Below are 48,334 nucleotides of genomic sequence, written 5' to 3' on the forward strand. Positions count from 1 at the left end.
TTTATGACTTGTTTGTGCGTGTCAATGCCTGTCGAGCACAGGATGATGATCTATCAAGCCGCGAAGAATGAGGTGGAGCACCGACGGTTTCCCCCGCGGTATTCATCAACTTCATGCAAAACGAGCTGGACGAGGGCATTGCATCGACTGCGACCATCGATCTTCTAGCCTTCAGCAAGCGGGACTGGTCGTCGCTCCCAGTAGGGTTCAAGGCGCTTCTCGATATCATCGAGCATGGCATGTGCAGGATACCTGGCGCGCTATTTGGAGCAGCCGTGACGTTCGGCGACGAAAATCTTCGGATTGGGTTGGATACGATGGCCGCCCACCTGACGGATCGGCACATCAACATGGCTGCTCGGATGCAGACAGGCTATGTCCATCATGCGGCCATGCAGTACTGGATCTCCATCGCACGGCGAATGGCATCGCGAGATGATCAAGTCGGCCAATCCGTGGTTGGAAGCTGTGCTAGCGCCTTGGTTCGATATCACCAAACCGCCATCCAGCCCGTAGTCACTGACGTAGAGCGACTCTATCCCGCTTGGGACTTCAATCCCGCAGTTTCAGTCAGGCAGCACTGGGGCTTTGCCGAATACGGGAGGCTGATGGCTCCCCAGTTACGTGCAATTCAGGATGCTGAAGTTGGCGAGAAAATTTTTGGTGAAGTGATCGAGGTCTAGTGCGGACGCGACCAAGCCTAGCTGTGTCCGCGCGTGTTAACTGATCTGGGCTGTCGTTTTGCAGACCGGGAACTCGCTGCAGCCTAAGAAGCCGCCGTATTTTCCCTCGATCCTGACCATCTGCCCGCGATCGCAGGATGGGCAAGTACTCCCGTGTTCGACTTTGCCGGTCAAGCGAATCGGCCCCACATCTCTGGCTTCCTGCGTGCTGACGATGTTGCGCTTAAAGTCGCAGCGCGGCCAAGTGCTGCAACTTTCGAACTCGCCGTTGCGGCCACTACGCCGGGTGATGACCCCGACGGAACATTTGGGGCATGGCTCGATAGGCGCAGCGTCGATCGGCTCAATCTCAACTGCGCCTTGCTTGGCCAACTCAACGAGGAAGCGGGACGGCTGCGCTAGGCTCGTATAGATCCGAACCTGTCGTCTTGCGCGTGTGAGGGCGACGTAAAATAGCCTACGCTCCTCTGCCATCGGGAACGGATCCGGAGCAGGCATCGGTATCTGCAAGACAGGATCATCTTCGATCTGGCTTGGGAAGCCCCGGTTTCCTTCAACCACGTTCAGCAGCATGACGTAGTCGGCCTCTAACCCCTTCGACGAATGGACGGTCTTGAAGTCGAGGTCGAGCTGTTCGGAAAACTGCGCCTTCCAGCGTCGTAGGTCTGCGGGCCGGTCGCTTCGATAACGGCCAAGAAGCAAAACTGACAGGCGGCCATTCTTCGCCGGCTCCAGCTTGCCGAGCTTTAGGTAGTGCTGCATTTGCGCGAGCTGTTCAGCCAAGTGTTCGGTGGAGCGCCTTGCATCCTCGAAGGCATAGGCAAAAATGTATTGCTTGCTCTCGTAGTGATTGGCGCTTGCGACCTCTTTGCGAATTTGCGTTGGGTTGGCCTGAACGAACCGGCTGGAAATGTCGCAGATGGGCTGAGGACTTCTGAAGGTGGTGTTCAGCGTGAGCTGCGTGGCCCTAGGGAAAATCCGATCGAATTCACGCATCACCGAAATGTCGGCTCCCGCAAAGCGGTTGATGCCTTGCCAATCGTCGCCAACCACGCACAGGTGCCTTCCCGCCTCAGGCGGTCCCGCCAATGCCTTCAGCAGACGTATCCGTGCGCGTGAACTATCTTGGAACTCGTCAGAAAGGATGGTCGTGAAGGGGGAGCGATATCGGCCGCGCTCCACATGTTCCGCCGCGAGGTTGAGCATGTCTTCGAAGTCGATGTAGCCGCCATCTTTGAGCTTCTGCTCCCAGCTGGCGCCAACTCTTTCGTAGATGCTGACAAAACGCTTCAAGCGATCGATATTGGTATTCTTGGAGTGGGCTTTGAGCGCAGCCTGCAAGTCGGCATGGTTGATGCCGTTGCTTTTTACATGTTGCTGAAAGACCCGGATGGTTCCCGCGAGTTCCTGAGCCGTAACCGGCTGCGTACCGGTCGCTTCGCGCTCGGGATCGAAGCTTGCGGAAATGCCAGCCTTTGCGAGCTGCGCTTCGAGAAAAGGCAGAGCTGTTCCCTGTGAGATCTGGGCAGAGGTGGTTTCGAACAGCTTGGTCCCCATTGCCTGATGGAGCTCGCGCTTCCACCGAACACCATCCAGGTACGACTGGCCAAAATGCTCAGGTGGGCGACCAGCCTGATCCAGCGCAAAATGCTCATGATAAAGCTCTGCATCCGGATAGTAGAAGTCCGGATAGTATTGGCGGTGCGTCTCGGTCGCCGTTTCGTGCTCATATCGACGTTCGTATTCGTAAGGGATCTGGTTATAGAAAAGCCAGTCTGCAATTAGTCGCTCTTCTTTGCTCTTTACGATCTCGCCATTTGCTGTCCGGAAGCCCCGCCGGCCATTGCCATAGGCGTCAGGCTCAGCCGGCACGTTCCATTCACCCACGTCCCTGCCATACACTGTCCGAAACAAGTGCCAGTCATTTCGGAACGTCTGGTCTTGCTTGCACAGGTCATCGATGATGCTGACGATCATCTTGTTGTCTTCGCCTGGATGCTCAAGCCAAGGGGCGAGCGACGGCTTCTTGCCGGTCGCCATGGCGATGACATGCAGGCCAAAGCTGTGAAACGTCTTCGCCGTGATGTCGGCAGAACCGGGCAGTTGGCTCAGACGATCCCTCGCACGTTCCGCCAGTTCCTCTGCCGCGTCGGTGTTGAAAGCGAGGAGGAGCACTTGGCTGCCCAGCGCCAATCCTTGCTGAAGTACGTAGCCGGCCTTGGATACCATCGTCGAAGTTTTGCCCGAGCCCGCCGCGGCTACAATCTGGATGCGGTGGTCCATGCACACGCAGGCTTTGATCTGCTCGTCGGTGAGCGGGTCCTTTTCGACCGTCTCGAAGAATTCTTTCTGCGCAACCTTTTGACCAGCGAGGAAGGCATCATTGTCGATAGCAAATTCCGTGACAAGAAGTTCGACTAAATCCTTTGATCGCCCAACGCTGCTCATCCATGGCCGATAGGACGCCGGGGCAGGGTGCTCTGCCAGGATGCGCTCGGCAGTACCTGATGGTATCCACCTCTTCCTGTCGACCGTCGGCTCCCATCCCGCGCGCCATTCAGCCAATTGTTGGCTTGCTGTCCCGGACGCCGGCAAAAGTGCAGCCGGTTTTGCACCGGATGCACCCAAGCCCTTCGGGCGTGAGGACGAAGATTCCTTCTTGTTCCCGCCGAGTAGAGCACCCGCACCGAGCAAGCCCAGGAGGATCAACTCAAGCAATGCGCAATCCTTGAAGTCGGTTGCTTTGATGCCGCACGGTCCGATGGCGCATGGCTGACCTTAAATCCAAACGTCATCACAGAGATAGGCTAAACCGCCGCTTCCTCCGGTGATTGCATCTCGGATCTCGGCTAGCTCATCCACTTCCCGAGGTGGCTTCGGTGGCTTTGAGCCGACCCCATGGAAGAATGGCCCGATTTTCAAGGGCTGTCGCTCAAGTGCCTGCGCGAAAGCCAGAGTACGATCAAAAAGATCCTCCTCGGAGTGATAATACCAGTTTCTCACAAGTCGGCCATTCGACGGAGCGTAGCTCATTTGCTGGCCCATAATCCCCGGCAGTTCCGGGGAGTCGAAGAGTTGGTAGTCGATGCCGTTGCGACGGAAGATGATCGCGGCACCGCTCGTGTCGAAGGACCTGGCAAAGATTCTCTGAAAGGCGCGGGAAGTGGGAGCGAAGGACCGCCAGCCCGCGTTGATCAAGGCTCCGCCCAGGTCACTTAGAGTCTCGAGAACATCCCCTTTGGGTGAATGCCTGACAACGACGTGCTCTCCCTGATCGTTTCGTTGAAGTTCTGAACGGCGGCAAATGATTGTGTTACTGCAACGCCAGTTTAGGTGTTCCAAGCTTTCGAACTGGGCAACCTTCAGCGTTTGCTCCGCGGCCATTTCAACCACGACGATATCGCCGGAAATTAGATCCCTGCGGTGGCAGTTGACTGGATAGGTCCGTCCAGTCTTTGTGAAGCGCACATGCGCCACGCGGTATGACATCTAGTTCTCTGCAGGATAGTGAAACGGCGTTTGAAGTGGAATGCACTATCAGAGTTTATCTTTGGTTTCTGCAACTTCGAACCTCGCCGGGCAATTAGCGGCTTCACGCGGCCTTTGGTACGACCGGGACTGCCGAACGTGCGAGGACATCGCCAGTCACGTGAAACCCCATCGTGCCCCTCACCTGGTCGCCGCGGGCTTCGATCTCGTCACGCAGCCAGTTCACCAGAACAGCCGGATCTCGTTCTGCCAGCAGCGTTGCGCGGTGCGCAACCACGGCAAAGTCGCCAGGCGTTTGGCCATGGTGGACGGGCATCTCAGCCGGCCAGTCAAGGCCGAACCTGGTTTTGAAAAGCTGGCTGGCCTGAGCAGGAGTCATGGCATTGAATACGGCGCGGATCGTGAAGCGGCGCTGCGTCGCCGGATCGAGGTTATCGGCCAGATTGGTCGTCGCGACGAAGGGAGTGCGGAGGTGCTCGAGCTGGACCAGCATCTCGTTGACCTGGCTGACCTCCCAGCTCCTCTGACCGGCTTCGCGGCGATAAAGGAAGCTGTCGACCTCGTCGATCAACAGCAGTGCACCGCGTTCGGCTGCCCTCGCAAAGGCTTCAGCGATGTTCTGTTCGGTCTCACCTACATATGGGCTCATGAGATCCGAGCACCGCCGCTCTTCGATCTCCAATCCCATGACCTCGGCGAGATGCCTTGCAAAAGCGGATTTGCCAGTACCTGAAGGCCCGGACAGCAACAGGCTCCAACCGCGGTCTGGGGTGGCGGCCAGGCGGTCAGCAAGGCGAGACAAATCCGTGTCCGCACGGGATAGCGCCGGGTTGTAGACTGAACTGCCGGGCGCTTCCGGGGCGCAAGACTGCCCCAAAACGCGCATTACGCTGTGGATAGCGGTCTTCGCCACGTCCGCCCCGGCGTTGGCAAGATGGGCAGCCTTCAGACCTGCAGCTACCACGGCAGGGGGCGCCTTCAGGCAAGCGATATCGCGCAGTTCAGCATTGCTGAGGTCAACCGATGCAGCTTCAGCGGACCTCTTGGCTACTCGCTCTCGCACAGCCAAGCGCGGGCGATCGAAGCCGATCGCGAGGGTCATGCGTCGCAAGACGGCGGGATCCAACCGCGAACGCTGGTTGACGATCCAGATCGTGGAAACCTGCGGCGCCTCGACGAGACGGTTAATCCACTGCTTGGAACTGCCTTTGCGCTCGCTCATCATCAGGACATCGTCGGCTTCATCGACGACGATGACCCTGTCCCGGTGATGACGGCACATAGCCCGCAAGATCATCAGATGATCGAGGCGCTCGGAGCGATCGGGCTCGTTACCGAAATCGTCGCTCAAACCGGCAAAGATCGCGCCGCTTCCTGCCTCAGTGGCAAGGGTGCGCGCAAACTCGGTTTTGCCAGTTCCCGGCTCCCCGAACAGCAAGATGCTTACAGGTTCCTTGCTCGCGAGGACTTTGAGAGCGATGCTCCGCAACGGATCGAGGTGCTCGAAGTCATTCCACAGCAATCGCCCTTGCTCCGGTTCGGGCATGAGCCAGCGCAGCATCTCGTCCCGGGTTTCCGCATGGACCCGAATAAGGCGCCTGAGCAGGTGGCTCAGGCTATATTCTCCATCGCGGTCGTCATGAAGAAGGCGAGAGGAAAACAGCGGTGCACCTGGCACCAGTTTTCGTTCGACGGTGTTGCCGGCGAGGCCAGAGAGTTGAGCGACAGCGCTCGGGGTGAGGTTGCTGCATGAGATGGGTGCCCGGCGCACGAGCTCTCGCCAGCACTCAAATTTTCCCCAGCGGGCAAAGATGGTGAGGATGGTGACTTCAGCGGAATCGAGGCCGAACAGCTCGCCGACCCACGCAAACACGCTGTCCAACTGGGTTGGCGCGGCGCGCTTCGCCGTCAATTGCCGAGCAACAGCCCGCATTTCGGCCACTGAAGGCTTTTCCCGATTGGTGAGCTTATGCAACGCGGCAACGGAAACCTCACGGTCAATCAGGTCGATCAGATCCTCGCCGCACCGCTTCACCTGATTGACGCTCAACGCCTGCAAAACCCGCGCAGCAGCATGAGCGAAATGCGCTGCTTCACCCTGCTCGGTATGGCTGAATTCGGCTTGTGCTGCCCTTTGACGTGCCATCTTGTGCGCAATCCCCCTGAGGTCCGGTTCCATGAAAGGTATCTAACCACATGAGTGCGACAAATATGGTCGCATAAATGGGGGATTTCGCTTGATCCGACTTGCGCTTGCAGGACAGGCAGTTAGCAGTGGCTGTAATGACAAAGCGCCTCAGTAACCTCGATCGTACACTCAAACTCGTGCATGCGTTGACGCAAAGCATTGAAGGCTTGTCGCTCGATGAGATGGCTGCATTGCTTGGGGTGAACCGCCGAACTGTTGAGCGACTTCGCAACGTCATACTCATTCATTTCGACCTCGACGAAACGGTCGATGGTCGCATCAAACGATTCAGGATCAAGGATAGCCCGGGCCGGGCCTATGCGAGGCCAAACGCTGGCGAAGTCGCCGCCCTCCAGGGCGTAGTTGAAGCCGGACGGATCGAGGGTACAGCCAACACCGAAGCGCTTGAGAAGCTGCTCTCCAAAATCAAGATCGCCTTCGACAGCGCCGAACGCCGCCGGCTCGACAATGACCTCGATCTGCTTACCCGGTTGCAGCGGTCCCGGGTTGCCGCAGGGCCAGCCGTCATCGCTTCTCCCGAGGACCTGACAACGATCCAGTCAGCGATCCTTGCCGCTCATTGTGTGGATTTCGATTATCAGCCCGATTGGGCTGCTGCGCCAGCATGGCGACGGGTCGTCCCATACGGCCTGATCCATGGCCCCATCACCTATCTGCTTGGCAAAATGCCTGACCGGGATGATCCCCCGTTCACCTTTCGGCTCGATCGCATGAGCAACGTTCGAGATAGCGGGATCGTCGGCTGCCCACCGGATGATTGGGATCTCGACGCCTGGATGTCCCGCAGCTTCGGCATTTGGCAAGAGGAAGACCACGATATTGTGCTGCGGGTCCGCCCGCATGCGGTCGAGCGCGTGAGGGCTTGGCGGTTCCACCCGCATCAGCAGTTCGAAGATGATGGCGAGGAGCTGCTGGTGCGGTTTCGATCCGGAGGGCTCTTTGAGCTCGCCAATCATCTGTTCGGGTGGGCGGGTGATTTGGTGATCGAAGGACCAGCGGCATTGAAGGACACGATGGAGCAGCGGCTCGCGGCGGCTCAGGAAATGTTGCGACCAAAATTGTCGTAGTTGATGGGCAGAGAACGTGTTGGGCGTGGCGTGACAGTCGTCGGGGGATTAGTTTGAATGTTTGAGAACTGCCATCTGCGGATCGGCGACGCGCCATTTGCGAGCTGCATGCCGCTCAGTCCGCAGCTCCTGGCGAGCCTCTATGCCTTGCCTCATTGTGCCGAGATGCCGCTGCGCGAGGTTCTTGAAACGCAGGGTAACGATGCCCCCTGGGCGGAGAGCTTTACTGTCGCCCCCGAACAGACCGCCACGGCTGTTGCCGCAATGCTGCGCCATCTGATGATGGCCACGCGCGACCTCGAGCCTGGATCCATTGCGACCGAGGCCCTGGCAACTGGCGGGAGGGCACGCACCCACATCGAGGCTCTACGGCATCTTTGGCTTGGTAATCCAGCGATTGTGCCGTCCGAACTGGCGATATTGAAGGCATTTCTGGCCTGTGGGGCAGGCGATGCGTTGCAGTCGCTTCAGGTGATCTGGGATCGGAATAGCACCCAGCTGACCTCTCTCGAGCGCGCTGTGCTCGAGCATCTCGAAAGTCACCACGGCAAGCCGGACGAAGACGACCTTGATTACGTCCGGTTGATCTCGGCCACCAAGACGTGCCGAGCGCCTGACTCGGTCCTCGCCGGTCACGTCCAAAGGCATCTGCTCGATCCGTCTGCGCCAACAGTGTCCATAGACGACAGCCTCGCTGTTCTCTCTGTCCGGGACGCACTCACGGAATGCGAAGCCGCTGCCGCTATCATCCAGCGCTGGCTTGCCGAGGATCGAACTCTGTCCGCGAGCGAGATCGGCATCATCCTGCCGTCGGGCCCGGAGTATACGCATTATCTCTTCGAAGCCTTTGCGAAGGCCGGTCTTACCGCATCATCACTCCCTGCTGCACCGGATCGCAGAAATATCGGGGGTGAAGCGCTCCTACATTTCCTGCAGTGCAGGCGGCGGCCCGCGCCCGCCATGGCGCTCGCCTCGCTATACTGTTCCCCCGTTCTGTGCTGGTCCCCGGACGTGGGATCGGCCTTGGCCAGTGCCGTCATGGCCGGCGATTTTCAGCCGATGTTGGTGCATGAACTGAGCGGAAAGCAGGCTGCGCTGTTCTCGCTTATTCGGTTAGCATCACCTGCGACGAACGGTCAGCTCAAGGAGCAAATCCGTTCCTTCCAGAGACTGCTCAATGATGACGAACTGCTTGCTCCCGATGTAGCTGAGGCGAAACAGCTGGCTTCCCGTCTCGTGGCCGCTCTCGGCAATGCCAATGATGCTGCCGAAGCGGAACTGGAAAAGGCCATCCAATTGGCCGCAGCATACCAGGCACCGCCTTGCACACGCGGACCTTACTACCTGGGCGGTATCTCGGTCATGTTGGCGCATGAAATGCCCAAGCGGCAGTTTCGGAAGCTTCTCGTCCTCGGCTTCAACGATGGTGCATATCCGCCCCCGCCTTCGGGGAATCCATTTTTCCTCGACAGCGAGGTTGAGGCGATTTCGAACGCGATCGGATTGCAGCTCCCGTCCCAGGCCAAGCAGCTCGATGCGGCGCTCGACCTTTTCTCGTGTCAGATTGGCTCTGCAAGTGACCAGGTCATCTTCCTCCTGTCAGAGCGCGATCGCGGCGGCAGCTTTCTCTCCGCTTCGTCAAGCTTGCCACTCATCTCCCGGCTCATCACAGGCATGCATGATCCGGAATCTTTGGTCGTGCCGCTCACGCACAGTGAAGGTACGATCTGGGACAGGCTGGTGGCCTGGATGCCCCGGCCAGTGGTCGAACCCTTGCAGCCCCTCGAAGTGCCAGCGCACTATGAGTTCGATCTCGATCTCCTGAGCCTGCGCAAGAAGGATGATGGCACCCCGAGAGCGCAGAGCCCGAGCCGACTCGAAAAGCTCCTCATCAGCCCGCTGGCCTGGGTCTTGGCCGAGCTCGGCGCCGAGCACGTTTCGTGGCAGCCGGAAGCGCTTGACGTCATGCTGCGTGGCTCTCTCGCCCACGAGGTGTTCGAACGCCTGTTCCCGCCGGGCAAGGATCATCCGTCCGACGAAGTGATCGAAGAAAAGGCGCCTGAGCTGCTGCTGGAACGCATTCGTGCGATTGCACCGTTCCTGCAGACGTCGGCTTGGGCTGTCGAACGCAATACGCTGGAGGCGGAAATCACCAAGTCCGCCAAGCACTGGTCGATGGTGCTGAAATCCCTCGACGCCGAGATCGTGGGCAACGAATTCTGGCTCACCGGGACCCTGTTTGACCATCCCGTGCATGGCAAAGCAGATTGCCTGCTTCGCCTTCCCGATGGTCAGCCGATCGTCGTCGATTACAAGAAGAGCAGCTCCGGAAGCCGGAGACAACGCCTGCAGAAGGGCTGGGACCTGCAGGTGGATCTCTATCGGCGCATGACCGTTCGGATCGATGAGCGCAGCCACGAAGCTGTCGTTCGCATTGGCGGGACTTTGAACGGCTGGTCCAAGCAGCCTGCGGTTGCCTATCACACACTCAACGACGGCAACGTCCTCCTCAATGGGATCGAGGTGTTCGACAGCACTGATGTCGAACTCGTCGCCGGCGATATTGCCGCGAATGCACTTGCGCTGATTTCAGCTCGGTTCGAGGCCCTAAAGGCTGGCCGACTGGAAACAAACACCACAGCCGATGCCAAATTCTTTCAGAAGGCAGCAGCCCTTGGCACCTACGCCTTGGAAGACAGCCCACTGATCACCGCCTTCATGCGCAACGACACCGCTCCCTCTGTAACCCTTCCGGACGATCAAGATGACTGAACTTTCGATTGTACCCGCAGGGGCAGGGGCGGGCAAAACCCACCATATCCAGGAAACGCTGACACAGTGGGTCCGGGACGGCAAGGTGCGGCCCGAGAAGATCCTGGCAGTTACCTTCACCGAAGCCGCCGCCGGAGAATTGCGGCAGCGGATCCGGGGGGCTCTGATTGCGGACAGCAATCTCGCAGCAGCGCTGGCTGTCGAGCGAGCCTATGTCTCAACCATCCATGGGCTGGGACGCCGATTGCTGATCGAGCATGCCTTCGCATCGGGTTCATCGCCGCAGCAGCGCCTGATCGCCGAAGACGAGCAGGACTTGCTGATCCGTCGCTCGATCGAAGAAAATCCTGCGTTGAGCGAGCTTTCCCGAAACCTCGCCGCCCTTGGCTATCAAGGGAGCTTCTCTTCGGACGAAACCGCAGAGGACAGCTTCCGCAAGAATTTGCTCGGCGTCATCGCCTTGCTGCGAACGCTCGGTCCGCGAGGCAGCGATCCGGCGATGGCCGACTTTGTCGAGGCATCCATTCGGACTGGATACGGTGCACCGATCGGGAAACCCGAGACTTTGGCTGCAGCGTTGAAGAAGGCTGTCGATGCCTTGCTTCACGCCTTTCCTCGCTCCCTGGCTGACGAGGCTGGTAGTGCCGCCGCCAAGACCGCCTTCCGAGAGAACTTCCGCGCTCTGAAGCAGGCTCAGCAGCTGCTCGCCTCCAGTAGTAAAGACTGGCGGTTGTGGCAAAAGCTGCGTGGCCTTCGTCTGTCGATGCGCGGCAGTCCGACCCCTGACGGCTATGACGATCTTGCAACTGCGGTCATGCTGGCAGCCGACAACCTGGTTTCTCATCCCGGACCGCTTGAGGATGCGGTTTCGCATGCGCGCGCTCTGGTCGAAGGCGCACAGTCGGCGATGACGGACTACGAGACCCGCAAACGCGAGCTCGGTGTCATCGACTTTAGCGATATGGTGACCAACGCCGCACTGATACTCGACGAAAAGCCTGCCGTACTTGGTGCCATCATGGACGAGGTCGACTGCGTCATCGTTGACGAGTTTCAGGACACCAACCCGATCCAGTTCACCTTCCTGTGGGCACTGGCGCGCAAGGCCAAACGCGCATTGATCGTCGGCGACACCAAGCAGGCGATCATGGGCTTCCAGGGCGCGGATCCACGACTGACTGTCGCCCTTACGCAGCAATTTGAAACCAGCCCGCTCGACCGGAACTGGCGATCTGATCCGCGCATCATGGATTTCGTGAACGCGCTAGGTCCGTGCCTATTCGGAGAGGATTATACGGCGCTTGCCGCGCAGAACGCCTCCGGGCACGACACTGCTCTGGAAATCATCGAGCTGGCCAGCAAACGCGGTGCCCGCTCCGGCGGAAAGCCCCAGCAATTCATCGCTGATCGTCTCCTGTCTCTGCTGACGGATGATCGGGTGACCATCGTCGACAGGCATTCCAAGGCCCTGCGCGACTTGGAACCACGCGACGTTGCCATCCTGTGCCCGACGCACAACCACTGCGCGAGCTATGCGGCCGCGCTGCGTGCCCTTGGTTTGCCGGTCCGCGTTGCGGAAGGAGGCTGGTGGCAAAGCAAGATCGTTCAGGCAGCATGCTTCGCACTTCGCTTCTCCGTTGATCCGGCAGACAATCATGCAGCGATCTGCACGGCAACGCTCGGTCCGGGCGCAACGCCGCTCGGCGATGCCCTTGGCGCTCTGGCCCGCCACGGCCGTATCGAGACACCAGAACTCACGGCGTTGCAGGGACTTTGGCCGGACTCGCTTGCAACGCCCGTGGACAGACTGGTGCATCAGGTGATCCAGGTTGCCGGGCTACGCGACTGGTGCGACCGGCTCGACGATCCCGCCCAAATGAGAGCGGACCTTCTTCGTTTCGAGGCTGAAGCGGCGGCATTCATGGATGCACACCGGGATATGCGTGAAGCCTCCGGTTTCTATGGCCAGAGTGCCAACGTTTTCCTTGGCTGGCTCGAAAACAAGGTCGGCTTGAAGGGTGAGGATCTCCGCCCGAACCCCGCTGGCGCTGAGGCCGATGGGATCGAGATTGTAACCTGGCACGCATCGAAGGGGCGGGAGTGGCCGGTCGTGGTCGTTTGCGGCCTCGATCACAAACTCGACCCCCGCGCCGGAACATTTAGCACAAAGTTTCTAGGCTTCGACGACCTCGATCGTGTGATCGAAGATGCGACACTTGCCTGTGCTCCTGATTTTGCTGCTCCCGAAGCGACAGCTCGTTTTCTAGACGGACTGTATCCCGAGTGCGAAGAAACAGCGCGCCGATTGCTTTACGTCGCTCTGACCCGTGCGCGTGATCGCCTGATCATCGAATGGCCGCAGGACGACGACAAGGTTGAGCCGCCACTACCAATCACGGCGCGCCGTCTTTTGAACGACGTCTGTGGCATCAAGTTGCAGGGCAATCAGATCACTGTCGGTTCGGCGCACTTCCCGTCGCGCATGACGATCTGTGACAAGGAGATCCCGGCATCTTTCGATACGGAAGGCACAGTCTGCTTGGCGAGCAATGACCGCGAACCCAGATTTGCCATTGAAAAGCGAGCGGTCACCGCCCTGGTTTCGGTGGTCAGTCCCTCGCAGGCCTTAGCCACCGCTCGGCCGCTGCCTCGTCAAATCGAGACCCGGGCGATTTCAGCGGGTGTCCGGCTCACCGGATCGGATCTCGCGCAGGCAACGGATAAGGGAACTGCTGTCCATGAAGCCTTGCGGATTTTGCTGTGCAGGCCGGATCTGCGTCACAGGGTGGGTCAGCATTGCCGGATCGCCGAGGCTGAAGTCGAGCTGCTCGCGCAACAGGCGCAAGCTCTCCGGCAGACTCTCACTGAGCTTGGCTATTCGCGCCTGCATATCGAACAGCCAATCGAAATCGAACTGGCCGACGGAGGCCGTCAGAGCATCATAGTCGATCTGATTGCCGAGGGAGCGCATGGCTTCATCATCGTCGACCATAAGAGTGGCCTGGTTGCTGACCACGTAGCCCGGTTCGAGAGCTATTGGCCGCAGCTAGCAGCCTACAGCAACACCGTTGGCGATCGAGGAAGCAAGCCCGTTAACGGAGCGGCTGTATTTTGGACGGAAACCGGCGAACTGACGCTTGGAATTGGAATTTGAGGGGCAGCTGCACTTGGCTCATTGGCATGAATTCAGCGATTGGCTGGATCGATTTTGACGAATCTGAACGTGACCGTGCGCAGCGGTTGATGGACCTGTTTCGAGAACAGGACAGCCGCGATGAACTGGGCCTTGGCGCGATTAGAGATTCCATCGCCGATCATCTGTTTCCTGGGACAAGTACCATCCAGACGCGGCTGCGGTACATGCTCTTCATTCCATGGGTACTGAGGTCATTGCCTTCAAACCTTGGGGTCCGGGAAATGGCCGCCAAAGCGAGACAAAAGGAAATTGAACTCGTTAGGGCCTTGATCGCGGGAGCACCGAAAGACGTCGGAATCATTGGACGGGACGCGGGCGATAAGCTCAAGCGCTTGCCCAGCAGCGTCTACTGGTCCGGCCTGGAAAGCTGGGGCATTCGCTGCTTTCCCGGTTCGATCGAGGCTTACTTTGCGGCGCTTCCGCATTGGCCCAAGGATGCTGCGAAAGATCACGCCGAAGATGATCTTGGAGGTGCTCCGCGCGGTCGTTCGTTGTGGCAAGAGCGATTACCTGATCCACCGGCAGGGTGGCCGGAAAACATCGACTTTGAGCTGAAACCCGACGAAGCGAGTTTCCTGCTTGACCGCCTAGTTGAACGTCATCCTAATAGCCTTCTGACTTATCTCGCGTGCAGACACGATCGAGCCAAGGCGGACGCGATCTGGCTGCACCCCCATCTGGCTGATTTCCCTGAGCAAGCAAGAAGGCTGGTCGACCACGCCAGGGTATTCTCGGGCGTGATGCATGGCGCTGCATTGCTCTATAATCTGCTGCTTAGTGAGCAGCGAGCCAAGGAGGACTGGATCGAAAGATACCAGGTCGCGCTTGCTAAATGGAGTGACGAGTTTGATGCAAAGACGCTAGCGTCGTGGTCGTTGGATGACTTCTGGCATGAGACGCGTCACACAGGGCACCAGGTGCTTGAGCCAGCCAAGCGATTTGTCACCGAGTGGGTGTCTCTGATCCGCAAAGAAGGAGGTATTGGCCGCAATCGCGAAGCCGCCAATGCCCTTATCATCACTCGTGAGCGAAGGCTAAAAAAGGGCCAGTCACGGTTCGCAAACACGAGTGCCAGGGATCGTTGGCAAGGAGCCTCCGGTATTGAACGGTTCCAGTTTCGCTGGCCCATCGCCCGCAGCTACTTGAAGGATCTCAAACCTTGACCCGGAACACGCTCGATCCGGAGATTCGGCTACTGTACGGTGACAGCCTTCAGGCACCACCTGGATATCGCTTCGATGCCGGGGTGGCGACGACCTTCTCGCTCGATTTTGAAACGGCGTTGGCGGTTCCCGTGAGCCTGGCTCTGTTTGCTGCAGACAATCGAGAGGAAATTCTACAGCACCCCATTGCTTTGCTGGAGGGTGCAGAGCGGATTGCTGGGCGCCTGGCTGTCTTTGCCGAAGCCGGCCAGATCCATGCTGCACATGCCCAGCAATCTCGCCTTTGTTCGTTGCTGGAAAAGGTCATCGTCGAGGTCCAAGCTCCAAAGGAAGGAAGCTTCCATCCCAAGATCTGGGCGCTACGGTTCAAGCCCTTGGACAACGAAGGCGATGATCTTCTCCGTGTCCTCGTGTTGTCCCGCAACCTGACACGCGATCGCTCATGGGACGTGGCAGTTCGTCTGGATGGACGCCGCACGCGCCAACCCAAAGCGCAGAACCGTCCACTGCACACACTGATTTCGACGCTCCCCAGCCTGGCTGTTGGAAACATCACCGAGGCGCAGCATGCTCTCACAATGGAGCTCGCGGAGGACATGCGCTTCGGGGAGTGGATTCTGCCTGACGGGTGTGAAACTCTGGAGTTTGCAGTCAACGGCTTGGGAGGGCGACCTTGGCAGCCGCAAGAATGCACCCGCATCGGCGTAGTCTCGCCATTTTGTGACGACAAGGCACTGGCTACCCTGGCGAGCAAAGCACGCCGATCCGCTGAAGTCCTGATCAGCAGGCCTGACCAGCTGGCGTGTATCTCCGCAGAAACGTTGAACGATTTTAAGCATGTCGCCGTGCTCGACGAAATGGCTGAGCGCGAAGATGGTGAAGAAGCTGAGTCGACGGCGTTCGAGGGGCTTCATGCCAAGATCATCGTTGCCGAGCACAGCTGGGACACTCGCCTGACGCTGGGCTCAGGAAACGCCACCACGCCAGCGTTCATTTCAGGGCGCAATGTCGAGTTTTTCGTAACCTTCACCGGCAAAACATCGAAGATTGGGTCAATCGACACAATCCTCGGAGAAGGCGGCTTCGGGCGATTGACGCGTGCCTATGTCCCGGGAGAGCTGGCCGCTGCTGAAGCATCCGAGCGCGCAGCTGAACGTGTTTTGCTGTTTGCTCGGCGGGCACTTGCGCGAGGTGGTCTCACCATCCGCTGCGAAGCAGAACCAGCCGAAGTTCCCGGAAGCTGGCGCTTGTGGCTGGTTCCGCCAGGAGAGGGAATTACACTGGCGGGAATCGACCAAGTGCGGGTTTGGCCAATAACGCGTGGGGAAAGGCACGCCCGTGATGCCAAAGTTTCCCTTGCTTCCGGTCAACCGCTAGATCTTGGCGTGATCCCGCTTGCCGATGTGACCCGCTTTTTGGCGATCGAGTTGAAAGAGCAGGCAACTGGTCGAACGGTCCTCTTTAGCACTGGCTTGCCGATTGAGGGGCTGCCGGCTGAACGCGACGTGGCGATCATGCGCTCTGTGATCAACGATCGAAAGACATTCCTTCGCTACCTGAGGCTCCTGCTTACGGCCCTTGGTGATCCGTTTTCGGCCGCTCTGGCGGCTGCAGGAAATGGTGGCGGAGCAGGTTGGGCGATGTCGGTCGCGGACGACGAACCGATGCTTGAGGAACTGGTCCGGGCCCTCTGCGCCAAGGATGGTCGGTTGGACGCGGTTGATCGACTGATGACCCGGCTCAGCGAACCGAGCTCTGCGGGCATCGATCCTATACCTGAAGAGTTCCGTACACTTTGGCAGGTCTTCCGCTCCGCACTTGAGGAGGCTGGCCATGGAAAATGAGCGGTTCGACGCGGGGCCTGCCCTAGCTCAGCTCAAGCGATTTCAGCGTCGCACGGTGGACTATGTCTTCGACCGTCTGCACGGCGCAGATCCTGTGCGCCAATTCCTCGTCGCGGACGAGGTGGGCTTGGGCAAGACGATGGTTGCCCGTGGGGTCATTGCCAAGACAATTGAAGCGTTATGGGATCGATCAAAGCGGATCGACATTCTCTACATCTGCTCCAATCAGGCTATCGCTGCGCAAAACCTCAATCGCCTGAACGTGTTGGGAAAGCGCGCGATGGCGCTGCCCACCCGGATGACGTTGGTCCCTTTGCAGCTACGCGGCGAGCAAGACCTTTCCGTGAACAAGGTCAACTTCATCAGCCTCACGCCTGGGACCACGTTCAACCTTCGATCGACGACCGGGGTCGTGGAAGAACGAGCACTCGTGCATCGCCTGCTCGAAGCCATGGGCTACCCGTTCACACCGCTTAGGAACGCGCTTCAAGTGGACGCTGGGAATGGTCGGTGGGATGCCTGTGTGAGCGGCATGTCACTTCAAGGCATCGATCCGACGATCATTGCGAACTTTCAGGAGGCAGTTCGCAATGATCTGGCTCTGACATCTGCGATCGAGGAAATGATCTCGCTGTTTCCCCGCCGACAGCCCACTTACCCTGATGAAAAGCGATGGAAGCGCAATGACGTGATCGGGGCGCTGAGGGGCAAGCTGTCGCACGCCTGTGTCAGCGCCCTCAAGCCCGACCTCATCATCCTCGATGAATTCCAGCGATTTCGGGAACTGCTGCGCGGGGAAGGAGAACCAGCTGAGCTGGCACGGGCTCTGTTCGAGTACTCCGACGACACAGCCAGCGCGCGCACCCTTCTCCTCTCCGCCACGCCTTACAAGATGCTCACGCTTACCGGCGATGAGCCGGAAGATGGGGATCATTACGAGGACTTCCTCGAGACGATCGAGTTCCTTTATGGCCGTGACAGGGGCGCAAACATCAAGGTCGAGCTCGACCGTGAAATGCGCCGATTCCGCAACCTTCTCCAGCAACTGCCGACGACTTCGAACGAGGCCAAGCGAGCGCGCAACAAGGTTCAGCGTACACTGAAGCGCGTCATGGCCCGCACCGAGCGCGTAGGCAGCACTGTGCAGCGAGATTCGATGTTGGCGGAGCCAGCAATTGATGTGTCGCTCGCGCCTGTCGATCTCCATCAAGCGGAAGCTTTTGGGCGCGTTGCGCGCGCTGTAGATGCTCGCGAAATCATCGAATATTGGAAGTCCGCGCCTTACCTCCTGAATTTCATGCGTGACTACACGCTCAAGCATCGCCTCAAGGACAAAGCCGCGAATGCTGACCCAGCGTTGCTGTCCGCATTGCGCGACGCACAGGCACTAGGGATCCGTCGTGAACAAGTCGAAGCCTATCAGCCTATTGATCCGGCGAACGGGCGTCTTCGTGCATTGATGTCAGACCTGTTTGGCTCCGGGCTCCATCAACACCTTTGGCTCCCACCGGCACTCACATACTATGGGCCTGTCTCGGATGGCCCACCGGCGACGAAGGCGCTCGTCTTTTCGGCATGGCAAATGGTGCCCGATGCACTTGCTGCGCTGCTGTCCTACGAAGCCGAGCGCCGCATGGGCGCAGGTGCTGTCGTTCGATCGTATTCCGAAGCTACGCGACGTCGTCCATTGCAATTCAAGCTGGTTGATGGCCGTCCGGCAGCGATGCGGGCGCTGCACCTGATATATCCATCGCCAACATTGGCCCGAGTTGGTGATCCGCTCGAGGTGTTCGCCAGTTCGCAGAAGCAGTTAACAGTGGCCGAAATGCGCACAGCAATTGCGGAGCGAATTAGAACCGAACTTGGTCACCTGTTCGCTGCAGAAACCGTCGCCGATACGTCTGGTCGAGATACGGAATGGTCCACCCCAGCGACGATAGACGTACGTCTAAAGACTAAAGCGCCGAGCTGGCTTAAGTACCTGGGTTACCGATGGACAGCACAGGAAGATGGCTTCCGAGAGCATATCTCCGAATTGCACAGAGCGTCGGCTGGTGCGTCAGTAGGGGCGCTTGACGACGAAACGTTGAATCTGCTGGTGGACGTTGCCCTCGGAAGCCCAGCCGTTTGTGCGTTGCGAGCGCTGCGTCGCATTGCACCAGGATTGGCCTGGGACGATTCAGATCTGCTCGAAGCTGCAGCTTCAATTGCCTGGGGCTTCCGCGCACTCTTCAACCAGCATGACGCTGTCGCCTTGTTGCGGCAGGAGCGTGATGAGCACTATTGGCGCAGTGCTTTGGCGCACGGAGTTGAGCACAACCTGCAGGCTGTGCTTGATGAGTATGCGCATTATCTCGTCGAAGGCGAAGGCTTAGTCTCTAGCTCAGAACGTGATCGTATCGCCGCGGTGGCGAAAGCCATGACTCACGCGTTGGCGGTTCGCCCGTCACAAATCGACTTGGATGATGTGGTTGTCGAGGACAACAAGGTCGTCTTCCATCCGCCTATCAGGATGCGTGGCAGGTTCGCTATGCGTCTAGCTGAGTACAAGGATGACGAAGGCGGAACAGTCCGGCTGGGAAGCGTCCGCGACGCGTTCAATTCTCCTTTTCGGCCGTTCGTTCTGGCCACGACTTCGATAGGCCAGGAAGGGTTGGATTTTCACCCATATTGCTATCGGGTCTACCATTGGAACCTTCCTGGGAATCCGGTCGATCTTGAGCAGAGGGAAGGGCGGGTCCACCGGTTTAAGGGACACGCCGTTAGGCACAACGTGGCCAGAGCACATGCAGATACGATCCGCATTGCTGCGAAGACTCCGAAAGACCCCTGGGAGGCAATGTTCACCGCTGCGCGGCGGGCAACAAAGAGCTCGTCAGAACTTGTGCCCTATTGGGTTTATGATGGTCCGGTGAAGGTCGAACGGCGCGTGCCGATGCTGCCTATGAGCCGCGAAAACATGCGTCTGCGTTGGCTAAAACGCAGTTTGACACTCTATAGGCTGGCATTCGGGCAGCCGAGGCAGGATGATTTGTTGGCCTATCTTGATCGCCTCGTCGACGAAGGCGTCGACATAGCGACCTTGGAAGAATTGCAGATCAAGCTCGAGCCGTGACCCACTGGACAGGCGGTTTCCCTCTCATTCAGGCGGGGCCAATCTGAACAGGAGAAATCTCAAGCAGCAAATAAGGGAGCGCCGCACTGCACTCAGACCAGCGGAAAGCGTAGCTGCCGGCCAAGGTGATCGGCGGGCCATACGCTCCGGTCTTGTAGGTGAGTGTTGTTCCAGCCCCGTACTGGCTTTCGTGGCGGAAATCGAAATCGCTCGTATCGCTCGAATAGCTGCCTTGATCGACGTAGTGGCGATGGTCGGTCGCTACCAGCATAAAGCCGATATCGGCTACATCGGCGCATCGTTCCAAGCGGGCAATGTCCTTGAATACGTCGTACCGGTTGTTCGGCTCGCGGTGGTTCTCTCGTTTGAAGAATTTGAGCTCGATCGCACAACGCCATTCGCGGGCTTCATCGTCGGTAAGCCGGAACCAGACATCAATCCGGCCTCGCTTGCCGCCATTGCTGCGAAGCGGTTTTTCCAGTTCTACCGAGAAGGTCTCGCGTTCGCTGATGATCTCGAGATCGGCAGCCGTTGAGATGATGCGACCGAGGTGCAACTGAAGCGTTGCCTCGCTTTCGCACCGGACGCGTCCACCGCTTATCTGTCGAAAAAGCGTCGGCACAGCGAGGTTCACGATATTGCGAAGACGATCTAGCGACATTCAACCCTGACTATCCTGAAATGTTAGCTGCGCGAGGCGCGACGCCCTGGGGCCGTTAAACGAGTCCGTACCGTCCCCGTCTAGATGAGCATCATGCTCGTGAAATAAGAATGCTTGCCGGAAAATCCTTATACTCCGAAGCCATGCTTTCGAAGGCCTCTCCGGATTGTTCAAGGACCGCTTCAACGCTTTTGGTCGGGGACTCTTCGACGGCCCCGTACACCAGGGGTGCTGAGGAGGCAGCTCTAGCTGGCCGTGTAAGCTTTCGATTCCGACCTGCGAGTTCATTTATCAGTTTGGCAAAATGCCACAGGGCTGCTGTTGCATTTTGCCGCCTATCCCGTGGGACATCTTCGCAGACACCAAGCCAGATTTCCTGATCGAGCTGGTCCCGATGCTCCATAAGATGAGCGCCGAGCCAGTCCGGATTATCGAACACCAGAGCCTGATAGTCCGCCCCCGCTTTAGTACCAAGTCGACGCGCAGCCTGTCGCGGGACCGAGATGATTGGACCTTCATCTAGACCCACTTCGAGCGCTTGGAGAATGAGTTCGAAATCATCGCCTGTGTGCATTGAGTCCACCCAGCGGATCCGGAACTTATCCATCTTTCTTGAATCCCTCTTTCTGCGTCGCCGGCGGATGAATGATTGTCGCGACAAATTCGGTCGCAGGAGCTAACTCCTCATTCCATGTCCGCTGGTCGCCAAGTTTGCCTCCGGCTTGGTACCTTTTGGTTGGTCCAATCTCAACATATTGAAGTTGCGGCTGGCAACAATCGTGCGACCGTTTTTGTCGCGGGTGGTCGCTTGTAAGAATTTGGCTTACGGCTGACCGAGGACGAGGGACAAGAATGGGCCTATTTAATCGCATTATTCTCGGGCACCGGATCGATGATTGGGCGTCGGAATACTCGCTTGTTGCGGCCAGAACGCTCAATCAGGTCGCGGCTGACTTGATAGCGAGCGCTGAGCAAGACGTTTCCAATGCAAACCTAAAGGACGGCCTTTGGGCGCAATCGGCCTTCCTACAAGTCAGCATCGCTCCGAAGGTTCGCGAAGTTGCTGAACCAGTCGCGATTGAGATCCTCAATGAAGCAAACGCCGCACTCGCTGCGATCGTAGAGGAACAAGCCGTCTGGGTAAGAAGCCCGGACTATGCCGAGCAACCAGAAGCCGTATTCGATGGCGCCAGGGATATCGTAGCCGCGGCAGTGCCGCTCGCTGCGGGTGTTGCGACCGCCGCATCACTTCCTTTCGCAGCGGTGACAACCACGACCGCGTGGCTTGGCCTGGTCACCACGACAACAATCAGCTGGCCGGTTGTAGTTGGCGGGGGCGCGATCGCTGGATTGGGCATTGCAACGGGGCTTCTCAACACTGCCAAGATTCGCGACCGGGCCCAAGCCAGACTGCGCGACCGCGTCCGTTCCTTTGTCGTCGGCTCGCTAATCGGCAGACATGAAAACTCACCGTCGATTCTGCAGCAGTTGACTGCGGAGTTTGACCGCGCAGCGAAGCGTGCAAAAGCGATATGATCGGTTCACTTGCTCACGTGGTACTGCGAGAAGTACCCGCCGAACTTCTGGCTGGCGTAGCATCGGGCCAATACCGCGTGGCAGGTTCGATAATCCAGTCAGTTTCTTCAGGACGGGTTGTCGGGCATCTACAAGAGACGTCGGCAATATCGTCTCTGCTGAACTTCAGCCCACTCAGCCTGCCGCAAATGGCGATTGATGCAGTTTCCGTCGTCCAGAATGAGCAGATCAAGGCTGCGATATCTATCGTTCAGTCGCTGCAAATCGCGAACCTCGTGGCCAGTGGCATGGGTATTGGTGTTTCCGTAGCTGGTGCCGCGATCTTGGCGAAGCGAATCGCCAGGGTAGAGGAGAAGGTCGACGCGATCCTTCCAAACCTTGCTGCGATTGTGCGGGGACTGGAAGCCATGCGAGTCGAGAGAATCACGGAGGATTTCACACGACTTCGAACATTGGTGGGTCAGGTCGAAGAGGCTTGGCTGCCATCGGCATCACAAAGAGAATGGATTGCAATTGCACGGGATGCACATTTTCTGGCGGATAGCTTCGAACGCCGCGCTCGAGAGCTAGGCGCTGCGAGCGATGTGCTCAACACCGAACCTTTGGTTGAAGCTTTCGCTCTCGCCTCAGGGCTGCGTGTCACCGCCCGGATGGCATCCTGCCAAGACGATATGGCCAGGGAGGCTGCGAGCTCTCGGGCACTCACGCTGGTACAGTTGGGAGAGGCGATCCAGTTAGCCCCTCTCGCTCTTGCTCACGCGCCAATGGAAACCGCTGGCACGTCTACGTGGTTAGATCTCTTGGGGCAGAAGGCAGACGACCTGCGCTCAACAGTTGCTCGAGTGCGCGAACGCGAGATCGCCGCTGCCGGCACAGCTGAGACTCTCCATGAGCTGGCACGCCAAGGGGTATCCGGTCGAGAATGGCTCGATACCGCGAAATCCGAGGGGCACAATCCCCTGCTGTTTCTCCCCGTCCGCGATGTCAACGCGCCAGAGCAAACCCGGTGACAAGGCACGCAGGCGATCGAACCTGGAGGTGGGTTCGCATGTTCTCTGAAAGCGAGGGTGGCCTGGTTTGCGATAATTTCATCCCGGTTCGTTGATTAGGGAAAGGCAGATTGGATGGCCGGGCCGAGCGAAGTGATCACGGCTGTCGAAATGGCCGAGGCCAGCGGGATAGACCCCAAGCGACTACGAGCAGCCCTTCGAGCTGCACACCTCCAATGGCATCCGCACAACGGTCGCTGGGAGGCCGTGCGAGGGAGCGATCAGCATCGAGACATGGAACGGGTCATGGCGCAGCTATGCGGAGGGAGTGTCAGGCTCCGATCGACGTTAAAGGCTGTAATGGGCGCTTCCGAAGCCGCAATTCGCGACGAGCAGTACGTGCTCGATCTCTGCGACGCAGTTATCGGGCTGAAGGCCGTCCGGCAGCATTGCTTTCCGTTTCTGACCGGAGATCCAGATCGGCGTGGTTACCGAAAGCCATTGCCTGTCGATGGCTTTTATCCGGCTCTTGGCCTCGTCGTGGAATATCATGAGCGCCAACACCGCGAACGCGTCAGCTTCTTCGACGACAAGCCAACGGTATCTGGCGTGCCTCGAGGCGACCAGCGCCGACGATATGATGAGCGCCGCGCCGATTTGCTTCCGAGGCATGGCTACAGTTTGGTCGTTCTCAATGTGGATGAATTTGCACACGATAGGGCCAAGCGCCTGCTCAGGACCCCTCAAGATCAGGCTGTTGTCAGCCGCCGCCTTGCACGTTTTATCGGCTGATTAATGGATATTGGGGCAATGGTGCAAAATGGCCAATGAACCTCGCACTCCACGTCTTGCTGTCTTGATTGACGCAGACAATGCATCTTCCCGGATCGCACCGCGCCTTTTTGAAGAGATTGCAAAGATCGGTGAAGCAAGTGTCCGCCGCATTTACGGTGATTTCTCCGGCACTCGGCTTAAATCCTGGGCCGACGTTCTCGCCACACATGCGATCAAGGCGCACCAGAACTTTGCATATACCAGCGGCAAGAATGCCTCGGATATTGCTTTGGTCATCGACGCGATGGATCTTTTGCACACCGGTCGTTTCGACGGGTTTTGCCTTGTCTCTTCGGACAGTGATTTTACCGGTCTCGCCTCGCGCATCCGTGAGCAAGGTATCGATGTCTACGGCTTCGGAGAGCAGAAAACTCCCGAGAGCTTCCGACAAGCGTGTCGCCGCTTCATTTACACTGAGAACCTGCTGCCAGAGGCGCCAACGTCAGATGAGCCAGGCCGACAGGATGCCCGTCCGGCTAGTGTAAAGAAGTCGCCCACTGCTGCGGCACCTTTGATCCGAACTGCCATCTCACAGCTCGATGATGAAGGGGGCTGGGTGCCTCTTGGGCGGGTGGGCCAACGCCTTGCGGCGCTCGCCTCCGACTTTGACCCCCGAACCTATGGTGAAGGCAAGCTGAGCGATTTGGTCGAGAAGGCAGGCAGCTTTGAATCACGCAGAACTGAAACAGGGCATTTGCAAATCCGGGTCTCTCCGTCTGGGAAGGCGGGCCAGCCTAAAGCAAAGAAGGCAAAATCCGGATGAAAGTCCCGGCTTCCCCCTTTGCGCCAACCAATAGCTGTAGGATGCCCTTAACCACGTGCGACCGATAATGTCGTACATGGCTCATATCAAAGCGCCATGAGCAGAAATCTTCGAACAAGCACCACTGATCCGATCCAGATCCCAACCCTTTCGGCCGCGTCAGGCCGCATCGGCATCTCCTTTTGTCCCGGTAAGCAAGGGCCTGCGCTCGCTGGCTTTGAGTGGAAGCGTGACCTTGCGGCGGATCTGGACGCGGTGCGTGAGTGGGGGGCCGCCGCTGTCGTCTCTCTTATTGAAAAGCACGAAATCGAGCTGCTGGGGGTCGCAGATCTGGAGACTGCGGTTGCTGCTCGCGGGATGGAATGGTTTCATCTCCCGATCCCCGACGTCACGGCGCCTGGCGAGGAATTCGAGCAACGATGGCACCGGTCCGGAGCCCGACTTCGCAGTCTCCTCACCAACGGGGAGAGCATCTTTATCCATTGCCGGGGAGGGCTGGGCCGGGCCGGCACAGTGGCAGCGAGACTGCTCATTGAACTCGGCATCACAGGCGCCGATACCGCAATCGCCAAAGTACGAGAGGTGAGGCCGGGCGCTATCGAGACGAGAGCGCAGGAAGATCACCTTCGAGCGATCGAGCGCATTTACGATCGGTCCATTGGATGTCTCATTGGTCTGGCGGTCGGCGATGCTTTGGGCACGACCCTCGAGTTCAAGCCGCGGGACACCTATCCCCACATCACAGATATGGTCGGGGGAGGGCCGTTCGGCTTGGATGCGGGGACTTGGACTGATGATACGTCTATGGCCCTTGCGCTTGGTGAGGCTCTGCTTGCCAGCGCCGCAAAGGGCTCGGTCTTCGAACCGGAAGAAGCACAACGGCGGTTCGTCAACTGGTGGCGGAACGGCGCCTTCAGCCCCACGGGCAGCTGCTTTGATATTGGCATTGCCACCCGCCAAGCCCTTGCCCGCTTCGAGCAAACTGGCGATCCGATTGCCGGCTCTAACGATCCGTATTCAGCAGGAAACGGCTCACTCATGAGGCTTGCGCCTGTTGCGATTTGGGGGATCCGGCAGGATCCCGCGGTCGTAACGCGAGTAGCCCGCCGACAGAGCATGACCACGCACGCTGCAGACGCGTGCCTCGACGCCTGTGAAGCGTATGCACTCCTCTTGCGGGCGGTTATCCTAGGTGCGGACTTTGAGGATGCCCTGGCGGTTCCAGCGGACGGATTTGGGCCTGTGATCGGCCCAATCATGGCCGGTAGCTGGCGTGGGAAAACGCGGGATCAGATTTCAAGCAGCGGCTTCGTGGCGCACAGCCTCGAAGCCGCGATCTGGTCCGTTGCCAACACCACGAGCTTCGATGAAGCCGTGCTGTTGGCAGCTAACCTCGGTGATGATGCCGATACCACTGCTGCCATCGCCGGCCAGTTGGCCGGTGCGATTTATGGCGCATCTTCAATTCGCCAGACGTGGCTCGACAAGCTGGCGTGGCGCGACGAGATTGAGGCTCTTGCACGCAATCTGGCTTTTCCTGCAGTCGCGCTGTCAGAATAGCTTCCGCCGATTCGCGCCACGGAAAACCCGCGTTGTCGCCCGGTCCGCCATGCGCTCCATCGGCCCATAATGTTTCATTTTTGACCCCCTAACGCTGAAATGGCGGATAATGATCTGATTTTGCGCCATTATGAGCAGCTGTCGGGAGTGAGTGTGAAACCTGACGGCAGGCTTGGCCCAATTACCTACAACGGGATCTAGGTCCCAGAAATCTGAACGGGGTCCAAGCCTGCCTCCTCCGATTGGAGGAACCGAGGTCTGTGATAGTCTGCCCTAGCGGCCCCTACATCCCTGCGAAGCCAGAGGCTCGTGGTGGCCATTCAAAGGTAGCATGCTCGTTCGAAGCAGAGTGGAATTAGCCGTCGCAATGGTCGGCAGGTGTGGTCACGACTCGCTTAAGCCCTGAGGTCCCCCTCGCTCGCCCGCAGTCCGGCTCCTGGGTCGCTGGAGCGTAGCGCCTGACCATGCTCGTTGGAGGATTCGCGTGCTGCTACCTAGAGAGCTACCTAGCACGCAGATGCCAGCATCCGTTGGACTTGGCGAGCTATTTAAATATTTGAAAAGTTGGGGGAAAGTGGTGGACGCACTAGGGCTCGAACCTAGGACCCGCTGATTAAGAGTCAGCTGCTCTACCAACTGAGCTATGCGTCCACTGCCGGTTTGCGGCGCTCTTCGTTGCGGCTTGGAAAGCCTTGTGCTGCGAAGAGAGCGGCCCGCTATCATGGTGCTCAGCACATGGCAATGGCCTTCGCCGATATTTTTTCGGCCGAAGCCAAGCTGCGGCGAAACACGGCTGCTTTCGACAAGACTTCGGGTTCTTGTTCGACGAGGCGCGAGACGCCGGCAACATGATCTTGGCTGAAGCGCATCACGCTAACCTTCTTCTCCTGGCAACATCACAATTCGTGATGTTTCCTGCGGCGGTCCGGCTTTGATGAGTAGCCGGACTTGTTCAACGGCTGATGCATGCACCACGGCTTGCTGAGCGGCAATAAGGGAGGCGAAGGACACGGTGATCGAGCTTGAGTGTGCCGCTCAGGCTCTTGAAGACCGAACCGCCCTTGACCAGCAGGCTCGCGATCGAGACGCGGATCGTACCGTCGGTTAGCCCCATCTTTTCGAGATTGATCCTCGTGTCGGGGAGGATGCGCGGACCGATCCGGGCTTCCTTTGCACGAGCGGCAGCGAGACCGGCGTCGTCGGCGAGGTCGTCGAAATCGAGCTGTGGCGCGTCGATGGTCGCATCGATTTTCGTTCGGCCGTCGCGCTTGAGGACGGTCGCCTTGGCGCGGATCGCCGAGCGGCCGACCGAAGAGCCCCGCCTCGGCGATATGATCGAGTTGCTTGAGGCTTGTTCCCCGCGCACGCATGGTCATTGTCATCGCGCTCGTGTCGAGCGGTGCCGCCATCGTGCCTTATGCGCGTCCAGCGCGGCAGCGCCGCGAACTTGTCCGCGATGGGCGCGGCGCCCCGATCCTGGCGCCATGGCTAATCCCAGGTTTGATCGCGACGTGTCGATCACGCGGGGGGCAGCTTGACCTCGGGCAGGCTTGCAAGGTCGGCCTTGGTCATCGACGTCTGAAGATCGGTGTCGTCTCCGCGAACGACGACCTTGAGGCCGGTGATCGGGACATGGACATAGCGATCCGGCCCCGCGCCATCGAGTTCGACGAGCAGGCGATCGACCTTGTTGTCGGCCCCGCGTTCGACCTTCGCGACGTCGGCAAGTTCCTTGCCGTCAGCACCTATGATATCGGCATCGAGCAGCTGTGCTTCGCTGAGGCCGAGGGCTGCGGGTACGGGACCCGCGACGGTGGCGCTTGTCTCGGCGGAGCGCTCAAGCTTGTCTTCGGCTGCTTCATTCTTGTCGGAGCAGGCGGCGAGGAGGATGGCCGGGGCGGCGAGGGTGAGAATCATGCGCATCGTCATTCCTTTGCTTGCGAACAAGTTGAACGTCTCCCCGCGAAGAGGGTTGCAGACTTCGCCGTTTCCCTGTCAGGCCTGTTGCGGGCGGATTTCGAACCCGATGATATCGGCGTCGGCCGACCAGTCTGTCGCAAGCTCCTCCGCGCGGCTTTCGGTGTATCCGCCCGCGATCGCGGTGAAGCTGTGCTGATCGCCGTCGAGCGCCTGGTCGATCGTGATCGACGTGAGGTGCTTCGCCGCGAGCAGGTCGCCAAAGCCGCCCAGCGTCATGGCGCTGCCGCGACGATATATGGCCCTGATATGCGCGATCCGTCGCTGAGGCGCGTAACGTTCGGTGACCGAGACCGCCGCCAGCACGGCGAGCGTGGCGGCGCCGCCGAAAATCGCGAGCTGGTAGAAGCCTATCCCGAACAACATGCCGAGCGTTGCCGTGGTCCAGAGCGAGGCGGCCGTCGTCAGCCCGCGCACGTTGAAGCCTTCGCGGAAGATGACGCCGCCGCACAGGAAGCCGATGCCGGTCAAGATGCCATGCGCCATGCGGACCGGGTCGATGCGGATGACATCGGACGGCGCATCGTTGAGCCACGCCATCTGATGCACGGCGGACAGCATCAGCAGGCAGCACGAGAGCGAAACGAGGATGTGCGTGCGGAGACCCGCAGGGCTGGCTCGATACTCGCGTTCGGCGCCGATTATCGCGCCGGCCAGCGTGGCGCCGGCAATCGGCCAGATCAGGTCGGGGTCAAAAAGGTCCATGTTCGGTTACCGCTCGGGGCGAACTTAGGTTCCTTGGCACGAGTATAACGCATCGTGGTGTCCGGCCCAAAAGGTAAAGCCCCGCTGCACGAAGCGGCGGGGCTCTCCTGAAGTCCGATCCGGAGATCGGGACTTGCGGAAAAGAAACCGGTGAGAATGCGAAAGGTTGCATGACGCGTCAGAAACTTTGCGTTCGGAGGGAAGATGGCGCGGCCTGTTCGGCTGCACGACGGTCGCATGATGGCGATGGTCAAGAAAACGGCCCGCCGAAGCGGGCCGAGGACGCAGCGTCGAGGTCGGCTGCGAGGGGAAAGGTTCAGTTTTCGGTGCCGGGCTTGCCGGTTTTGGGCAGCTTGCCATCCTCGATCCGGCCTTCGTTGCGAAGGTCGCGGCCTTCCTGCGCCTTGCGCTGGCTTTCGGGGGAATCGCCATTTTCATAGGCTTCTTCCTTCACATAGCCGGCGGCTTCCTTGGCTTTACCTTTGATGCTCATGATGATCTCCTCTTGCAGGGGGCATGAGGACAACTGGCGTTGCCGTGGCGAGTTGCGTGTCGACAGGGAGTCGCACGAGAGAATTTGCATTCGTCCTAACCTAGATCAGGTCGGCGCCTGCGAAGGGAACAATGATGGCTTTCATGCGTCGTTGCCGGTTCCGTTCTTCCGACTTGATCCAGGTTGTGTCGCGAGACGCGCGATGCGCTTATCACCGCTGCTCTTCATGCGTTCCTGGCGACCCGGGAGCGTTCGAGGGGGGCTTCCAGCGCATAGCGATATGCCTCTGGAACCCGGAAAGGCTCCGCCGGAAGGCGGGGCCTTTCTCGCGCGGTCAGACGCCGCGCATCCTTCCTGGCCTTCGGCAAACCATTCGCCGAGCGCGCGCGATTGTTCCTCCCCGAGGCGCGAGAGCGGGACATCGACATCGCGGTGGTCGAGCGCGATGCGGAGGTCTCCCGCGGCGTCGGCGGCATCGCGCGCGACATTGCCCGCGCTTTGCCCATACCGGACGACCCAAAGGATCGAGGGCCAGCGCGGCGTCATAGGGGGAGACTGAATGCCGTCACCGAGCTTCAACGCTGCGTATCGGTGAGGCGTTGGTTTTCGGCGCGTGTGCCCGGTTGCCAATCGACGCTGATCGCGTTGAGGACGATTGCGAAGCGGAGGTGGCCGTCTTCGGCAGTGACGTTGATGCGCAAATTCTCGTCGGCGAGGAGCAGGTCGGGGTCGTCGCCGAGCAATCCGCAGCAATAGTGAACCGCCTCTCGCCGGGCGGCCAGGTCATCGGCAAGCTCATGACCCTGCTCGTCGATCTCCTGCGTGCCGTCGCAAACATGAAAATAATATCGGGGCATCGCAGGCTCTCTCCTGATGTCTTGCCGCCCCGGTTGCTAAACGAGCGAATCCAACGTTCGATGCAGGTAAACATCAGAAAAATCGGCTATTCGTCGCAACGTGTCGACATCGCCGATCGTGAGGCGGCGCGACACGCGTTTGACCGCGCCTTCCTTCTCCAGAATCTTGATCGTGCGGTTGATGTGAACGGGCGTCAGGCCGAGCAGGTCGGCGAGTTGCTCCTGGGTCAGCGGAAATTCAAAGGCGCCAACTTCTTCGAGCGCGATCTGCTGCACGCGATAATAAAGCTCGCACAGCAGGTGAGCGAGGCGCCCGAGGGCGTTGCGGCGGCCGATATTGAGCAGCCACTCGCGGCTGATCGAGCCTTCGATCAGAATGTCGACGATGATGGCGCGCGCGATATTGGGCCTTGGCGCGACGAGCGCTTCAAAATCCTTCTGGGCGAAGACCGCAAGCTCGACGGGGGTAAGGGCCTGGAGGTTGTGGTCGGCGATATCGACGTAGAGGGACTGGAAGTCGAGCGCATCGCCCGGAATCTTGAGCGCGACGATCTGGCGTCCGCCATCGGCCGAGGTCTTCTGGCGATACGCAAAGCCGCTGAGAAGCACGGGGCAAACCTTCGCGAGGTCGCCTTCGCGCAAGATATATTCGTTAGGCTCGAGCCGTCGCAAACTGAAGGGCAGGGAAGCTATCGCCTGCTGGTCGTCGGTCGACAGCCGGCTATGGCTGAGCAGTTTGCGAATGAAGATACCGAGCCGGTCCTCCTTGGACTTGAAGGGATCGTCACCCATCCAGCGTACCGATGAGGGCATAAGGCGTTTCGAACCCGTTCCAGAATTTCCGATCGTGCATGCCATAAGAACATCGGCAGGGCCGATGCGGTTCCGGCCCGCAGCATGGCGGACCATGCCGACACGCTATGGCCGCGTATGCGGAAGGGCGAAGCAACATGGGTTAAGTCGAAACGACCTCCCTCGATATTATCCCAACCGCGTAGCATGAATGGGCGAGGGGCTTTGATGCACGAGGACACGAGACGCGGCTGAATGGCCGTCGTCCTTGACGGCCCGCTTCTGGCCGCGGCGCGTGAACCAGACGAGCGCGGCGAGCACGCCGACGCCAAGCAGCTTTCCGAACCCCGATGTCCTTGCCTGTGATATCATGTTCCTGTCCTTATCGCCTGTCGTTGCTGCATGCCTGCGCGCCGCCCGTTCAGAATATCCGACGGAATCCGAAAAGGTCGCTGTCGGGGTCGCGCGCACCGCAAATTTCCGAGCGCAATATCTGAGCGGCCATCATCGAGAAGGTGATGCCATTGCCGCCATATCCCATCGCCGAATAGCAGTTCGGCATCCGCGGCACGCGCCCGACGGTCGGTGTCCCGAGCGGGCTATTGCCGAAGCTGCCTGCCCAGGCGAAGGCGGGCGTGGGATCGATCGCGGGAAGCAAGGCCGCGAGCTTGCGCGTCAGGATTTTCGTCTTGGCCGCAAGCCTGGCGTCGCGTTCGCCGGCGCTCGCGATTTCCTCATCTTCCCCGCCGCAGATCACCGCGCCCTCGGGCGTTGTCCGGATATAGAGATAGGGATCGGACGCCTCCCAGATCATCGCACCGTCCCGCCAGAGGGCTTCGGGCTGTGGCCGCGTCGCGATTACCCAGGTCGACATGATATGGTTGCCGAGCCTCGGTACGCCCTTCATCATCTCATATCCGGTCGCAAAGACGGCATGCCGAGCCTGCACATGTGCGCCCCGATCACTCTCGAGCGTCACGCCCTTTTGCGCCGCGTCGACGCGCACGATCTCGCTATGCGGATGGATCCGTGCACCGCGCTTCGCGGCGACCCCCAGATAGGCTGCTGCCATCGCGCGCGGGTCGGCGCAGTAGTTGCCGAAGCCGACGATCGCATGGCGCCGCCTGATCCCGTAGCGCCGCTCGGTCTCGGCGGGTCCGATGAGTTCGACCTCGAATCCGGCCCTGCGCCTTGCGTCGGCCTCGGCCGCCAGCTGCGCAGGATCGAGGCGGTCGCCGTCGAGATAGAGCGAGGGGCGCGTTGCAGCACCGACCTCGAGTCCGAGCCGCTCGGTGCGCGCGCGAAGGGCCTCGACGGCCAGGTAGGAGCGCCGCCAGATGCGCATCGCCCGCTCCCAGCCGATGCGCTCCGCCATCTGCGAGAGCGGCGTGTCGAGTTCATATTGGAGTAGCGCGGTGGAAGCCGGGGTCGATCCCTCCGCGATGCCGCGCCGGTCGAGGATCATCACGTCGAGCCCCGCCTCGGTCAGGGCCTCGGCAATCAGCGCGCCCGATATACCCGCACCGATCATCGCGACGTCACAGCGCGAGCGGGACGGGAGGGGAAGGGTGGGAACCGGGGGGCGGCGGTGCTCCTGCCAGATGGTGCGCCCCGTCCTGAGGTCGCGCTCCTCGCTTGCCGACCTGCCGTCATCGCTTTTCATGATGGTCTCGTGTCGGTTCTCTATCGGCAATCGTCTCGTCCTCGATTGCCGCCTCGATTGGATCGCCGTCTTGAGCACAGTGAGGGCAGCAGAAGCATGGTCGGGCCGACCCGTCACGGCAAAAGCCGGGTCGCGCGGGAGCGACGACCCGGCCCGGAGAGCGCGACCAGCGCGCCCGCCTGTTGTTGTGCCAGGGATCAGCGGTTCTGACGATTCTCGTCGTCGCGGCCGCCCTGATTGCCGCTCTTGTCGGCGTCGCGATCGTCGCCCTGCTGGCGGCGGGCCGGATCCTGCTGTTCCTGCTGACGGTCCTGGCCGGGGTTCGGATTCGGCTGGTTGCCGCCCTGTTGATTATTCTGCGCCATGATGGCCTCTCCTGATGATGATCTGCCCGGGGGTGGGCATGGGAGAGACGCTTGGATGTTCCAGATTGTTCCTCTAATTTCATGGACTTAACATAGGTTATGACGTTCGTGAATTTCATCGGGGCTGGAACCCTGCGGCCGGAACCTTTCACTCCAGATGCTCCAACCGCCATAAGACTGCGAATGCTCTTTGTGTGGAGTGGCTCGCCGGCTTGATTCCCGACGCTGGTCAATGAGACCTATCTCCGGGCGGTCATCAGCGGCGCAGTCGTGCCGCGATGAATCGTCATGGTCACGGTGCCGAGACCTGCGGCGGGAATTACCCTCATCCTCTCGTTGGCGATCCCGCGATCTTCGAGGAGGCGCGCGAGCGTGGTTGCCTGCGCCTCGTCGCCTGCGAGTTCGATCGTCGCGGCGGGCGCAGCGCGCAGGATCGTCGCGAGATCGGCGGCGCGGCCGAGGCCCTTGCTGGTGAGTGTGGGCTGCGTCTCGTGAAATCCGGTGAACTGAAAGTCCGCGCTGCCGCCCTCGCGGTTTGCCAGCCATTCGGAGACGCGCCGGGACAGCGAACCTGTCGCCGCGGCCATGGTCGACCCGTCGGGCAGGACCACTAGACTGTTGGCCGGACGAACGGAGGACGCAGCCTCGACGCTTTCCGCGCCACACGACTGGAGAGCAAGCGTGGCCGCGGCGATCGAAAGTGCGGAGGTCATGAGAAGGAGAAAACGCGTCATCTGACTATCCCGTTGATACGAGATCGAAACGCACGGAATCGCTCGGTGTTGCGCCGAGCGCGGGGCGTTTTTCGGTCTTCATGTCCCGCTATGGGCCGCTAGGCGAGATCGCGCACTTTCGGCTCGCGGTCCCAGTGGCGCTGCGTCCCGACCTTGATGAAATCGGCAAGCGCGACGATACCTTCGTCAGGCTCGACCCCGGCCTTGTCGAGCAGAACCTGGCTCGCTTCGTCGTGCGCGATGGTCTTGCAATGGCCATAGGCGTCCATGAACCATTGGACGGCGGTGCCTTCACGCGTCAGCTTTTCGGCGGCGGCTGCGGTGAGCACCGAGGCGACGGCGTCGAACAGCACCGATGGCGATCCCGCCAGCTGACCATCGGCCTTGAGCAATCCGGTCGAGACCGGAATGCCGCCGACCTTGGGAGCGACGAGGAAGGCGCTTCCGCCCGCTTTCTCGATCTGTTTCTTGAGCTTGTCGATGGCAGAAGCGTCGGAGCCCTCCGCGAACAGGATCGCGACCTTGCGCCCCCTGACGTCGGGCCGTGCGTCCTTCTGGATCGAGAGCGCGTCGGAAGGCGCCATGTCGATGGGCGTCTTTGCCGGCTTGATCCTGGCAGGCAGATCGATCGCGAGTCCGTTGGCGACACGCTTCGCAAGATCCTCGTCGATATTGCGGAGCTGCCCGACGACGCGCGCGCGAACATGATCGAGCGTGACCTTCGAGAGTTCGAATACCAGCGCCGAGGCGATATGCGCCTGCTCATTCCCGGTCTGCGAGCGGTAGAAGAGCCGCGCCTGGCTGAAGTGATCGGCGAAAAGGGCTGCGCGGACGCGCAGCTTCTCGGTCGGGTCGTTGCGCTCGCCGTTGGCCGGGAAGGTGGTGAAGCCCGTCTCCGGGCAAGCGCGCGGCCCGGCATCCTCGCCGGCTTCGGCGAGGCTGTTCGGCTCGTAATTCGCGCGACCCTTCGGAACGAGCGTCTGCATCATCCCGTCGCGCTGGAAATTGTGGAACGGGCATTTCGGCGCGTTGATCGGGATCTGGTGGAAGTTGGTCGTACCGAGCCGCGACTTCTGGGTATCGAGATAGGAGAAGAGGCGGCCCTGCAGCAGCGGGTCGTTACTGAAATCGATGCCGGGGACGATGTTCGAGGGAAGATAGGCGACCTGCTCGGTTTCGGCGAAGAAATTGTCGGGATTGCGGTTGAGCGTCATCCGCCCGACGATTTCGACCGGGACATCTTCTTCGGGGATGAGCTTGGTCGCATCGAGCACATCATAAGGCTGCTTGGCGGAAAAAGCCTCGTCGAAGACCTGGATGCCAAGGTCCCATTGCGGGAAGTCGCCGGCATCGATGGCCTCATAAAGATCGCGGCGCAGATAGTCGGGATCGGCGCCTGCGATCTTGACCGCCTCGTCCCACGTCGTCGACTGCAACCCGAGCACCGGCTTCCAGTGGAACTTCACGAACTTTGATTGGCCCTTCGCATTGACGAAGCGGAAGGTGTGGACGCCGAAGCCCTCGATCGTGCGGAAGCTCCGCGGGATCGCTCGGTCGGACATCGCCCACATGATCATGTGGAAGCTCTCGGGCATCAGGGAGATGAAATCCCAGAAAGTGTCGTGGGCGCTCGCCGCTTGCGGATAACCCCGGTCGGCTTCCATCTTCACGCTATGGACGAGATCGGGGAATTTCATCGCATCCTGGATGAAGAAGACCGGGATATTATTGCCGACGAGGTCCCAGTTCCCCGCCTCGGTGTAGAGCTTTACTGCAAAGCCGCGTACATCGCGCGGCGTGTCGACCGAGCCGGCGCCGCCCGCCACGGTCGAGAAGCGCACGAAGACCGGGCAGGTCTTGCCGACCTCCTGAAAGATGTCGGCCTTGGTGAGCTCGGGGATTGCGTGCGTGCATTCAAAGACGCCGTGCGCGCCCGAGCCGCGCGCATGCACGATACGCTCGGGAATGCGCTCATGGTCGAAGTGGAAGATTTTCTCGCGGAGGACAAAATCCTCGAGCAAGGTCGGGCCGCGTGTCCCAGCCCTGAGGCTGTTCTGGTTGTCGGCAATGCGGTGACCGAAATTGTCCGTGAGGTGCGCGCGGCCATCGCGCTCGTCGTCGGCGGCGATATGCTGGTGAAGTTCACCCGCATTCCCCTTGTCGACCTTGAGCGCCATCTGGCCGCTTCCGGGCTGGTGCGCGGCAAGGCTATTGTCGGTCGCGGGCGAGGGGCGGGGCTTCTTCGGCATCGGGCAGTTCCTTGATGGTTTCTTTGCCAAGCCAACGCCTGTTTTCCGCGCTGGTTTCATCGCCGCGCGAATTGCGTGAGCGGCACATAACCTATGTTAAGGAGCTTGATGCCCTTGCTTGCGTAAAGGCGGATTTTAAGACATCGATCAGGCCGCAAAGGATCGGGCCGAGGGGCAGCCAGATGGAATCGGCCAGATTATCGGCGCTTGGGCGCGACACGCGCGCGAGCCGCCTCATCATCCTTCTCCTGTCGGTCGGCTTCGCGGCGTTGCTCGTCGCGGCTGCGACCGCCTTTTACGTCCAGCGCCAGAATGAAACCGACGCGCGGATGGTCGCACACACGCTGGCCGTCGAAGCCAGCCTCGGCGCGTTCGCTAGCGCCACCGAGCGAATGGAAACCGCGCGCCGCGGTCTCATCCTCACACAAAATGCCCAGTTCGCGACGATCATCGAGGAAGCGGAGGCTAATTCGCGGGCGCAACTGGCTACGCTTGAGAAACTGATCAGCGACAACCCCGAGCAGCAGATGCGCGTCCGGACGCTGCGCGGGCACCTTGATGCCTACGCCGAACATTATAGCAAGACGCTCGGACTGCGCGGTGCCGACCGGCAGTCGCTGATCGACAGCTTCTCGAACGACCGCGGGGTGCTCGCGGTGCGCGCCTCGCGCGCGGTTGTCGAATCGATGCTTGCCGACGAGTTTGCCCTGCTTCGCGAACGGGAGGAGCGGCAGCACCGCACGCAGCGTCTTTTCACAACGACCCTGATCGCGACAGGCATCCTCCTGCTCGTGGTTGCGGCGGCGACCCTGCTTCTCGTCCGACGCAATCTGGTGGACCTGCGTAGCTCGCGCATGGAGCTTCGACGTCTCAACGAAGGGCTTGAGGAACTGGTCGATGCCCGCACCGGCGAGCTTCAGCGCGCCAATGCCGAAATCCAGCGCTTCGCCTATATCGTGTCGCATGACCTCAGGTCGCCGCTCGTCAACGTCATGGGCTTCACCGCCGAACTCGAGACCGCGCGCAAATCTATCGCGGGCTATCTCGAGAAGGGCGAGTCCGAAGGCTGGCAAGCGCCTGACGCCGCGACGCGTCTCGCGATCGAGGAGGATCTTCCGGAATCGATCGGGTTCATTCGCACCTCGACCCAGAAGATGGACCGGCTGATCAACGCGATCCTCAATCTCTCGCGCCAGGGGCGGCGCACGCTGGCTCCGGAAACGCTCGATCTTGGCGGCGTCGTGCGCGCGATCGTCGGGAGTTTGCAGCACCGGATCGACGAGACCGGCACTGTGGTCACGGTGGAGGAGCTTCCGGTAGTCGTGAACGACCGTGTCGCGGTCGAGCAGATCCTGTCGAACCTCGTCGAGAATGCGCTCAAATATCTTCAGCCGGGGCGCGCCGGGACCATAAGCGTGACGGGGGGCACCGACCTTGGGCGCGCCTGGGTATCGGTGACCGACAACGGTCGCGGCATCGAGCCGCGCGATCACGAGCGCGTGTTCGACCTCTTCCGCCGATCGGGCGTGCAGGATCAGCAGGGCGAGGGGATCGGCCTTGCGCACGCACGCGCGCTTGCCTATCGCCTCGGCGGAAATATCGAAATCCAGTCCGAATTGGGTGTGGGGTCCACCTTCCGGCTGATCCTGCCACTCGTGTGGCAAAGCGGAGAAGAGGATGACTGACCAGCAGCCCGTCAATATCGTGATGATCGAGGACGACGAGGGCCATGCGCGCCTCATCGAGAAGAATATCCGCCGTGCGGGCATCTCGAACACGATCCACCATTTCCTCGACGGTACATCGGCGCTCGAGTTTCTGTACGACGCGGCCGAGGGCCCCGTTCGCAACGGGCCGGCGCTCGTGCTGCTTGACCTCAATCTGCCCGATATGAGCGGAACCGATATTCTTGCGAAGCTCAAGGCAGACGGAAGTCCGCTACGGCGCACACCGGTCGTCGTGCTCACGACGACCGACGACAAGGTCGAGATCCAGCGCTGCTACGACCTCGGCTGCAACGTCTATATCACCAAGCCGGTGAACTACGAGAATTTCGCCGACGCCATCCGCCAGCTCGGCCTTTTCCTGTCGGTGATCCAGGTCCCCGATCCCGATCCGGCTTGAGAATTTTTCTGTCCCACATTCTGTACATCGACGACGACGATGGCATGCGCCGGCTCGCATCTCGCGCGCTCGGCCGCAAGGGCTATGACGTCAGTCTCGCGGCGAACGGCGCCGAGGGCGTCGATATGGCAAAGGCGACGGCCTTCGATCTGATTGCCGTCGATCATTATATGCCCGGACAGGACGGCCTTGCGACGCTCGAAGCGCTTCGTTCGCTCCCGGCTTGTCCGCCGGTCGTCTATGTCACCGGCTCCGAGGAGAGCCGGATCGCGGTCGCGGCGTTGAAATCGGGGGCCGATGATTATGTCGTAAAGTCGGTCGGCGAGGATTTTTTCGACCTGCTCGCGTCAAGTTTCGGACAGGTTCTCGAGCGTGCCCAGCTCCGCCGCGCGCGCGAGGAAGCCGAGGCGGAACTTCGCGCAAGCAACGCGCGGCTCGAAGCACTCCTCAAGGAAGTGAATCACCGCGTCGCGAACAACCTCCAGATGGTCATGTCGTTCGTTGCGCTCCAATCGAAGAATTTGTCCGATCCCGGTGCCCGGGAGGCGCTCCAGAAAACCCAGCAGCGGATCGCTACCGTCGCGCAGGTCAATCGGCGTCTCTACACGACCAACGATGTCGAATTCGTCGCGATGGACGACTATCTGTCGGGCCTCGCCACCGATCTTTCCGATACTTGGTCGAACGGAACGGGCGAACGACGGGTGTCTGCATCGGCCGAGGCTCTGAAGATCGCGACCGACAAGGCGGTAGCGCTTGGAATGATCGCCAATGAATGGGTCAGCAACGCGTGCAAATACGCCTATCCGGCGGGTGAAGCCGGGGAGGTCCGGATTATGCTCAACAGATTGGGGGCGTCGACCGTCGAGCTGGCGGTGGAAGATGACGGCGCCGGGATGCAGTCTGACGGCATTGCCCGGGGCACCGGGCTTGGAACTCGTCTCATCGAAGCGCTCGCACGAACGCACAAGGCGACCGTGCGATACGCGCCCGTGCATACCGCACGGGACAATCCTGGGACACGCGCGTCAATCTCGATCGAACTCCGATCCCACGAGCTTAAGGCGCCTGGTTGAAGCCGGAAGGCAATTTACGCTCAGTGCCTGGATACGGAAAGCCGACGTAATTGCCGTTCATGGGCGACTTCTGGCTCAGGCTGATGCGAGCAATTGCGGCTCAGCAGTTTCCTTTAACGCCATCAGCGCAATCTCCAGCGGATTCAATATCTTTGCCTGCACCTTCGATCGTGTTGCAGGCAGACAGGATCAGGATTGAGCCGCTAAGGGCGAAAATAGTCAGGAACCTTCTCATTTTCTCTCTCCGGGGGGTGCGGGCAAACGACCTTTCATTTGCGTTCCCATATTGCGACAACCGCCGTCCGCAATCATTGTTCCCGTGCACGGCGTCACACTAGCCGAAGCGTTCAAAATGATCGCTAGGCTGGAAAAATAGCTAGGCGCTGCTTGCAAAGCGATCCGCCGGAGATTGTATCCAAGCCATTGATTCCGAATGCGGCGTCATGTCCGCTTCATTGCGTCGATCCCCCAAAAGCGGCCTGACCGCTAAGGCCAAGCTCGGCGTTAGCGAGCCTTGGCAACAGAATGCCGAAATGGAGTGTCTACCGCCGGTAAATTGCAGCAAATTCGCAGCCCGACTGTCGTTGGCTCGATCGACACTGTTCCGCCGTGGGCGCGCATGATTGCGTCGACGAGGCTCAGGCCAAGGCCGTGCCCCGGCTTCGAGCGGCTGGCGTCGAGGCGGGTGAGGCGGCGGAAGATATGTTGATGCTCGGACAGCGGAATCCCTGGACCGTCTTCGCTCATCAGCAGGATTGCATCGCGGCCCGCCTGCTCGACATGCTCCCCGCCGTCGTTACCGCAACCGGCGGCACGCTGCCGATCCTGATGAACGGCGGCGTGCGTCAGGGAAGCGATATCGTCAAGGCACTGGCGCTCGGAGCGAAAGCGGTTCTTGTCGGCCGACCCCAATTCCACGCCCTCGCCGCCGCAGGAATAGCCGGCGCCGCCCATATGCTGCACCTGCTGAGAACCGAGCTCGAACTGGCGATGATCCAGACCGGGGTCCAGAACGTCAGATTCTTATGTAACGATCATGTCGGTCGGCGGCTCACGCGAGACATTGTCAACTTTTAGGAGGGTGATGCGAGCCCGAAAGCAGAGTAGGTTGCCGAATTTGGACTTGGCCCCGGACCGTCAATCGCGGTACCGCTGATGACAGGCAATGGAGAAAGGGGTCCGGTGCGACTATCTCGACGGGAATTCTCATGGGCGCTGGCGGCCGGTCTGGTCGCGGCGCCGGCGGCGCGGGCGGCGGGCAAGGCAGGGGAGAGCGACGCGGCGCTTACGGCCTTTCTCGATGCGGCCTTCGAGGCCGAGATCGCACTCGACCCCGAACAGCTCACCCAGCTCGGCCGCAAGGAGCAGCAGGACCGGTTCACCGATCCCAGCGATGCGGCGGCGGCGGCGCGGCTCGCGTGGCGGCGAGGCAATGTCGCCGCGATGAAGACGCAGTTCGATCGCGCGGCGCTCGGCGAAGACGCGCGGGTGTCCTACGACATGTGGGTCCTCGAACTGGAGCGCGCCGAGGCGTCGACGAAATGGCGCGGACATAATTATATCTTCGACCGCAACGGGCCGCACACCGGGCTGCCGAACTTCATGATCAACCAGCATCGCGTCGATACGCCGGCGGACATGGAAGCCTATGTGGCGCGCGTCACGGCGCTTGGTCCGACGCTCGACGCCTATCTGGAGCGGGCCACGGCGGCGGCGGCGAAGGGCGTGCGCATGCCCGGATTCGCCTATGACCAGTCGATCGAACTCGTGGGGCGCGTCATCACCGGGGCACCGTTCGGCGATGGTCCCGATACGGCGCTGTTCGCCGACGCGAAGGCGAAGGCGGCGGGCCTGGTCGCGTCGGGGCAGATCGATGCCGCCGCGGCCGACCGCTATGTCGCGCAGGTCGCCGCGGCGATGACCGGGTCGATGCAGCCTGCTTACGAGCGGCTGCGCGCCTGGCTCGCCGCCGACCGTGCCAAGGCCGCGGCCGAACCGCTCGGCGCGGGCGCGCTGCCCGATGGCGCCGCCTATTATGATGCGATGCTGCGGCTGCAGACGACGACCGGCATGACCGCCGACGAAATTCACGCGCTCGGCCTGTCCGAGGTCGCGCGCATCCGTGCCGAGATGGAGACGCTGAAGGACCGGATCGGTTTCGAGGGGAAGCTGGAGGATTTCTTCGTCTTCCTGCGCAGCGATGATCGTTTCTATGTCGCCAATGACGATGCCGGCCGCGCCGCTTATCTCAAGATGGCGGAAGCCTATCTCGACGGCATGCGCGTGCGGCTTCCCGAACAGTTCGGGCGGCTGCCCAAGGCCGACCTGATCGTCAAGCGCGTCGAGGCGTTTCGCGAGGAACCGGGCGGCGCGGCGCATTATTCGCCGGCGGCGCTCGACGGGTCGCGGCCCGGCATCTTCTATGTCCACCTCGCCGACACGCGCGCGACGCCGATTTATGAAATCGAGGGTACCGTCTATCACGAAGGCCTGCCCGGCCATCACATGCAGATCGCTCTCGCGCAGGAGATGACCGGCACCCCCGAATTCCGGAAGAATTATTTCTATGGCGCCTATGGCGAGGGCTGGGCGCTCTATGTCGAGCGGCTGGCCAAGGAGATGGGCTTCTACACCGATCCCTACAGCGATTTCGGTCGGCTGGGGCGTGAGATATGGCGCGCGATCCGGCTGGTGGTCGATACCGGCATCCACGCCAAGGGGTGGAGCGAGGCGCAGGCGCTGGCCTATTACACCGCCAATTCGCCGCAGCCCGCGGCCAAGATCCGTTCCGAAATCCGCCGCTATTTCGTGAGCCCGGGGCAGGCGACCTCGTACAAGGTCGGCATGCAGCGCATCCTGGCCTTGCGCGATCGGGCACGGACGGCGCTGGGTGCGCGATACGATCAGCGCATGTTCCACGAAATCGTGCTCGGCCGGGGCTCTGTGCCGCTGCCGGTGCTCGAAGCGCAGGTCGACCGCTGGATCGCCGCACCCGCCTGATCGCATGGGTCTCTAGCGGGGCGGTAGCGGCTGGAGATGCGCGGAATCGATATGCCAGCGAAGCTGGTCGGCGGTTGCTCCGTCCACGTTGTTGACGCGGCGCACGATATAGTGTCCGCGAAACCGCTGTAGCGCACCGGAATCGAGCGTGGCCTCGACCGTGACGGGGACGGTCAGATAAAGCGACCCGGCGGCGCCTTCGGCCTCACCTGCCGAACCGATCGTGACGTGCGTCGACCGGGTATGGGCGAAGCCCTGCCTGAATTTTTCGAGGGACTGGTTCGGCGGGCCGTCCTGACCCCATTGCAGCCAGGCGGTGGCATAGTCCCGGGCGTCGAGGGCCGCATAATAGCGCTTGACGACATCGGCGGCGGCCTCGTTGCTTCGGGGGTCGGGCCGGCAATCGGCGGGCGGCGATCCTGCCTGGCTCAGCAGCGCGCAGCTTCGGGCGATCTCGTCGTCGATCATCGGGCAGCTGTTGGCGACGTTGCAGGGCGGATGGGTCGCCGGGGACAGGGTGCGGCAGAGCTGGGCGCGGCGCTCGGCCGCCTGCCCGCCGATCTCCACGGCGCAGGACCGCGGCTCGCCGGTCGCGGCAGGCGTCGAAGGCGAAGGTGCGGCGCGCGCGACACTATCGATTGCCGGGCGCGGCGTTTCGGCCGGCTCGGGGGCGCCGGCTTGTCGATCGGCCGGTCCGCCGCACGCCGCGAGCGCCAGCGTCAGCGAAGCGAGCGGGCCCGCACATATCCTATATCGTCCGGTCATGGCGTTCGAACGCGTCGCGGATTTCAACGGTTCCTCATGGAACCACCGATGCGCGCGACGGCCCCGGTTGCGCGCCGAAACGCCGGCTTTGTACGACCGGAAGAGCGGGCCCGTCCTCCGCGGGTCGCGACCGAAGCTTCAAAAACCGCTCCTCGTGCCTACATTATGCGCATGACCGATCGTTCCTTTCCGATCGACAGACGCGCGCTCATGCTGTCGGGAACGGCGACGGCCGCCGCCGCCTTGCTCGACCGGTCCGCGGCCGTCACCGCGCCGCTTGCTCCCCATGCCCGGAATGTCGGAACGGTGCCGCCGTCGGCGTCCGCATCCGTGGCCCCCGCGTCGTTCGATCCGACCTTGCTGCGCAAAGCCCTTGCCGCGCTGGATCGTCACGCCGGGGCGGTCGTCCATCGCGATCGCATCGCGATCGTCGACTTCTCCGCGCCGTCATCGGAAGCGCGTCTGCATTTTCTCGACGTCATCAAGGGAGAGCGGTCGAGCCTGCTCGTCGCCCACGGCGCGGGCTCGGATCCCGGGCATACGGGTTTCCTGCAGCGCTTCTCGAATGATTTCGGTTCCAACGCGTCGAGCGAAGGGGCCTTTCTGACCGGCGACTATTATGTCGGAAAGCATGGGCGGTCGCAGCGGCTTGCCGGACTCGATCCGACGAATGACAATGCCCGGGGGCGCGCGATCGTGATCCATTCGGCATGGTATGCGAACTCCGACATCCTTGCCGCGCATGGGAAACTGGGGCGCAGCCAGGGCTGTTTCGCGGTCGGCGAACATGAACTGGACCGCGTCTTCGGCTTCCTGGGCGAAGGGCGGCTTCTCTATGCCGCAAAGGCCTGAAACGACCACCGCTTTTGCATCTCGCGGGAACGCTGCCTAAGCGCCTCGCGTTATCTCCTTCCATTGCAAGGAGATATTCGTGCGGAAATTGATGTTGGCCGGCTCGCTGCTGGCGCTGGCGCTGACCGGATGCGGCAATCCTTCGGCGAACGGCGATGCGCAATCGAACGCGGCGGCGGCCACCATCCGCTGGAACGAGGCGGCGGTCGGGCAGTTGCGCAAAGCCATCGAACGGCGCGCGGCGCACGGTCTCGACCATATGCGCTTTGCGGTCGAGGGGCAGGTGGGAAGCGCCGAGGGCGAAAAGGCGCTGACCCAAAGCGCGCTCCGCTACGCCTCGGCGGTCGCGCGCGGTGCGACCGATCCGGCCAAATTGCAGGATATCTATACGATCCCCCGTCCCGAAGCCGATCTGCGGCCCGGTCTGGCCGGGGCGCTGTCCGATAGGAAGCTGGACGATTGGATCGATAGTCTTGCGCCCCAAAACGACCAGTATCGCCAGCTTTCGAAAGCCTATCTCGCGCTGCGCGGGTCGGGTGACAAGGCGGCCGCCATCCCCGATACCAAGCCGCTGAAACCCGGCGCGACCGATCCCCGCGTCCCGGCCATCGCGGCGCAGCTCGTCGCGTCCGGCTATCTCGACCGCGCAGAGGGGCAGGGGACCCGATACACGCCGGCGATGGTCCGTGCCGTGCAGCATATGCAGATCGATTACGGCATCGAGCCCGACGGGGTGATCGGCGGCGAGGCGCTCGAAATCCTCAACCTGTCCGATGCCGACCGGGCCCGCGCGCTCGCGGTCGCGATGGAACGGATGCGCTGGCTCGAACGGACGCCGCCCGCGACGCGCATCGACGTCAATATCGCCGCGGGGCGGCTGGCCTATTGGCGCGATGGAAAGCTGGCCGATACGCGCAAGGTGGTCGTGGGAAAACCGGGGAAGGAAACGCCCCAGCTCGGATCGCCGATCTACCGGCTCGTCGCCAATCCGACCTGGACGGTGCCGCGCTCGATCCAGAACGGAGAGATCGCGAAGAAGGGATCGGCCTATCTTCGCCGCAACGACATGGCGTGGAAGGACGGCTGGATCGTGCAGCAGCCGGGGCCCCAGAATGCGCTGGGGCTGGTCAAGTTCGACATGAAGAACGAGCATTCGATCTATTTGCACGACACCCCCGCCAAATCGCTGTTCGACGAGGTGCAGCGGCAGCGCAGCCACGGCTGCGTCCGGGTCGAGGACGCGCTCGGCTTCGCGCAGATGCTGGCGCGCGACGAGGGTATCCTCGACGAATGGCAGAAGGCGCGCGCGACGGGGAAGGAAAGCTTCGTCAACCTGCCGCGTGCGATACCGGTGCGGCTCTATTACCAGACCGTGCTGTTCGACGATGCGGGCGAGCCGGTCGTCCGCGCCGATCCCTATGGCTGGAACGGCGCCGTCGCCGCGGCGCTCGGCTTTCCCGAAAGGCAGGGCTTCAGATTGCGCGCCTCCGGCAACGATATCGGACCGTAAAATCGACGGTCCGACGCATCTTCCATCATGTCGGCCACCTGTCCGCTTCGCCGGATTTCGGCAACGGGAGCAGGGTGGGGCCTGCTCCCGGCACGATGGCGACGTGTGTCAGGCCGCCTTCTTCCAGTTCGGTTCGAGCGTCACGTGCGGCGGGCATTCGGCGATCCGGCCGACCGGGAGGCCCGCAAGCTCGCTGGCGAAGCCGTGGTTCACGTCGCGGTGGTGGGCTTCGTCGGCGCGCACGACCAGCACCACGTCGCGAAGCGTCGCGTCGTCGGGCAGGCCCCAATATTGCCTGGCGATCGCGGGCGCCGGGACGTTGGGACTGCGCCCCTCGTCGATCTCGGCCAGGTAGTGCGTATAGCTGATCACCGCCTCTTCCTCGAAATAGCCCACCACGCGGTGCGCCGTCTTCGAACTGACGAGATAGAGTGCGAAGAAGCAGAGGTAGAACACCCACTGGACGCCGATGATCACCGCCCGTTCGAACAGCGTCGGCTTGGAGATTTCGATGAACGTCATCAGGTGCATGCGTTCATTCTCGGCCTCGTCCATCAGCGTCTTGATCCAGCCCTTGTCGTCGCACATGCGGCGGAGGCAGGCGAGGTGGTTGATCGTCGCGCCGACCATGCCGGGCACCGCGGCGACCGTTTCGAGCACGACCGCGCGGTGGCCGTAGCGCTCGGCGAAGAAGGTGTCGGCGCACCAGCGGAGCGCCTTGGTGAAGCCATAGGCGATCCGGTCAGAGAAGCCCTGCGGCTTGTGATGAACGCCAAGATCGATGAAAGGTACGGACATTGGAATATCTCCACGGGACGGCGCGGGGGTTGCGATGCCGTCGATGGAGGCCGATTTAGGGGCTGTGTCGGATCGCGAACATTCGGATGATGCCCCTAGCGTGCATCCCCTAGGGGATTTCCCGGAGGCGCAGCGGGCGCGCTTCACGAGCCGTTTCCTTCCGCGCCTTTCGGCCGCGGCGGGATTCGCGGTCGCGCTGTTCTTCCTCGCCGGCGGCATCGGGGTGCGCCTGATGTTCGCCGATGCGCTGGGGCCGCGCGCGACCTTCATCTTCTTCGTTCCCGGCGTCGTCGTCGCGGGCGCGCTGTCGGGGCTTCGCGCCGGCGCTCTCGCCGCGCTCGCGGGGGCGGCGGCGGGGCTGTGGTGCGATGCGCAGGCGGGGCCGGTAGAAGGCGGCAGCCTGATCGCGGCGGGCGCCTTCGTCGCGATCTCGCTCGCGATCGCGACCGGCGGCGAATGGTTCCAGCGCGCGCGGATCGAAACCGAGGCCGCCGCGGCGGGGCTCGCCAACCGCGAGGCGCATCTGCGGTCGGTCCTCGAAACGGTTCCCGACGCCATCGTCGTGATCGACGAGGCGGGCCAGATCCGCGATTTCAGTCCGGCGGCCGAGCGGATGTTCGGCTGGCCGGCCGGCGAGGCGGTCGGGCGCAACGTCCGCATGCTGATGCCCGAACCCTATCGCAGCGCGCACGACGGCTATCTGGAGCGCTATTACCGGACGGGCGAGAAGCGCATCATCGGCAAGGGCCGGGTCGTCGTCGGCCAGCGGCGCGACGGCGCGACCTTTCCGATCGAGCTGTCGGTCGGCGAAATCCGGGCGGCCGGCGAGCGGCATTTCACCGGCTTCATCCGCGACCTGACCGAGCGCCAGAAGGCCGAGGCGCGGCTGCAGGAGCTTCAGGGCGAACTCGTCCACGTCTCGCGGCTCACCAGCCTCGGCGAGATGGCATCGGCGATCGCGCACGAGATCAACCAGCCGCTTTCGGCGATCGCGAACTACCTCAAGGGCAGCCGCATGCTGCTCGGGCGCGAGGAGGTGCCGCGCGAGCGGGTGGCCGAAGCGGTCGAGCGGGCGGCGGCCGAAGCGTTACGCGCCGGCGACATCATCCGGCGCCTGCGCGAATTCGTGGCGCGCGGCGAGACCGAGCGGACGGTCGAAAGCCTGCCCAAGCTGGTCGAGGAAGCGAGCGCGCTCGCGCTGGTGGGCGCACGCGAACATGATATTCGCGTCCGCTTCGTCTTCGATCCCGAAGTCGAACTCGTGCTCGCCGACAAGGTGCAGATCCAGCAGGTGGTGCTCAACCTGGTGCGCAATGCCGTCGATGCGCTCGCGGAATCGGGGCGGGCACCGCGCGAGCTGGAGGTGCGGATCGACCGCGAGGGCGACATGGCGCGCGTCGGCGTGACCGACAATGGGCCGGGTATCGCCCCCGACATCGCGGCGCGGCTGTTCCAGCCCTTCATCACCAGCAAGCGCACCGGGATGGGGGTGGGCCTCTCCATTTCGCGCACGATCGTCGAGGCGCATGGCGGCAAGATCTGGGCCGAGGAAGCCTCCGGCGGCGGCGCGCGTTTCAGCTTTACGTTGCAGATGGTGGACAGGAAGGAACTGGAAGATGGCGAGTGAACCGATCGTCTATGTGATCGACGATGACGACGGCGTTCGCGGCTCGCTCGAATTCCTGCTCGATTGCGCGGGCCTGCGCGTTCGCGGCTTCGCATCGGCCGATGCCTTCCTGAAGGCGTCGCCGCCGCTGGACGGTGCGTGCGTGGTCACCGACGTCCGCATGCCCGGAACCACCGGCATCGAATTGCTGGAGGCGCTGCACGCGCGCGGCGGCGCCCCCGCCGTGATCGTGGTCACCGGCCATGCCGATGTTCCGCTGGCGATCCAGGCGATGAAGGCGGGAGCAGTCGATTTCATCGAAAAGCCGTTCGACGACGAGGTCATCCTGTCGGCGATCCGCCGGGCGATCAGCGACCGGGCGGCCGACGCCGACGCGCGGGCCGAGCGGAATGCGATCGCCGGCCGGATCGCGACGCTGTCGACGCGCGAGCGCCAGATCATGGACCGCCTTGTCGAGGGACAGGCGAACAAGGCCATCGCCTTCGATCTGGGAATCAGCGCGCGGACGGTCGAGGTCTATCGGGCGAATGCGATGATGAAGATGCAGGCGAAGACCCTGTCCGACCTCGTCCGCATGGCGACGATCGCGCGCGTTGGCGGGGTCTAAGAAAGCTCGCTGAAGCGACGAGCGTAGAGTACCGTGCCTTGTGAACCGTTTGCCCTGAGCTTGTCGAAGCCTGTCCTGAGCGCCTGCAAGGCAGTCGAAGAGGGCGGTCCTTTCTTTCGAGGACGCAGAAGAAGGGCGGTGCTTCGACAAGCTCAGCACGAACGGCAGAAAGAATGATGCAGATGCAACGCACGACGCTCAACGGTCTGTGGGGATTCGGCGTTCGACGCGCTGCCTCATCCGTTCGTCATGCTGAACT

Annotated in this window: 41 protein-coding genes and 1 tRNA gene; 21 read left to right on the forward strand and 21 right to left on the reverse strand. The window is 61.3% G+C overall.

All coding sequences use genetic code 11. From position 1 onward, the window contains the following. The first annotated feature begins 113 nt into the window (after positions 1 to 113). Positions 114 to 683 carry a hypothetical protein gene (locus SGR02S_RS08185; RefSeq protein WP_067107829.1) on the forward strand — a complete coding sequence of 190 codons (570 nt, stop codon included), beginning with the start codon at positions 114 to 116 and terminating at the stop codon, positions 681 to 683. 36 nt (positions 684 to 719) lie between these two features. On the opposite strand, the gene SGR02S_RS08190 is transcribed toward SGR02S_RS08185, so the two are convergent. The 3 genes from SGR02S_RS08190 to SGR02S_RS08200 all read right to left on the reverse strand — a co-directional run bounded on the left by SGR02S_RS08190 (position 720) and on the right by SGR02S_RS08200 (position 6,351). Beyond that, complete coding sequence (locus tag SGR02S_RS08190; protein WP_067107834.1) at positions 720 to 3,401, reverse strand: UvrD-helicase domain-containing protein; 2,682 nt, start codon at positions 3,399 to 3,401, stop codon at positions 720 to 722. Positions 3,402 to 3,461: 60 nt separating this feature from the next. Continuing rightward, on the reverse strand, positions 3,462 to 4,160 hold the full coding sequence (locus SGR02S_RS20025) for a hypothetical protein (RefSeq protein ID WP_156483010.1): 699 nt from the start codon (positions 4,158 to 4,160) through the stop codon (positions 3,462 to 3,464). Between the two features lie 115 nt (positions 4,161 to 4,275). Continuing rightward, complete coding sequence (locus tag SGR02S_RS08200) at positions 4,276 to 6,351, reverse strand: AAA family ATPase (protein WP_067107841.1); 2,076 nt, start codon at positions 6,349 to 6,351, stop codon at positions 4,276 to 4,278. A 104-nt stretch (positions 6,352 to 6,455) separates the two neighbouring features. On the opposite strand from SGR02S_RS08200, the gene SGR02S_RS08205 reads away from it, so the two are divergent. From SGR02S_RS08205 to SGR02S_RS08230, 6 genes are read left to right on the forward strand one after another with little or no spacing between them, the layout of a single operon-like run. Further along, on the forward strand, positions 6,456 to 7,448 hold the full coding sequence (locus tag SGR02S_RS08205; RefSeq protein WP_067107844.1) for a helix-turn-helix transcriptional regulator: 993 nt from the start codon (positions 6,456 to 6,458) through the stop codon (positions 7,446 to 7,448). A 57-nt stretch (positions 7,449 to 7,505) separates the two neighbouring features. Further along, a complete protein-coding gene (locus tag SGR02S_RS08210; protein WP_067107847.1) occupies positions 7,506 to 10,220 on the forward strand; it encodes a PD-(D/E)XK nuclease family protein in 2,715 nt (904 codons plus the stop codon). Then, the gene (locus SGR02S_RS08215; RefSeq protein ID WP_067107850.1) at positions 10,213 to 13,374 is read left to right on the forward strand and encodes a UvrD-helicase domain-containing protein; all 3,162 of its coding nucleotides are present in this window, start codon (positions 10,213 to 10,215) and stop codon (positions 13,372 to 13,374) included. The genes SGR02S_RS08210 and SGR02S_RS08215 overlap by 8 nt, the downstream gene beginning before the upstream one ends. A 26-nt stretch (positions 13,375 to 13,400) precedes the next feature. Continuing rightward, positions 13,401 to 14,579, forward strand: coding sequence for a DUF6361 family protein (locus SGR02S_RS08220; protein WP_067107853.1), 1,179 nt, complete (start codon positions 13,401 to 13,403; stop codon positions 14,577 to 14,579). Further along, a complete protein-coding gene (locus SGR02S_RS08225; protein WP_067107856.1) occupies positions 14,576 to 16,423 on the forward strand; it encodes a phospholipase D family protein in 1,848 nt (615 codons plus the stop codon). The genes SGR02S_RS08220 and SGR02S_RS08225 overlap by 4 nt, the downstream gene beginning before the upstream one ends. Then, positions 16,413 to 19,538, forward strand: a complete 3,126-nt coding sequence (locus SGR02S_RS08230; RefSeq protein WP_067107859.1) for a helicase-related protein — start codon at positions 16,413 to 16,415, stop codon at positions 19,536 to 19,538. The genes SGR02S_RS08225 and SGR02S_RS08230 overlap by 11 nt, the downstream gene beginning before the upstream one ends. 28 nt (positions 19,539 to 19,566) lie before the next feature. On the opposite strand, the gene SGR02S_RS08235 is transcribed toward SGR02S_RS08230, so the two are convergent. Continuing rightward, positions 19,567 to 20,199: a hypothetical protein gene (locus SGR02S_RS08235; protein WP_067107862.1), complete on the reverse strand. Its 633-nt coding sequence runs from the start codon at positions 20,197 to 20,199 to the stop codon at positions 19,567 to 19,569. A 91-nt stretch (positions 20,200 to 20,290) separates the two neighbouring features. Then, complete coding sequence (locus tag SGR02S_RS20030) at positions 20,291 to 20,806, reverse strand: hypothetical protein (RefSeq protein WP_156483011.1); 516 nt, start codon at positions 20,804 to 20,806, stop codon at positions 20,291 to 20,293. Between the two features lie 245 nt (positions 20,807 to 21,051). Between SGR02S_RS20030 and SGR02S_RS08245 the strand changes: the two genes are divergently transcribed. The 5 genes from SGR02S_RS08245 (at position 21,052) to SGR02S_RS08260 (ending at position 25,881) form a co-directional block, all read left to right on the forward strand. Further along, positions 21,052 to 21,735, forward strand: coding sequence for a hypothetical protein (locus tag SGR02S_RS08245; protein ID WP_067107868.1), 684 nt, complete (start codon positions 21,052 to 21,054; stop codon positions 21,733 to 21,735). Beyond that, complete coding sequence (locus SGR02S_RS08250; protein WP_067107871.1) at positions 21,732 to 22,745, forward strand: hypothetical protein; 1,014 nt, start codon at positions 21,732 to 21,734, stop codon at positions 22,743 to 22,745. Before SGR02S_RS08245 ends, SGR02S_RS08250 begins: the two co-directional genes overlap by 4 nt. A gap of 339 nt (positions 22,746 to 23,084) precedes the next feature. After that, positions 23,085 to 23,516, forward strand: a complete 432-nt coding sequence (locus tag SGR02S_RS19560; RefSeq protein ID WP_082797033.1) for a hypothetical protein — start codon at positions 23,085 to 23,087, stop codon at positions 23,514 to 23,516. 28 nt (positions 23,517 to 23,544) lie between these two features. Continuing rightward, a complete protein-coding gene (locus SGR02S_RS19565; protein ID WP_082797031.1) occupies positions 23,545 to 24,321 on the forward strand; it encodes an NYN domain-containing protein in 777 nt (258 codons plus the stop codon). 96 nt (positions 24,322 to 24,417) lie between these two features. Further along, positions 24,418 to 25,881, forward strand: coding sequence for an ADP-ribosylglycohydrolase family protein (locus tag SGR02S_RS08260; RefSeq protein ID WP_067107877.1), 1,464 nt, complete (start codon positions 24,418 to 24,420; stop codon positions 25,879 to 25,881). Between the two features lie 575 nt (positions 25,882 to 26,456). On the opposite strand, the gene SGR02S_RS08265 is transcribed toward SGR02S_RS08260, so the two are convergent. The 12 genes from SGR02S_RS08265 to SGR02S_RS08310 all read right to left on the reverse strand — a co-directional run bounded on the left by SGR02S_RS08265 (position 26,457) and on the right by SGR02S_RS08310 (position 35,716). After that, positions 26,457 to 26,532: transfer RNA gene (locus tag SGR02S_RS08265), tRNA-Lys, on the reverse strand. A 77-nt stretch (positions 26,533 to 26,609) separates the two neighbouring features. After that, positions 26,610 to 26,753 carry a hypothetical protein gene (locus SGR02S_RS20035; protein ID WP_156483012.1) on the reverse strand — a complete coding sequence of 48 codons (144 nt, stop codon included), beginning with the start codon at positions 26,751 to 26,753 and terminating at the stop codon, positions 26,610 to 26,612. Positions 26,754 to 26,833: 80 nt separating this feature from the next. Further along, the gene (locus SGR02S_RS08270; protein WP_067107880.1) at positions 26,834 to 27,247 is read right to left on the reverse strand and encodes a hypothetical protein; all 414 of its coding nucleotides are present in this window, start codon (positions 27,245 to 27,247) and stop codon (positions 26,834 to 26,836) included. 152 nt (positions 27,248 to 27,399) lie between these two features. Beyond that, positions 27,400 to 27,804, reverse strand: a complete 405-nt coding sequence (locus SGR02S_RS08275) for a hypothetical protein (protein ID WP_082797034.1) — start codon at positions 27,802 to 27,804, stop codon at positions 27,400 to 27,402. A gap of 72 nt (positions 27,805 to 27,876) precedes the next feature. Beyond that, on the reverse strand, positions 27,877 to 28,563 hold the full coding sequence (locus tag SGR02S_RS08280; RefSeq protein ID WP_067107887.1) for an MgtC/SapB family protein: 687 nt from the start codon (positions 28,561 to 28,563) through the stop codon (positions 27,877 to 27,879). A 316-nt stretch (positions 28,564 to 28,879) separates the two neighbouring features. Next, complete coding sequence (locus SGR02S_RS20235; RefSeq protein ID WP_169799659.1) at positions 28,880 to 29,056, reverse strand: hypothetical protein; 177 nt, start codon at positions 29,054 to 29,056, stop codon at positions 28,880 to 28,882. A gap of 575 nt (positions 29,057 to 29,631) precedes the next feature. Continuing rightward, positions 29,632 to 29,913, reverse strand: a complete 282-nt coding sequence (locus tag SGR02S_RS08285; protein WP_067107890.1) for a DUF6894 family protein — start codon at positions 29,911 to 29,913, stop codon at positions 29,632 to 29,634. A gap of 36 nt (positions 29,914 to 29,949) precedes the next feature. Beyond that, entirely contained in the window at positions 29,950 to 30,705 is a 756-nt protein-coding gene (locus SGR02S_RS08290) for a Crp/Fnr family transcriptional regulator (RefSeq protein WP_067107893.1), read from the reverse strand. A gap of 421 nt (positions 30,706 to 31,126) precedes the next feature. Continuing rightward, a complete protein-coding gene (locus SGR02S_RS08300; RefSeq protein ID WP_255211419.1) occupies positions 31,127 to 32,236 on the reverse strand; it encodes an NAD(P)/FAD-dependent oxidoreductase in 1,110 nt (369 codons plus the stop codon). A gap of 329 nt (positions 32,237 to 32,565) precedes the next feature. Next, entirely contained in the window at positions 32,566 to 32,733 is a 168-nt protein-coding gene (locus SGR02S_RS20040; protein WP_156483013.1) for a hypothetical protein, read from the reverse strand. 239 nt (positions 32,734 to 32,972) lie between these two features. Next, positions 32,973 to 33,467 (reverse strand): hypothetical protein, encoded by a 495-nt coding sequence (locus SGR02S_RS08305; RefSeq protein WP_067107903.1) that lies wholly within the window; start codon positions 33,465 to 33,467, stop codon positions 32,973 to 32,975. A gap of 98 nt (positions 33,468 to 33,565) precedes the next feature. Continuing rightward, entirely contained in the window at positions 33,566 to 35,716 is a 2,151-nt protein-coding gene (locus tag SGR02S_RS08310) for a catalase (protein ID WP_218000122.1), read from the reverse strand. A 182-nt stretch (positions 35,717 to 35,898) separates the two neighbouring features. On the opposite strand from SGR02S_RS08310, the gene SGR02S_RS08315 reads away from it, so the two are divergent. Genes SGR02S_RS08315 through SGR02S_RS08325 form a run of 3 tightly spaced genes read left to right on the forward strand, consistent with a single transcriptional unit; the run spans position 35,899 to position 38,916 of the window. Continuing rightward, positions 35,899 to 37,401 (forward strand): sensor histidine kinase, encoded by a 1,503-nt coding sequence (locus SGR02S_RS08315; RefSeq protein WP_067107907.1) that lies wholly within the window; start codon positions 35,899 to 35,901, stop codon positions 37,399 to 37,401. Continuing rightward, positions 37,394 to 37,840: a response regulator gene (locus SGR02S_RS08320; RefSeq protein WP_067107910.1), complete on the forward strand. Its 447-nt coding sequence runs from the start codon at positions 37,394 to 37,396 to the stop codon at positions 37,838 to 37,840. Before SGR02S_RS08315 ends, SGR02S_RS08320 begins: the two co-directional genes overlap by 8 nt. Further along, complete coding sequence (locus tag SGR02S_RS08325) at positions 37,837 to 38,916, forward strand: sensor histidine kinase (RefSeq protein ID WP_255211420.1); 1,080 nt, start codon at positions 37,837 to 37,839, stop codon at positions 38,914 to 38,916. The genes SGR02S_RS08320 and SGR02S_RS08325 overlap by 4 nt, the downstream gene beginning before the upstream one ends. A 100-nt stretch (positions 38,917 to 39,016) precedes the next feature. On the opposite strand, the gene SGR02S_RS20550 is transcribed toward SGR02S_RS08325, so the two are convergent. Together SGR02S_RS20550 and SGR02S_RS20700 are read right to left on the reverse strand one after the other, a co-directional pair. Beyond that, positions 39,017 to 39,151, reverse strand: a complete 135-nt coding sequence (locus SGR02S_RS20550; RefSeq protein WP_082737170.1) for an entericidin A/B family lipoprotein — start codon at positions 39,149 to 39,151, stop codon at positions 39,017 to 39,019. A 269-nt stretch (positions 39,152 to 39,420) separates the two neighbouring features. Continuing rightward, positions 39,421 to 39,663 carry a sensor histidine kinase gene (locus SGR02S_RS20700; RefSeq protein ID WP_082797036.1) on the reverse strand — a complete coding sequence of 81 codons (243 nt, stop codon included), beginning with the start codon at positions 39,661 to 39,663 and terminating at the stop codon, positions 39,421 to 39,423. A 33-nt stretch (positions 39,664 to 39,696) separates the two neighbouring features. Here SGR02S_RS20700 and SGR02S_RS08330 point away from each other — a divergent pair, with 33 nt between their 5' ends. Next, positions 39,697 to 39,993: an alpha-hydroxy-acid oxidizing protein gene (locus SGR02S_RS08330; RefSeq protein WP_424539279.1), complete on the forward strand. Its 297-nt coding sequence runs from the start codon at positions 39,697 to 39,699 to the stop codon at positions 39,991 to 39,993. A 105-nt stretch (positions 39,994 to 40,098) separates the two neighbouring features. Further along, positions 40,099 to 41,916, forward strand: coding sequence for a DUF885 domain-containing protein (locus tag SGR02S_RS08335; protein ID WP_067107915.1), 1,818 nt, complete (start codon positions 40,099 to 40,101; stop codon positions 41,914 to 41,916). 12 nt (positions 41,917 to 41,928) lie between these two features. Here the strand turns inward: SGR02S_RS08335 and SGR02S_RS08340 are convergent, their stop codons facing one another. After that, positions 41,929 to 42,681 carry a hypothetical protein gene (locus tag SGR02S_RS08340; protein WP_067107918.1) on the reverse strand — a complete coding sequence of 251 codons (753 nt, stop codon included), beginning with the start codon at positions 42,679 to 42,681 and terminating at the stop codon, positions 41,929 to 41,931. Positions 42,682 to 42,852: 171 nt separating this feature from the next. Here SGR02S_RS08340 and SGR02S_RS08345 point away from each other — a divergent pair, with 171 nt between their 5' ends. Together SGR02S_RS08345 and SGR02S_RS08350 are read left to right on the forward strand one after the other, a co-directional pair. Then, positions 42,853 to 43,533: a murein L,D-transpeptidase catalytic domain family protein gene (locus SGR02S_RS08345; protein ID WP_067107938.1), complete on the forward strand. Its 681-nt coding sequence runs from the start codon at positions 42,853 to 42,855 to the stop codon at positions 43,531 to 43,533. A gap of 79 nt (positions 43,534 to 43,612) precedes the next feature. Beyond that, positions 43,613 to 45,043, forward strand: coding sequence for a L,D-transpeptidase family protein (locus tag SGR02S_RS08350; RefSeq protein WP_255211421.1), 1,431 nt, complete (start codon positions 43,613 to 43,615; stop codon positions 45,041 to 45,043). Between the two features lie 108 nt (positions 45,044 to 45,151). Here the strand turns inward: SGR02S_RS08350 and SGR02S_RS08355 are convergent, their stop codons facing one another. Further along, positions 45,152 to 45,841: an alternative oxidase gene (locus SGR02S_RS08355; protein ID WP_067107924.1), complete on the reverse strand. Its 690-nt coding sequence runs from the start codon at positions 45,839 to 45,841 to the stop codon at positions 45,152 to 45,154. A gap of 100 nt (positions 45,842 to 45,941) precedes the next feature. On the opposite strand from SGR02S_RS08355, the gene SGR02S_RS08360 reads away from it, so the two are divergent. Further along, the gene (locus tag SGR02S_RS08360; RefSeq protein WP_255211422.1) at positions 45,942 to 47,468 is read left to right on the forward strand and encodes a two-component system sensor histidine kinase NtrB; all 1,527 of its coding nucleotides are present in this window, start codon (positions 45,942 to 45,944) and stop codon (positions 47,466 to 47,468) included. Further along, positions 47,458 to 48,075 (forward strand): response regulator FixJ, encoded by a 618-nt coding sequence (fixJ, locus tag SGR02S_RS08365; protein ID WP_067107927.1) that lies wholly within the window; start codon positions 47,458 to 47,460, stop codon positions 48,073 to 48,075. Before SGR02S_RS08360 ends, fixJ begins: the two co-directional genes overlap by 11 nt. Positions 48,076 to 48,334 lie beyond the last annotated feature (259 nt).

It is taken from the genome of Sphingopyxis granuli NBRC 100800, assembly GCF_001591045.1.
Classification (GTDB): Bacteria; Pseudomonadota; Alphaproteobacteria; order Sphingomonadales; family Sphingomonadaceae; genus Sphingopyxis; species Sphingopyxis granuli.

Coding starts and splice junctions, on each gene's coding strand:
- SGR02S_RS08305 (WP_067107903.1), bottom strand. CDS start 33,467: ATGACGCGTTTTCTCCTTCTCATGACCTCCGCACTTTCGATCGCCGCG.
- SGR02S_RS08330 (WP_424539279.1), top strand. CDS start 39,697: ATGCTCCCCGCCGTCGTTACCGCAACCGGCGGCACGCTGCCGATCCTG.
- SGR02S_RS08285 (WP_067107890.1), bottom strand. CDS start 29,913: ATGCCCCGATATTATTTTCATGTTTGCGACGGCACGCAGGAGATCGAC.
- SGR02S_RS08215 (WP_067107850.1), top strand. CDS start 10,213: ATGACTGAACTTTCGATTGTACCCGCAGGGGCAGGGGCGGGCAAAACC.
- SGR02S_RS08310 (WP_218000122.1), bottom strand. CDS start 35,716: ATGCCGAAGAAGCCCCGCCCCTCGCCCGCGACCGACAATAGCCTTGCC.
- SGR02S_RS08345 (WP_067107938.1), top strand. CDS start 42,853: ATGACCGATCGTTCCTTTCCGATCGACAGACGCGCGCTCATGCTGTCG.
- SGR02S_RS19560 (WP_082797033.1), top strand. CDS start 23,085: ATGGGCGCTTCCGAAGCCGCAATTCGCGACGAGCAGTACGTGCTCGAT.
- SGR02S_RS20235 (WP_169799659.1), bottom strand. CDS start 29,056: ATGAGCATCAAAGGTAAAGCCAAGGAAGCCGCCGGCTATGTGAAGGAA.
- SGR02S_RS20030 (WP_156483011.1), bottom strand. CDS start 20,806: ATGGATAAGTTCCGGATCCGCTGGGTGGACTCAATGCACACAGGCGAT.
- SGR02S_RS08235 (WP_067107862.1), bottom strand. CDS start 20,199: ATGTCGCTAGATCGTCTTCGCAATATCGTGAACCTCGCTGTGCCGACG.
- SGR02S_RS08340 (WP_067107918.1), bottom strand. CDS start 42,681: ATGACCGGACGATATAGGATATGTGCGGGCCCGCTCGCTTCGCTGACG.
- SGR02S_RS08220 (WP_067107853.1), top strand. CDS start 13,401: ATGAATTCAGCGATTGGCTGGATCGATTTTGACGAATCTGAACGTGAC.
- fixJ (WP_067107927.1), top strand. CDS start 47,458: ATGGCGAGTGAACCGATCGTCTATGTGATCGACGATGACGACGGCGTT.
- SGR02S_RS08245 (WP_067107868.1), top strand. CDS start 21,052: ATGGGCCTATTTAATCGCATTATTCTCGGGCACCGGATCGATGATTGG.
- SGR02S_RS08250 (WP_067107871.1), top strand. CDS start 21,732: ATGATCGGTTCACTTGCTCACGTGGTACTGCGAGAAGTACCCGCCGAA.
- SGR02S_RS08230 (WP_067107859.1), top strand. CDS start 16,413: ATGGAAAATGAGCGGTTCGACGCGGGGCCTGCCCTAGCTCAGCTCAAG.
- SGR02S_RS19565 (WP_082797031.1), top strand. CDS start 23,545: ATGGCCAATGAACCTCGCACTCCACGTCTTGCTGTCTTGATTGACGCA.
- SGR02S_RS08275 (WP_082797034.1), bottom strand. CDS start 27,804: ATGCGCATGATTCTCACCCTCGCCGCCCCGGCCATCCTCCTCGCCGCC.
- SGR02S_RS20040 (WP_156483013.1), bottom strand. CDS start 32,733: ATGGCGCAGAATAATCAACAGGGCGGCAACCAGCCGAATCCGAACCCC.
- SGR02S_RS08260 (WP_067107877.1), top strand. CDS start 24,418: ATGAGCAGAAATCTTCGAACAAGCACCACTGATCCGATCCAGATCCCA.
- SGR02S_RS08320 (WP_067107910.1), top strand. CDS start 37,394: ATGACTGACCAGCAGCCCGTCAATATCGTGATGATCGAGGACGACGAG.
- SGR02S_RS08205 (WP_067107844.1), top strand. CDS start 6,456: ATGACAAAGCGCCTCAGTAACCTCGATCGTACACTCAAACTCGTGCAT.
- SGR02S_RS08315 (WP_067107907.1), top strand. CDS start 35,899: ATGGAATCGGCCAGATTATCGGCGCTTGGGCGCGACACGCGCGCGAGC.
- SGR02S_RS08355 (WP_067107924.1), bottom strand. CDS start 45,841: ATGTCCGTACCTTTCATCGATCTTGGCGTTCATCACAAGCCGCAGGGC.
- SGR02S_RS08300 (WP_255211419.1), bottom strand. CDS start 32,236: ATGATCGGTGCGGGTATATCGGGCGCGCTGATTGCCGAGGCCCTGACC.
- SGR02S_RS08185 (WP_067107829.1), top strand. CDS start 114: ATGCAAAACGAGCTGGACGAGGGCATTGCATCGACTGCGACCATCGAT.
- SGR02S_RS08210 (WP_067107847.1), top strand. CDS start 7,506: ATGTTTGAGAACTGCCATCTGCGGATCGGCGACGCGCCATTTGCGAGC.
- SGR02S_RS08290 (WP_067107893.1), bottom strand. CDS start 30,705: ATGGGTGACGATCCCTTCAAGTCCAAGGAGGACCGGCTCGGTATCTTC.
- SGR02S_RS20550 (WP_082737170.1), bottom strand. CDS start 39,151: ATGAGAAGGTTCCTGACTATTTTCGCCCTTAGCGGCTCAATCCTGATC.
- SGR02S_RS20700 (WP_082797036.1), bottom strand. CDS start 39,663: ATGAGCGAAGACGGTCCAGGGATTCCGCTGTCCGAGCATCAACATATC.
- SGR02S_RS08280 (WP_067107887.1), bottom strand. CDS start 28,563: ATGGACCTTTTTGACCCCGACCTGATCTGGCCGATTGCCGGCGCCACG.
- SGR02S_RS08200 (WP_067107841.1), bottom strand. CDS start 6,351: ATGGAACCGGACCTCAGGGGGATTGCGCACAAGATGGCACGTCAAAGG.